This is a genomic window from Ferrimonas lipolytica (assembly GCF_012295575.1).
Classification (GTDB): domain Bacteria; phylum Pseudomonadota; class Gammaproteobacteria; order Enterobacterales; family Shewanellaceae; genus Ferrimonas; species Ferrimonas lipolytica.
This window is the reverse complement of sequence record NZ_CP051180.1, coordinates 1326444-1383438: the sequence shown is the minus strand read 5'-3', so window position 1 is coordinate 1383438 and position 56995 is coordinate 1326444. Positions and strand designations below refer to the sequence as shown.

Sequence of the window (56995 nt, the reverse complement as noted above, 5' to 3'; positions counted from 1 at the left end):
TCAATGGTAAAGCACTTCGGGAACTGCTCTGCCAAATAGGCAATAACTTCTTTCACGTCCTTCAGTTTTTCTGTGCTTTCCGGAGTGGTGTTTTGTTCAGTGGTCATCAAAAGTCTTCCTGGCCCTGTTCTGGGTCAAAATGGGTAAATAATGCTTCGACGAATGCATGAATCATGTCGTCGTCCAACTCAATGAGTTCGGGATTGTGTTGCCAATTTTGCCACACGGAGTCAAGCATCTGCTCTAACCGCGCAACATCAATATCATGGTCCGCAAAATCATAAACTGCATGAAACAGTGTGTTGATATTTTCTGCGGCGAGAGCTTCTTGCCCTTCCCATTCACCTACTTCATTGGCATCCATCAAGTAGGTGTGTATATGAACTAATTCTTTCACTACTGCTGCTCTAATTGTTGTTCAACAACCTGCACTAGTTTCTCTATGCCACGGGCGTCGCGCTCGCTAAAACGAGCTAACTTAGGGCTGTCGATATCTAGAACACCAACTATTTCCCCATGCACTCGGACTGGTACCACCAGTTCTGATTCACTGGCACTATCGCAAGCGATGTGGCCAGCAAAGGCATGAACGTCATCAATAAGCTGAGTCTGACCGGTCGAAACCGCAGTACCACATACCCCTTTACCAACGGGGATACGAACACAAGCCACCTTGCCTTGGAACGGCCCTAGAACCAGTTCCTGTGGGCTGTCCAACAGATAAAAACCGGCCCAATTAAGGTCTGGCATTGAGTGGTAGATCAAAGCGGAAATATTGGCCAAATTGGCTACGCGGTTGGTTTCGCCGGCGATCAAACATTTCGCTTGTTCACTCAGCAATCCATAATCGAGGGTTTCAGCGGACAACATGTATACGACTTAGAGTAATAATCAGCTTGCCATTAACCCAGTTTCGCCGTTCTGAGTCAAGGCAAAACCCCAACGATGGGCGCAACTGCGCAGAATATTGCCGCTATTCCAAATTTAGCGCAGGTGGTAAGCTACTGTATCTAGTGACATGAACTGCCATGGGACAAGTTTTGCAACCGTCCACCCTGCTCTGCCCAACTTGTGATGAACCAATTCGATACCGTGCGTTACCGCATGGCGTTCGTGCGCTTTGCCCCCGCTGTGGCAGCTCGGTTTATCATCAACCTCACTGTGATGCTAATACTCTATTAGCATTAACCATCGCGGCGTTGGTATTGTTTTTTCCTGCTAATTTATTGCCCATTCTTGAGATCGATATCGTCGGTAATGTTCGCTCCACCACGGTCTTTAGTGGTGCCATAGCAGTTATTGAGAAGGGCTTTGCTCTTGTTGGTCTTGCGGTATTGGTTACTGGTGTTATTGCACCACTGCTGCTGCTTGTCTCGGTGATGCTGCAATTGCTATTGGTTAAGTCTCGGTTATACCCCAACGTGCTTAAATGGTTGTTACTGAAGCAATCATTACTTAAAAGTCTATCAATGGTTGAGATTTACCTCATCAGCTACCTTATCGCGGTATTCAAATTAGCTGACTTCGCCACCTTAACCTTTGGTTGGGGTACCGGCTGCTATGTGATGCTATTCGTGATGCTTTTTTACGTTCAATATGAATACAACCCCAACCAGATGTGGCAGTACTATGAAGAGTCACGCTGAGTTACGACTTTGCCAGGGTTGTCGCCTAACAACCGCTGCGCCCGACCGTTGTCCCCGTTGTGACACTCCGTTATCGAAGCGCGTTCGAAACTCTGTGCAAACCAGCGCAGCGTTGTTATTAACGGCTTTTTGTTTTCTGTTTCCGGCAAACTTTTTGCCGATTACCCAGACAATTAACCAAGGCGTAAATACCTACGACACGATATTCTCTGGAATTACCTATCTATTCGACGCTGGTATGGCTGGCATTGCCATCATTGTGTTAGTTGCGTCAATCATAGTACCTATTACCAAAATCTTCGGTTTAGCGGTGATTCTACTGACGATTAAACTCGATCTGCCCCTGTCTCGCCGCCAACTTACAACCGCTTTCCATGTTATTGAATTCATTGGGCGATGGTCGATGTTGGATCTGTTTGTCATCTCCATTATGGTGAGCCTGATCAATATGGGCCAACTGCTCTACGCGATCCCCGCACCGGCGGCAACTTACTTCGCATTAGTCATATTGTTTACTCAGTTCGCAGCACAGCGTTTGGATACACGCTTGTTGTGGGATTTAGAAAAGGAAAACGATGAGCTCTGAAACTCAAGCGCCGTTAATCAAGCGCAAAAAAACGCTGTCTCCAGTATGGATATTGCCACTACTAGCGGCAATCCTTGGCCTGTGGTTGCTGGTTAATTACATTCAAGAGCGTGGCAGCGACATCAATGTCCAATTCGCAAGTGCTACCGGCATTGAGGCCAATAAAACCTTTGTGCGTTACCAAGGGATAGTTGTTGGCAGAGTCATCGATGTGCGATTAGCAAATGATAACAGTTCGGTCGATGTGACCATCCGCATGCAAAACTCGGTTGAGGGGCTATTGAAATCCCAGACAACCTTTTGGTTGGTTCAGCCTAAAGCCTCACTCACTGGTATTGATGGACTAGACGCACTGTTTTCAGGTAACTACATTGCCATGCAGCCCGGTGAAGGACGTCGTACTACTAGTTTTATCGGCTCAGAACAAGCGCCATCTCTGGTCGAATCAGGTGACGGCTTATTGGTTCACTTAAAGGCACCAGATCGTGGCTCGTTAACCGTCGGCAGTGGCGTTTATTTTCAAAAAGTGAAGGTCGGTGAACTGGTCGATTTTACTCTTGCCCAAGATGGCAGTGGCGTCGAGTTTGCGGCATTGATAGAAGCAAAATATCAAACCTTGGTCCGCCAAGGCAGTCGCTTTTGGAACGTTTCTGGGGCGCGTTTAAAGGCAAACCGTAAAGGGCTTGATGTTGACTTTGAAAGCCTTGCCACACTGCTCGCCGGCGGAATCGCGTTCTCGTCACCAAACGACAGCCCAAAAGCGGAAAGCTCACAACGATTCGAACTATACAAAAATGAACAGTCCACCAATCTGCGCAGCCATATCACCCTCACTGCACTCAATGCCAATGGGCTGAATGTTGGTAGCAGTATCCGTTTTCGTGGTATCGACTTAGGCCAGATTGAGTCCATCGAACTTGGCGAAGAGCATGTCGAGCTCCATGGCTGGATTGATAGCCGTCATCAACATCTGTTACGCCAGGGCACTGAGTTCAGTCGGGTGAGTGCCAATATTGGGTTGGATGGAATCAGCCATCTTGAAACCATTGTTTTCGGCGATTTCATACGCCTCTGGCCTGGTGACGGTAGTCCCCAGCAACATTTCACCCTATTAGAAAATCCACCAGAAGATGCGATTCAAGGGCGTCACTTTATCCTTAACCAAACAGCGATGAAGGGCGTCAGTATTGGTGCACCGATTCGCTATCGTGGCGTCGTTGTCGGTGAAGTGCTTGATGCTACCTTAGCGGCTGACAGCGTTGATATAGAAATTCTGATAGAGCCAGATCATCAACAACTGATCCGCAAAAATAGTCGATTTTGGCTCGATGGGGCAATTGATATCAAAGCAGATTTGTCTCGACTTCAGCTCACCGCAGCGCCATTGCAAAGCGCGTTAACCGGTGGTATCTCATTCAGCAGCTCAAGCCAAGCTGAGCAAGCTGAAGCAATGACGGCATTCACGCTGTACGACAATCGCGATGATGCTCTCACACCTGCACCGATGGAGCTGGCATTAACCACAACGACGCTGAACGGGCTGAGCGTTGGTGCACCAATCTATTACCGCAACCTAGAAACCGGTCGCATCGACGCTATCGAACTGAACGATAATAGCCTTGAGGTTAAAGTTGAAATTGATCATCAATACCGCTACCTGATAAATGCCAATACTCGCTTCTGGCACTACTCTGGAGTCGAAATTGAAGGATCGCTCGGCGGCATCAATATTCGTACCAACCCGCTGACTTCAATGATCCGCGGTGGCTTAAGTTTTGGCCATACCGATGAAGAGATAGCTTCGGCACCGTTTAGTAATGACAATATTTACCTAAATGAGCATCAAGCCCTCGCCAGCAAACGGCAGATCTCATTAACCCTGTCAACCGATGGCCGGATCGATAGCAACGCCGCAATTCGTTACCTCGGCCATAAGATTGGTGAGGTTAAACAAGTGACACTAACGGCAGATTTAAGCCAACAAGTTATTGTCGCCGAGCTGGAAGAGCCATGGGCCAACCAGTTTATGCGCAGCGACTCGCAGTATTACTTGGTACAGCCTAAAGTGGCACTCTCGGGGATCCGTAACGTTGATACCATTCTTGCAGGCAACCACATTGCTAGCTTGCCCGGTAAAAATGATGCCAGCCAAACCAACTTTGTTATCGCAATTGAGGAACCACTGCAAACCCCGTACGGCGATGGTTTACGCTTGGTGCTAAACCAACAACGGTTAGGTTCACTGCATATTGGCAGCCCAGTGCTCTATCGGCAAATCCGAGTTGGCGAAGTGATCCATACCCGTCTAACCGGCAGCGGCGACTCAGTTGATATCGAGATCCAGTTTCAACCCCAATTCCAACACCTTGTGAATAGCAGCTCCAAATTTTGGAATGCCTCCGGGGTTGATATCGACTTTGGGGTATTTAGCGGGGCTGATATTAAGACCGAGTCATTAGAGACCATATTGGCGGGCGGCGTAGCCTTCGCCACCGAATCGCCCACCAGCGATAAAAACCGGGTGAGCGATGGTCAACGGATGCGCTTATACGACAAGGTAAAATTAGACTGGTTGGAATGGCAACCTAAGTTCTAACCGAAGAACCAGTAGGAAACGAAAATGGCGGCGGAGATCCCGGCAAAATCCGCTGCCAGCCCACATGGGATAGCATGACGACCATTACGGATCTTTACCGCACCAAAATAGACCGCAAACACGTAGAACGTGGTTTCGGTTGAGCCCTGCATTACCGCCGCCAGTTTAGCCGCAAAGGAATCAACCCCGTGACTATTCATGGTTTCGAGCATCATCGCCCGTGCGCCACTGCCGCTAAAGGGTTTCATCAGTCCAGTTGGTAATGCGTCAACAAAACGCCCATCAAAGCCAAGTACCTCAACTAACATCCTTATTCCGTATATCACCCCGTCGAGGATACCGGATGCTCGTAGGCTGGCGATGGCCAACAGCATCGCAACCAAATAGGGCAATATGGTTACCGTGGTTCGTAGCCCCTCCTTCGCGCCTTCAATAAACAGATCAAATAGCGCCAGCTTTCGATAAGCAGCAACGGTGACGATCAGCATGATCAAGGCAAAAATCGCAAAATTGCCCCACAACGATGAGAACGCTTGTAGCTGTTGATGGCTATAACCGGCAAGCGACACCACCAACGTGGTTAACAACGCCATTGCAGCGCCAAACCATATCAATAGCACCGTGTCCCACAGTTTGATTCGTTGTACTAAACACACGGTGAGCAAGCCGATAATGGTTGATGCGCTGGTAGCGAGCAGAATCGGCACAAACACTTCGCTTGGTGACATCGCCCCTTGTTGTGCGCGATAAAGCAGCACTGCAACCGGAAACAGGGTGACTGAAGAGGTATTAAGAACCAAAAACAGGATCTGCGCGTTACTGGCAATCGTTGGCGTCGGGTTAAGTCGCTGCAGTTGTTCCATTGCTCGGATCCCAATAGGCGTCGCTGCATTGTCCATACCAAGCGCATTTGCTGCCATATTCATGGTTATTGAGCCTAAAGCCGGATCGCCTTTGGGTACCTCTGGCATTAATCGGCTAAATAGCGGCGCTAGCAGCACTGCCAGCTTATCGATCAAGCCGGCGCGTTCGCCTATCTTCATTAGCCCGAGCCACATCGCCATCATGCCAGCTAAACCAATACCGATATCAATAGCCAGTTTGGCCATCTCAAATAGCTGTTCAACCCAGCGGGCAAAAACCAACGGATCGTTACCAACCAACCACTGCCATAAACAGCCAACCGCGGACACTAAAAAGAACATGCCCCATACTCTATTTAACAACCCTGCTCTCCTTGCATTAGCTATGGTATAGTTTGCGCCGTTTTCCCGCAGGAACCACGTTATGGTCGACTTTCCTCAGGCATTTCTAGATCTTATCGAGTCAACTATGCCGGCTCATCTTACCCTTGATGAGTTCGTTCGGTACAGCCAACTCCCTCTTCGCCGTTCGATAAGGGTGAACACCCTCAAAATTAGCGTCGAAGATTTTAACCAGCGTATGACCAAGAAAGGTTGGCGATTAACGCCGGTGCCGTGGTGCCAGCAGGGTTTCTGGCTTGACGGTGAACAGGACGACATTGCGTTGGGTAATATCCCCGAGCATTTAGCAGGCCTGTTTTACATTCAGGAAGCATCATCGATGATGCCACCATTTGCGCTGTTTCACTTCCTCAATCAGCCAGAATACGTATTGGATGTAGCATCGGCACCAGGGTCCAAGACCTCTCAGATCGCTGCATTAATGGATAACAGCGGCTTGCTTATCGCCAACGAATACTCCTCTTCTCGAGTTAAGGTATTGCACTCCAATTTGCAACGATTGGGGGTACGTAACGTTGCCTTAACCCATTTCGATGGTCATGTGTTTGGTCCAACATTACCTGAACAATTTGACGCCATCTTATTGGATGCCCCCTGTGGCGGCGAAGGCACAGTGCGAAAAGATCCGGACGCAATGCGTAATTGGAGTTTGCAATCGATAGACGAAATTACCCAAGTCCAGCGTGGACTGATCGATTCTGCATTCTGTGCACTGAAAAGCGGCGGCGTAATGGTCTATTCAACTTGTACCCTTAACCGCCAAGAAAACCACGACGTCTGCAACTACCTCAAGGCGCAGTATCCAGATCAAGTAGAGTTTCTGTCGCTAGCAGATCTATTCCCTGGTGCGGAACAATCTTGTGGTGCCGAAGGCTTTCTTCATATTTGGCCGCAGATCTATGACTCGGAAGGGTTCTTCGTCGCAGCAATCCGTAAAACTGGTAGCGTTGACAGCACCTACATCAAACCGCGCTTGGGCAACTTCCCGTTCAAACCTGCTGATGCTGAAGTGACCGCACAGATCACCAACTACCTCGAACAACAACTGGGAATAACCGTGCCTGCTGATGGTGTCGTTATGGCTCGTGATGCCGAGCTATGGTGGTTCCCGCAGAACCTAATGCCGTTGCTGGACAAAATCAGGCTACAACGGCTGGGCGTAAAGCTCGCTGATGTGCATAAAAAAGGGTTTAGAACCCACCATCAAGCGGTACTGGCGTTACCCTGCGACCAAACCAGATGTGTTGAGCTCACATTAGAACAGGCGGAACAGTACCTCATGGGCCGCGATATTCCGATGGGCGAAGCTGGCGGAAAAGGTGAAACCATCGTTTGCTTAGATGGCACTGTGTTGGGTCTGGCGAAGTGGATTAATAGCCGCCTTAAAAATGGCTTACCGCGAGATCTGGTAAAAGATAAGATCAGCCACTACGCGTAGGCACAGAGTTAACCTTTGCCAGCAACGATGATCGCTTCGCTACTAAACTGTGCAGCAAACAAAGCGAATCAAACCATACATTAATCATATTTCGGTTAATTATCGGTTCGATTCGCCCCAGTTGTAGAAAAGCAAACTACGCTTAATGACATTGGCACATAACGACACAATGCGTTGTCCCAACACAGTTAAGTTCCCCTAAGCCTGCGACAAATAGGAATAGTTGCGGGCTTTTTTTTGCCTGTGTACCAACGAAGTGTTGTTCTGTCCAATACTGTTAAAGCACCGGCAACGCAGCTTTGCTACAAGGGGAAAGCACTACCGCCGTGACCTTTTGCCGCATTGGAGCAGTCCAGCTAAGCGTTTTTGACTGCGACCTAAGGCAGAGGGGGATTCCAAAGGGGGCGGAGCTCGCCCCTAATGCATACAAGAATGTGCCGTCGCCGCCGCGACATCCTCACCTAAAAGCACCGCAATCGGTGCAGCCGAAGGCTAGATATAAACCTCAACAGCTAACTACGACACAGCCTTTTTTGCCTAACAAATCTACTTCGCTAGTGGAAACAATCGATGATAATTGGCGGCGGTGATCTGGCACAGTTCTTCGTAGCGGATCTGCTTTAAGTCAGCAACATATTGCGCCACTTCACGCACATACGCAGGCTGATTGGATTTACCGCGATATGGCACCGGCGCAAGATACGGCGAGTCGGTTTCCACTAACAATCGATCAAGTGGCATATTACGCACTACATCGCGGATCTGCTCAGCATTTTTAAAAGTAACGATGCCAGAAATTGAGATGTACATACCCAACTCAATTGCTTCTTTGGCCATCGCCCAATCTTCGGTAAAACAGTGCAATACCCCAGTCACGGGGCCATGTTCGCGCAACATTTGCAACGTGTCTTGCTTAGCGTCTCGGGTATGGATAATCACAGGCTTATTGAGTTGCTTAGCTACTTTAATATGGTCAATAAAGGCTTGCTGCTGCTCGGCAACGTTATCTTTATCGTAGTAGTAATCCAAACCGGTTTCGCCAATAGCGACAACTTGCGGGTCATCAGCGTGTTGAGCCAACCATGCTTTATCATAACCGTCTTTGACGTCTAAGGGATGAACGCCACAGGAGATTGCTACTTGGGTATAGGGAGCAACAACCTGTTTCATCCGTTCATACCCCTTTTGACTCACTGAAACGCATAGCATTTTTTCAACACCAGCTTGTTTAGCGGCGTCCAATACCGGCTTTAGTGAAGTAGCATCATCGCCTTCGATAAGGCGATCAAGGTGGCAGTGGGAGTCAATTAACACAGGGGAAATCCAACAAAATTACGTAATGCGCACAGGGTAATGACATTTGCTTGTTGGATCTAGTTTGGCGTGGGATTACATCGTTGAAGTAAGTTGGCCTGAGGTCATTTCGCCCACAAGCGCTTTCTCTATTAGATCTCGATGTTGGTTATTTTCGTGTTGAAACGCGACGCCAACTCCCGGCGGGCGCCCCCCTTGCGAACCCAGCGGATTACACCAAACCACTGGCCCCTCAAAGGCATGCCATTGCAAATCACCGGGGATCTGATACCGAACTGAAAGCAGTTCACCCAATTGAAACTCTTTGCTGGTCACAAAGAACAAGGCGCCAAAGCGAATAAACGGCATATAAGCCCGATACAATTGGGTACTGGTGACAAACTGGGCCTCTAACGCGACCATAAACATCCTTGTAAAACACGCAATTTACTGGGCTTTTTGCCGAATTGCGGTAATTAGCTGTTGAAACACTGCCACTAGATTAATGCCGGACTGCCGTTCTAACCAAGATATTTTTTCGATAACTTGCTGAATCGCTGAATAATGCTCAGCTAACCATTGCGGTCTTGAGCGGCCAATAAACAGCAGTTCGTAATAAAGGACTTTTAACACTAACGCCGCCGACTCACTATCAACAGCAGCAAGTTGGGGTTCGACTAAACCGCTTTTAAGACTGGCTCGCCACCATTTTCGCCATTGGGTAATGGTGGCAATATTATCGCTATCAATAGCCGCTTTCATTGCCAACGGCCCTCCAAGTAACGCTTGCCAATAAGGCCAGTTTCCGAGTTTTAGTGAAGCTTCTCCAATAAATTCATTGGTTTGAGTTAACGTCGGCATCGCAACTACTAACCGCTGACAACGGCTGGTAATGGTAGGCAATAACCGTTCTGGCGCACTGCAAAGCAGCAATAAATAGACACCATCCATGGGTTCTTCTAAGGTCTTTAGCAAAGCGTTAGCAGCTGCCCCGTTGAGCTTTTCAGCTTGGTCAATCACCACCACTCGTGCCCCACCTTGATGGGCTGTCCCTTCCAAACGGCTGATCAATGCACGTATCGCCTCAATCTTAATTTGGTTTCCGTCTGGGCCGATATCGATACGATCCGGATGATGGCCGGCTTTCAATAACTGACAGTGACGACAAAAACCACAGCCATCGCCGCTGTCACACAGAAGTGCGGTCAGGATCTGTTCCGATAGAATCTCTTTGCCGCAGCCGTCTGGTCCTTGTAACAACAGTGCATGGCCAAGTCGACCCAATTGCCGCCGCTGCAGCCATTCGTGCCATGGCGTTGTTAACCAAGGAGCTTGTTCCAGTCGGTGCGGCAGCTTAATCAAAGGGACTGCTCCAAAGCGCTGATGATATCCGCTTGAACCGCTTCAATCGGTTGTGACGCATCGATGGTTACAATAGCACTGTCGTTTTCTGCAGCGACGAGGTAGCACTGTCGTGCCCGCTCGAAAAAGCTTAGCTGTTCCAGCTCAATGCGATCCAAGGCACCACGCTGGCGTGCTCGCTCTAATCCAATTGATGGTTCAATATCGAGATACAGCGTCAGCGTTGGTTTAAACTCACCTAAGGTGATGTTCGATAACGCCTCTACCTGCTCCGACAAGTGACGACCGCCACCTTGGTATGCCACAGAGCTAAGGTTATGGCGGTCGCCAAGAACAACCGCACCGCGTTCAAGGGCCGGTTTAATTACCGTTTCCACCAATTGCGCACGACAGGCGTATACCATCAGCAATTCAGTGATTGGTGCCATCGGTTCTTGCCGTGGTTGTTTCCAGATCTCGCGGATCTCCTCGGCCAATGGCGTGCCACCGGGTTCACGGGTATTAACGATCTCACGCTGGGGAAAGCGTTTCACTAGAAAGTCATTAACCAACGCCACCGCGCTGCTCTTACCGGCTCCTTCGAGCCCTTCAATTACGATAAATGTGCCAGTCATTATTTATTCATTTTTAGGTAACGCTGTACCGCGCGATTGTGATCTTTCAGGTTCAAGCTAAAGGTGTGACCACCCTCACCGTTGGCAACAAAGTACAGGTATTTACTTGCCTGTGGTGCTGCTGCCGCCTGAAGTGAAGCCAACGAGGGGTTGGCAATCGGCGTCGGAGTTAGCCCATCAATACGGTAGGTATTGTATGGAGTGGTTGTTTTCAAGTGCTTGCGGGTAATGTCACCGTGGTAACTGTCCCCCAAGCCATAAATTACGGTGGGATCGGTTTGTAATCGCATCCCTTTGTTAAGGCGATTAATGAATACCGACGAGACCAGCGGGCGCTCAGCGGCAACCGCGGTTTCCTTCTCGATAATCGAGGCGAGAATCAGCAGTTCATAGGCGGACTTTAGCGGCAGATCTTGCTGTCGTTCGGCCCAGGTTGTTGTTACAGCTTGCTGCATTCGCTGATGAGCACGACTAAGCAGGTCGACGTCGCTGCTGCCAACACTGTAGGAGTATGTGTCTGGATAGAACCACCCTTCTGGATTGGCGTCATCAATATCTAACGCCGCCGTAAGTTCTTGAACCGATGATATGGTGTGCACCAAGCGTGGGTGCTGCTGGATCTGGGCTAACCACTCTTTGATGGTACCGCCTTCCACTAAAGTGATACTAAATTGTGCTTCAACACCCTCTTTAAGGTGCTGTAACGCCTGTTCTACGGTCAAATCATCCGCTAAGTGGTAGGTACCAGCCTTAATGCCAGCCAATTGTGGCTTAAGCTTTAACGCCAAGCGCAGCCACAATTCAGAGTCGATCCATCCGCGCTGTTGCCACTGCAGTAATAACTGCCGCACTGATTGCCCTGGTGCAATGGTAACTTCGGTCGTTGCATCAATCCTTAATTCAGCGGTTAACGCCTTTTGGACCTGCTGCGAAACGAACAGCGCTGCAGCAGCGGTTATCGTCAATGCGATACCAAACGCAATGAGTAGGCCTTTAAACCAACGGGTCATAGTGTCCCTGTAACGATGTTGCGAGTGAATGAAGAGTGAGGTGCTGTTGCCCAATGTAATTGACGGGAACAACTCCCATCAAACAGTTACAGATAATGGCCTGCTGACAGTGTTTCAGTTCCGCCAGCTTAAGGGGTCTAACCTGCACTTGATAACCAAGCTCGGCAATGTCCGCTAGCAGCCTTTGGCGCATAACCCCAGCAATACCACTGTGACTTAATTGTGGTGTAACTACGGTGCCATCAATAACCACAAACAGATTACCAGCACTGGCTTCAATAACGTTGTCGAAAGGATCCAGTACGATGAGATCGTCTGCTGGCGACCGAGTTAGTTCATGTTTAATAACAACCTGCTCAGCACGACCAATGGTTTTTACACCAACTAGTGGTCCACCGAAACTCAACCGAGTGGTGGCGATGTCGACCGTAATGCCCTGTCGTTGCCATTGCCCATAGTGACTTGGAAAATCTGAAACAGAATAGATCCGCGTGGCATCCACGCCCCACTTACCTTGATAACCACGGCCAGAACAGCCTCGGGTTAAGGTTATCCGTAAGCAACCGAGCTCGACGTCGGCGATAACTGCCTTCAACTCAGCATCAATGCGCTCCCAGTCGATGGCGGCAAAGCCCAGCAGCGCGTTGGCATTGGCCAGCCGCTGCCGGTGCAGCGGCCATAACTCCATTGCGCCATTCACCACCTTAACGGTAGTGAAGTGGCCGTCCCCAAGCGATAAACCACGGTCAGCGATGGCAATCTCATCCGCCGCTACGCCGTTAAGCCAAAATCGCATAATTAGTCGTCCTGACTGATCCGGCTCGCAACCGCACCACTTTGACCACGATACTTCGCATCGGAACGCGAATTGTACGGTTTAGCGCAATCGCGGCTGAGTTTTTCAAAGTTAAGCGCGCCAATTGCCATTCGCGGGCTTAATGCCAGCGGCAATTTGCCACTATTGAAGAACTCCAGCACGATGTTGCCAGACCAACCTGGATCAATGCGGTGAGCGGTAACGTGTACCATCAAGCCAAGACGCGCTAACGATGAACGACCATCCAGCCAGCCAACAATGTTAGCTGGTAAGGTAACCGCTTCAAGAGTAATACCAAGCGCCAGTTCACCGGGATGCAGGAAAAACTGCTGATCATCAGCGATCACCAGCTCGTCACTCATTACGTTGTTTAGCTGCGCCTGTACCATCTCTCGTGGCCCAGAAAGATCGATGTGTGATGCGGTATGATCCTTAAACACTCGGAATTTATTACCAAGTGACACATCAAGACTAACCCCACTGATTTTGTCGGCGGTTGGTCGTGGTTCTACCACAATCAAACCATCGTCTAAGTGTTGTTCAATCTCTACATCCGTTAAGCGCATCTATCAATCCTTATTGTTATTATTAGGTCTTAGTTTTAACCGTTTACCAGCTGGCGGATCTTAGCCTTCAAAATGTCGATAGCGATCCGGTTCTTACCACCACGAGGAACGATGATGTCCGCGTGTTGTTTGGACGGATCGATAAACTGCAGGAACATCGGTCGCACCGTACTCTGGTACTGACCAATAACCGACTCCATCGAACGGCCTCGCTCTTCCACGTCGCGGGTAAGACGGCGGATAAAGCAGATATCCAGCGGCGTATCCATAAATACCGACGCGTGCATCTGTTGACGCAACGCATGATTGGTTAACAACAAAATCCCTTCCAAAATGATCACCTTTTTCGGCGTAACCGTGTTGGTTTTGCTCATTCTGGTGTGTTCTACATAGCTGTAGGTCGGCACTTCAACCGCCGCGCCAGACTTAAGCAATTGCAGGTGGTGTGCCAGCAAATCATGATCAAGTGCATTGGGGTGGTCATAGTTCGTCTTTACCCGTTCTTCCATGGTCAGGTGAGATTGATCTTTGTAATAGGCGTCTTCATTGATCACTTCAATTTGATCAGTACCTAGATCCCGCGTCAGTTCTTCATAGATGGTACGAGCAATTAAGCTTTTACCAGAAGCCGAAGCTCCGGCGATACCGATGATGACGCATTGCTGTTGGGAGCTCATAAATTCACTTTCTCACACAGAAGTTGGATTGAAGGGGCCACAAGGGCCCCTCCATGGGTTATTCATTGGTGATTTCGATACTCAAGTCGTCTGGCTGTGAGAGCAAAATCAGTGAAGCGGCGACGTTGCGGGCAATGGTTTGGTATTCATTACTAATCGCACTTTCAGGCTCAGCGACAACCGTTGGGGTACCGTTGTCCAGATGCTCTCTAACCGTCACATTTAGAGGCAATTCCCCTAAAAGCGGCACATTGTACCGATTTGCGGTAGCCAGTCCACCGCCTTGCCCAAACGGATGCTCTTTCGAACCACAGTTTTCACAAGTGTGGTAGCTCATGTTTTCAACAATACCTAATACTGGCACATTTACTTTGTTGAACATGGTGATCCCTTTACGGGCATCCAAGGTGGCAATCTCTTGTGGAGTAGTCACAATCACAGCCCCTGAAACCGGGAACTTTTGCGACAGCGTTAGCTGAATATCACCGGTGCCTGGTGGCATATCGATCACCAGATAATCCAGTTCAGGCCAGTTGGTTTCATTCATCAACTGTTCCATCGCCCCAGCCGCCATTGGCCCGCGCCATGCCGAAGCGTTGTCGTCGGTAGCTAGGAAGCCCATCGACATCACTGCCATGTTGTGGACGTAGGCAGGCTCCATGGTTTTACCATCTTGACTGGTTGGCTTGAAATCAATACAACCTAGCATAGTCGGAATTGACGGGCCGTAAATATCGGCGTCCAACATCCCGACACGGGCACCTTCAGCCGCAAGTGCAAGAGCAAAATTTACCGCCGTAGTGGATTTACCAACCCCGCCTTTACCCGAGCCAACCGCAATAACATTACGGATCTTTGGATGTGCCTTGGCGTTACCGGAATTGACCGCTGCTACGTTTAAGCCAATTTCACACTCAACCTCATCAATGCCCTCAATAACCGCCAAGTGATTGGTTAGTGCCATTACGAGGTCGCGATACTGCGATTGCCCTGGGTATGGCATTACTAAACCGACCTGCAGACAACGACCATCAATGGCAAGACCACGAAGGATTTCAGCGTCAATCAGGTTTTTATTCAGTAACGGTTCGTTGAAGGTTTTAAGCTGCTCCAAAACTACTGTAGATAGCGGTTCTGGAAGGGAATTATTGATTACGAAAGCGGTCACAAGCCATGTCCTTTGTTTAGCAATTAGCGAGAGTGTACCAAAAGGCGGCGACAAAGCGCGCATAAGCACGCTCCGCTAATGAAAATTTTGAGTTCATACGTTAGAATTGCGCCTTTATTTCGTATCTACAGAAGAATCGAGAGACGATGGCAGTCGAGAACAGAAAAATTCTGGTGACCAGTGCGTTACCTTACGCCAATGGTTCAATCCACTTAGGCCACATGCTTGAGCACATTCAAACCGACATCTGGGCACGGTTCCAAAAACTACGTGGTAACCAGTGTATTGCGGTATGTGCTGATGACACCCACGGTACGCCAATTATGCTTAAGGCGCAGAAGTTGGGCATGACTCCTGAGGAGATGATCGCCAAGGTTTCTGAAGAACATCAAGCCGACTTTGCCGATTTCTTGGTTAACTACGACAACTACCACTCTACCCACTCGGAAGAGAACCGTAAGTGGTCGTCTGAGATCTACAACCGCTTAAATGACAGCGGCTACATCAAGACCCGCGTCATCGAGCAGCTGTTTGATCCAGAAAAACAGATGTTTTTGCCTGACCGTTTCGTAACTGGTACCTGCCCTAAGTGTAAGGCTGAAGACCAAAACGGCGACAACTGTGAAGTGTGTGGTGCAACCTACAGCCCGGTTGAGTTAATCAATCCGAAGTCTGTAGTGTCCGGCGCAACCCCAGTAATGAAAGACTCTGAGCATTACTTCTTTGACCTGCCCCAGTTCAAACAGGTGCTGCAAGAGTGGACCACCTCTGGTGCATTACAGTCAGAAATGGCCAACAAGCTGAATGAATGGTTTGAGTCTGGCCTGCAGCAATGGGATATCTCCCGTGATGCACCATACTTTGGGTTTGAGATTCCAGGCACCGACGGCAAGAAGTTTTTCTACGTTTGGCTAGACGCGCCAATTGGCTACATGGGTTCATTCGACAACTTATGCCAAAAGCGTGACGACTTGGACTTCAACGAGTATTGGAACAAAGACTCGAAGACTGAGCTTTACCACTTCATCGGTAAAGACATCATCTACTTCCACAGCCTGTTCTGGCCTGCAATGTTGCACGGCGCCAACCTGCGTAAACCAACCAACGTGTTTGCTCACGGCTACGTAACCGTTAACGGCGCTAAGATGTCTAAGTCTCGCGGTACCTTTATTAAGGCACGTACCTACTTAGATCACCTGCACCCTGAATACCTGCGTTACTACTACGCCGCCAAGCTTAACGACCGCATCGATGACATCGATCTTAACCTTGAAGATTTCGCCCAGCGCGTTAACTCTGACATGGTCGGCAAACTGGTAAACATTGCTTCCCGTACTGCCGGTTTCATCGCTAAGCGTTTCGACGGAAAGTTGGCTGACGGTATTGAGAATCCTGAGCTATTGGCGGAGTTCCAAAACGCCCAAACCAGTATTGCAGCCCTGTTTGAAGGTCGCGAGTACGGCAAAGCGATTCGCGAAGTGATGGCGCTGGCTGATAAAGCTAACGCCTACATTGCCGATATGGCACCGTGGTCAATGGCTAAACAAGAAGGCATGGAGCAGAAGACCCACGAAGTCTGCTCGATGGGTATCCACCTGTTCCGTATCTTGATGACTTACCTCAAGCCAGTACTGCCACAGATGGCTGCAAACGTTGAAGCCTTCCTTAATGCTGAACTGCGTTGGGATAACATCAACGACACTTTAACCGGTCATGAAATCAATAAGTTTAAAGCGCTTATTCAACGTATCGAACCGGCTAAGATCGAAGCGATCATCGAAGCGACCAAAGCAGATTTGGCCGCTGAGCAGGCTGCTGAGCCACAGGCTGAAGCCGACGTATCAACTGGTGCCAACGATGAGCTTGCCAAGGATCCAATCGCTGACACCATCGATTTTGACACCTTCGCAAAGACCGATCTACGTATCGCTCGCATCGCTAAAGCAGAGCACGTTGATGGTGCTAAAAAGCTGATTAAGATGACGTTGGATCTGGGCGGCGAAACCCGCCAAGTATTCTCCGGGATTAAATCGGCATACAAGCCTGAAGATCTCGAAGGCCGACTCACCATCATGGTAGCCAACCTTGCCCCTCGTAAGATGAAGTTTGGTATGTCCGAAGGGATGGTACTGGCTGCTGGCCCGGGTGGTGAAGATATCTACCTACTGAGCCCTGACGATGGCGCTATTCCAGGCCAACGCGTGATGTAATCGTAACTGGTGATCATTTGATCAGAACAACGCCGAGCTTAGCTCGGCGTTTTTATTGGCTGTGTCGTAGTTAGCTATTGAAGTTTATCTTAAGCCTTCGGCTTCACCGATTTCGGTGCTTTTAGGGACTATGTCGCGGTGGCGATGGCACATTCTTGTATGCATTAGCGGGGATCTTCGCCCCCTTTGCCTTAGGTCGCACTCCAAAACGCTTCGCTGACCTGCTCCAATGCGGCGCAAGAGCAACGGCGGTAGTGCTTTACCCTTTGCATCAAAACTCGCCTAGCCTTTGCTTTAACAGCATTGAAAAGAGAACCACTTAATTGGTACACAACCTTTTTATTGCTAAGAAACAGCGCTACATAACCGCGCCGCGCCTACAACATCGCCAGTTTTGGAAACAATGTTCCGCCAAAAGCACTAAGTATCTACCTGCTATCACAAACAAATTAGAACAAATCCCCGCAAAGCAAACGATTGACTCAACTCACAGTCAATGGTTTAGACGGTTGGTACTGTTCAAACACAATTCGAACAACCAACTGATCGGTCATGACCGTCGATTCACCACTACAACAGCTTAAAAGCCAGCTTGATCACGCTGTGATTGGACAACAGCATCTGTCCGAAGCACTTCTTATCGCGTTACTTTCCAACGGTAACCTGCTACTCGAAGGGATGCCGGGCACCGCCAAGACCCGCGCCATTAAATCCTTAGCCGATGCGATGAAGGTCGATTTCGGCCGCATTCAGTTTACCCCTGATTTACTCCCTTCCGACGTCACCGGCACCGAGGTGTATTCGCAGCTAGACGGCGTACCTAAACTGCAGTTCCAACCGGGGCCAATATTTAACAATCTTATTCTCGCCGACGAGATCAATCGCGCCCCAGCCAAAGTGCAGGCGGCGTTGCTTGAAGCGATGGAGGAGCGGCAGGTAACCATTGCCGGCCATAGCCACGCCCTACCCGCACTGTTTATGGTACTGGCAACACAAAACCCAATTGAACAGGAAGGAACCTATCCGCTACCCGAAGCGCAGATGGACCGATTCTTAATGAAGGTAATCGTTGATTACCCAAACGATGAAACCGAAGCGCAAATCATCGAACTAGTACGAGCCGAAGAAGCGCAAACAGAACAAGCGCCGCTGCATTTCGATTCAAACTGGCTTAACGTGGCCCGCCAGCAGGTGCAATCGATTCACGTCAGTAAAGCAATTGTCGATTACATCGTTGCTTTAGTCATGCTCACTCGTAAACCTGAACGGGCGGCAGATAGCGAGCTATCCCGTTGGATTGTTGCTGGGGCAAGTCCACGCGCTAGCTTAGCTATTGATAAATCGGCCCGAGCGATGGCCTATCTCCAAGGGCGCAGCTTTGTCGATCCCGATGACGTTAAAGCAGTTGTCCATCGAGTACTGCGCCATCGGCTCATTCTAAGCTACGAAGCACAGGCAAACGGCATCAGCGCCGACGATGTGATTGATGAAATTATCCGCAACACCGCATTGGCATAAGGGCTTGCTATGAGCAGTTCCATTCATGTTGATATGCCGCAACTGCAACAGCTTAAGTTTCAGGCGCAAGGGCTCTCGTTTGTCTCCAAACGAAAAATTAAGCGACAACCACTTGGCCAACATCGCTCCTCTTTGCATGGCCGCGGCTTGAATTTCGAAGAACTGCGGCAGTACCAGCATGGCGATGACATTCGTACCATGGACTGGAAGGCAACTCTACGCACCAGTAAGCCTCATGTGCGCGTTTTCAGTGAAGAGCGCGATCGCGACTTATTGATTGTGCTAGATCAACGCCAAGCGATGTTTTTTGGCAGCACCGGCAAAACCAAGTCGGTGATCGCTGCAGAGCTGGCGGCATTATCGATGTGGATTGCCACCCAGCAAGGGGATCGCACTGGGTTATTGGTATTTTCCGATAGCAGCAGTCGCCAATTGCAACCCAAACGTAACCAACGGCACCAAACGCAACTGCTGCAACAGATAACCGCGTACAACCAATCGTTATCGGTTGCGCCGCTCACGCATCAAGCGGCGCCTACTGCCTCTCATCTGCATCAAGTTCTGGCGCAATGTAACGGAGCTAGCCTAGTGCTGTTGATCTGCGATCCCAATGACTGGGATGACGATACTTTTGCTGCCTTAAAGCTATTGCTGCAGCAGCATCAAGTGGTGCTTTGCCATGTTGCCGATCCACTGGAGCAGCAACTGCCAGCAGACGCAAACCTTATCCTTAGTAACGGGCTGGAGCAGATCCAAGTCGACGGTAACGATAGCGCGCTAACCACCAAGATGGCCCAACATCAGCACCACGCTGAACAACGCTTCGAAGCCCTTGAGCAGCGTTATCCATTTCAACGTTTCATGGTCAGCACCATAAAGCCAATAACGGCGCAGTTACGCACCTGGTTGGAGAGTCGCTGATGTACGACTTCGGGCCCGAATGGGGCAACAGTAAGCTTACTTACTTCATTGAGACCGCAATACCGACAGAGATCAGTTGGTGGCCGCAAGGCGATGGTTGGTTAGTTATCAGTGCTTTTGTGATTGTCTGCCTCTGCAATAGCAGCGTTAACGCCTATCGCCGATATCAACGTAATCGCTATCGACGCGACGCATTAACGTGGCTCCAGCCGCTGTTATCCGTAAATGATAATAGTAACCAGCGTTTGGTTGAAGTGCCGACACTGCTCCGTAAGACCGCCATCGCCGCCAGCTGCCGTAATGAGGTTATTGGCTTGCATGGGCGTGCGTGGGAGCAATGGTTAGATCAGCGTTGCCCCGATTGCACATTTAGCGGTGATATGAGTGGCCTACTTCACCAACTAGCCTATGGCCCCAACCAACTTACATCCTCGCAATTGCAACAACTGTTACTACAGGTGCAGCTGTGGATCCAAAAGCACCGGAATGATCATGATTGAACTTAGCCACCCTTGGGCGCTGTTGTTACTGCCGCTGCCTTACCTTGTTTATCGTTATGCAACGCCTTTTAAGCAACGACGTGACGCGGTGTTTGTGCCGTTTTTCAATCAACTAGCCCAGATCAGCGGGCAACAACCAACAACCGGTGCGGCCATCATCGCCAAATCAGGCTTTGAATGGGTGTGGCTTATCCTTGGCTGGCTAGCGCTGTGCCTAACCTTAGCCAAACCGATGCTGGTGGGCGAGCCTATTGAACAGCGCCAGCCTGCCCGGGAAATTCTGGTGGCGGTAGATCTGTCCCGTTCAATGTATGAAGAGGATTTTGTTGATAGCAATAACGACACCATTAATCGACTCGAAGGTGTTAAGCAGATGATGGCTGAATTTGCAGCCAACCGTCAGCATGACCGCCTCGGCCTGATCTTATTTGCTGACAAACCTTATCTGCAAGCTCCCTTTACCGACAACATCGACACCTGGTTAACCCTATTACAAGACAGCCAATTGGGCATGGCCGGTTCAATGACTGCCATAGGCGACACCATCGGCTTAGCAGTAAAGGTATTCGAACAGGGGGAAACCAAACAACGGGTGCTGATCTTAATCACCGATGGCAAAGACAACGCCTCAACCATGCCGCCGGTAGAAGCTGCCCAAGTCGCAGCAAGCTACGGCATTAAGATCCACACCATCGCTATTGGTAACCCCAAAGGGCCGCGCCACAGCCTGCCCGATTTCGAACAGCTAACCGCAATTGCCACACGAACCGGCGGCGCCGACTTCCGCGCGGCAGATCGTAACCAGTTACTGGCGATCAACAATCAACTTAACCGGCTTGAAAAAACCGCTTATGACACCCAGTCATACCGACCACGGCAAACGCTACATCACTGGCCGCTGTCAATCTGGCTTGGTTGCTGGTTAACGGCTGTATTTATCCGCCATAGTTACGGACGCTTGCTGGGCCAATCACAATGAATCCATTGCTTTCCCTGTCAGAATTTCATTTTCTTCGTCCTTGGTGGTTATTGGCGTTGGTGCCATTGCTGTTGCTACTAACCCGAACCAACGACGCCCCGCAGCAGCTGCAACATTGGCGCAAGTACCTTTCAACCGAGATGCTCGAGGCGCTTACCGTCTCAGAACACAAACCAACACGGTTTCGGCCACAAACGCTGCTGGTGCCGTTGGCGGCCTTAATCGTCATCGCTCTGAGTGGCCCAAGCTGGTATCGCGGTGAATCACCATTGTTTACTGATCAGTCGGCACTGGTGATCGGCTTAAATTTGTCGCAAACAATGGAACAAGCAGACATTAGTCCCAATCGGTTAGTGCGGGCTAAGCAAAAGATCACTGATCTTATTGCTGCCCGTGGTGACGGCAACACCGCCTTGCTGGCCTATGCCGGTAGCGCCCATGTTGCCATGCCGATAACCAATGACCGCAATATGATTCACCATTTTCTCGATTCGTTAAAACCGCAAATGATGCCGCTGGCTGGCAATGCGCCGGAAACCGTGTTGCCTTTGCTAGAGCAACTGCTAACAGCAACCCATACTGGCGGCACAGTGTTGTTGCTTACCGACGACATTCCCGCAGTTTCGATCAAGCCACTGCGGCAACACCTAGCGCAAAGTCAGCAACAATTAATTATTTGGCAGATCGGCTCTACTACTCGGGTTGATGGAATAAACCGTGCGGCGCAACAACGTTTTACTGCGCTTGCTGATGCCGGAGCCATCATCGAGCCAATCGCAATCGACGACCAAGACATCACTAATCTTCTCAGTCGCATCAATAGCCATATGCAAACCATTAATAATAGCAATCAACCCTTTTACGACAGCGGCTACCTGCTGTTCTGGCTCGCAGCCCCACTGGCACTAATATGGTTTCGCCGTGGGTGGAGGTTTGCATGGAACTAGCCCAGTTATTCCGCACACGGATTGCGGCGATTGGTTGGCATAACGGCAAAATGAGCCTAGCGCTAATTGCGCTGCTGGCGGCATTATCGAGCTCGCACCCACAGCCGATGGCAGATGCCTTTTTTAGCCGCGACCAACAAGCGCGAATTTGGTTCGAGCTTGGCCGTTATGACATCGCCGCTCAGTACTTTGATCAGCTCCAATGGCGCGCATACAGCTTCTATGGCGCTGGTCAATTCAAGCAAACCGCTGCAATCCTTGCGGATCAAGCCGACTTTGAGGATCAATTCGCCCGCGCCAATGCTTTAGCTCACAGCAAAGAGTATTACCAAGCACAGGCTCTATACCGGCAGATCCTAACCAACCAGCCCGGTTTTAACCCGGCATTTGTCAACCTCGAAATGGTTAATGTGCTAATCGCCGCAATGGAGAAGCAAAGCTCTGGCAGCAAGTCTGGCAAACGCACTGCGTCAATCAAACCGGAAGCAAGCAAAGAGCAGAAGCGACGCCAAGGGCAAAAGCAGCAACAAGGCAACGGCGACCCTAGCGACAGCAATGAGATGCGCCAAGCTGGTATTCCCAAACAAGCCTGGTTGAAGCAACTTGACCCACAACCGCTCGATTTTTTACAACGCAAGTTCGCTATGGAACTGAAACAAAGACAACAGCAGGAGCACCCAAGTGACGCCAACAACTAAATTGTGCGGCTGGCTACTCTGCTTCTTTGCCAGTCATGCAACAGCATTGAGTAGCAGCAATGAACCGGTAGCTGGAATAACCACCACCGTCAGCGTGAGTGATGAAAGCCCATTACTGCCTAACGTCAGAACCACGGTTCAGTTACGGCTTGAGGTAGTTGGCCATATCTATGGCGACATTGATTTGCAGCAACCCAACATTGACGGCGCAGTGGTGTTGTACGATCCCAAGGTGAAGTTTCTCAAAGAGCTGGAGCGACAAACAGACCAACCCAAGCAGATTATCACTAAAGATTTCGAGCTATTCCCCCGCCGCGCTGGTGATATTGAAATTGCTCCGATCGAGATGGGTATTGTTTATTTTGATCAGCGAGACGATGAGTATAAACAAGCGAACATTCAAACCGCGCCATTAACGCTAACGATATCGCCGCTGCCGGGACTCGCCGCAGACGTGAATGCGCTAGTGAGCTCAGAGGTTCAGTTGGGCAGCTCAAGCATTCCCACACAAGCAACGGCGTTTGAAGTTGGCGACAGCGTAGAGCTTAGCTATTCCATCTACGCAAAGCAGAGCCACTCAATGTTATTGCCACAGTTCGACTTTCCCCACATTGAAGGCACCAGTCGTTACCTCAAACCGGCGGTAACCAAAGACGCCCGCAGTTACCAAGGCGATCCCGTTGCCATTCGCAGCCAAAAGGTAGTTTATATCTTTGAGACCGGTGGCGAGTTTGAATTTCCACAACAACAGATAGAGTGGTGGGACAGCGTCAATAACCAATTGCAACTGAGCAGTGTTGCTGCAATTAGCTGGACCGTCGCCGCAGCACCTGTGCCACTGTGGTCATGGGATAACGGCTTTAAATTGATAGCATTACTCGGTGTGGTTGCCATTACTGCTTACCTATGGCGACAGCGACGCATCGGCATCAAGCTATTCCATCGGCTTAACCGTACTGAGCGCAAAGCACTAGAGCGTCAATTTTGGCTAGCCTACCAACGTTCGGACTGGCAAGCGCTGTGGTATCAACTGGAAAGGCTGTTACAGCAAAGCGATTCATCCAAGCTAAGTTTGAGGCAACAGCTTGGCAAAACCAGCGCCGCAACAACCTTGTTGCAATTGGCCTTTAATAACGGCAACGGCACACTTACTAGCACCGAAGCTCAAGCACTATTAACTCAAGTCAGCTCCAAGCCTCGACAGGCCAAGGCAGAGTTTTCGTTAAACTTGAATCATTAGCCTCAATTGAACTACAGCGCACTATTTTAGGTGGTAGTGCTCCTGTAGGGCGTTGTAGAGCCAACGAATGTCGTTATTATTTAGCCCTTTACCAAGCTCAACCTGGCGTTCATCGGTGCGAATCAATAACCGTTGTGGCACCTCAGACAGATGCAATGTGGCAACCTCTTCGGCACTAAAGTCGATTCGTCGGATCGCATCTTTTCGCTGCCTACGGGAGCGCTTATCGCTGCCCTTGACTGCCCTCATAGCTGTGCGAGCAAACTTGGCACTTTGCACTCCGGGTTTATAGGAAAGTTGTGGCCGATTAAGCAGTAATCGCTCGGGCCGAGGATAGATGACATTCTGATAGAGCTTTCGAGCTAACACCACGCCGCCGCCAAGCCACAGCAGTAACCATATCGCCAAACCAATATTACCTTCGCCAGCCAATAGCGTTGAAGCTGCACTGTATGCGCCCATTCCCCAACCGATAAACCACAAGCTTAAAAAGGCCGCAGTAACATAGCGGCGGTGACCGTTGTTATTTGCTGCAATGGTGATCAATGGAAAGCCATTGAGTTCAGTTAACACGATGCTGCTTAAGGGTGGAGTTGGCTGCATTGCACGGTAAACCTAAGACGGGGTTAGATAAGCTACTATAAAATAAACCAGTTAAGAATGATCGAGTTTGGATCGGTGCCGGCATCGATATTAACGTGATGTGCGGCCTTTAATCCGCACGCATGTTTAGCCCAATGCCGATAATTACAGTGTAGGTGCAGTAACTTGGACTCGGCAACCTCACTGCAACGCCTAGCTGCGTTACTAGCGGTTTCACCACCGGTTAAACGTCACTGTCGCCAATACGTTTGAGATTCAAGGAACCGAATGTCACCACTAATGATGTTATGCCTTATCGGACTGGCCAGTATTTTGTGTCAATGGGGCGCCTTTCGCTTAAAGATCCCTGCAATCTTGCCATTGTTGCTCACCGGGTTACTGCTAGGGCCAGCAACCGGCATACTCAACCCAGATCTGTTGTTAGGGGATATTCTATTCCCGTTAGTCTCCGTCGCTGTGGCGATTATCCTTTTCGAAGGCAGTCTCACCCTAAAGTTCAGTTCGCTGCAAGGGCAAAGCGCGATGGTGCGCAACTTGGTTATACATGGCATGCTAATTACCTTTGCTATCGCCACCTTGAGCGCTCATTGGCTACTGGAACTGACCCTACCGGTTGCCGCCCTGCTCGGGGCTTTGGTGGTGGTAACCGGACCAACAGTAATCGCACCGCTGCTGCGTAGCATACGGGCCACGCCGAAGGTAGCGACCATACTGCACTGGGAAGGGATCCTCATTGATCCTATCGGTGCGCTGCTGGCGGTTTTGGTGTATGAGTTTCTTAATGCCAGCCAGGGAGCGGCGCTATCACACGCTTTAACCACCTTTGGCTTAACGGTAGCATTGGGGCTAGTGGCAGGCATCGTCGCTGGTTACCTATTGGCTCAGGCGTTAAAACACCGTGTATTTCCCCATTACCTACAAACCGTGGCGGTATTAACGTTAATGCTGGCGGCATTTGGCGTCAGCAATGAGCTGATGCATGAATCAGGCTTATTGACGGTAACGGTTATGGGGATCTGGCTAGCCAATGCTAAAGACGTTGAACTCGAGGAGATCTTAGAGTTTAAAGAAACACTAACCATCTTACTTATCTCAGCACTGTTTATCTTACTGGCGGCGCGGCTTGATCAATCAGCCTTTGCGGTTATCGACCTCTCCACCGTGGTGTGGTTGCTGGTGCTCTTGCTGATAGCTCGGCCAATTGCGGTGTTTGTTTGTGGTCTTGGTACCGATCTATCAATTAAAGAACAGCTACTTATTGGTTGGATTGCGCCGCGGGGTATTGTTGCCGCCGCAATCTCTGCGCTGTTTGCACTGAAGCTGGAGTTTCTTGGCATTGCCGGTGCCGATAGATTGGTGGCAGTGGTGTTTATGGTGATCATCAGCACCGTGGTTCTACAAAGTGTTGTTACCCCGCTGCTGGTAAAATGGCTCGGTCTGCAAGCGCCAGATAAAAATGGTTACCTTATCTACGGCAGCAGCTTGCTGGCTCAAGCCATTGCCGACACCCTAACTAAGCGAGATATTCCGGTAGTGCTTACCGATACCAACTGGGACAACATTAGTGCCGCTCGAATGAAAGGCTTGTCGGTATATTGGGGTAATCCGGTTTCCGAGCATGCAGAAGCACAACTAGACTTGTCGCTTATTCGACGCTTACTGGTGCTGTCACCCTATCGGCGTGCCAACACCGAAGTCGCTTTTCATTACCAAGATCTGCTTGGCAATGAAGAGGTCTATCGCTTACCTGAAAGCCAACGCGATGATAGCCCGCGTAAACAGAGCCGAGATAAACATCAGCGCTTATTTGGTGATTACAGCTACGCCAAGCTAGAGCAGCAAATGCGTGAAGGCGCCCAGATCCGTACCACCAAATTGTCTGACAGTTTTACGTGGGAGCATTACCAGCAACAGCACCCAACCGCCCTGCCGCTATTTTTGGTAACCAACAAAGGTAAAGTCACTGTAGTCACCGGTGAACTAGCCAAAGTACCGGAACAAGATTGGGAGGTTATCGCCTTGCACCCTGAGGCGGATGGGGATGCCAATTAGGATTGGTTAGTACAGCAACAAACTCGTGCAATGGCCTTATCGACTGCATGTTATCTGGTTGCGCCATATGAATCGCTAGGTATACAAGGCTTCACTGCGATAACGGTAAACGTAGATGCTATCTATTTGGGAATCTACGCTTCACCTGCCTACAACCCCTATCGTTGGCTTGGTGTTTTGCCTTAAACCCCAGCGCCGACGTGTAGCGTCTAGGCATAATTAGATTGGCTACCTTCGACTTTGATCTAGATTAAAACATGCCGATTTTTTTAACAAAAGCGGCATGAATTACTTCAACCGCTAACAAATATAAAGCATGCTTGCGTACAGAACTAAAGCGTGTAGCGATACGGTATTACTTACCCAACCATATCGGTTGCCAATGCGAGTTGGAGTCACTCAAGGCGCAATTGAAGGTAAATTTAATGTGAGTGATTATTCGATTAATCGCAGAAGTTTGAGCAGAAGACTGCTTGGCATGTTTTCTACAGGCGTAGGCGCTGTATCGCCCACCAAAAACGGTTTTCGATGGCGCGGTTTTAGGTATAAGCCATTTAAAATAAAAGCAAAAATTAACGAAGATGGCTTTAGGTTAAAAGGACATACGATGCCCGAGGCATTGTGTGTTACAAAGCCTCGGGCATCATAATAAGCTGTTAACTCTCTGAGGAAGTCATGGAAGAAGCTGGAAGTTCTATTAGTCCAATTATTAGCGGTTTGATTGGAGGCCTTATTGCCACTTTAATGGTGGTATTCACTAAAAGTAAAAGCGAGCGAGTCGGTGATGTTCGACAACTAACATTTGGAATCTTCTTTAAAGCATTCTCTTTTCTATTGGTTCCTTTTACTTTTTTTATTTTGTACGCAATCTCACAGTCCTATGAAGGACAAGAAATCGCAGCAGGCCTTGTTGGCTTGGGGTTTTTCTTGGGAGCTATCTTTTTTCCATATCAAGCTTTTTTCGTTGAATTTGCCTACGACGATGAAAATGTTTATTTTAAAAGCCCTATAGCTGGAGAAAAAACTGCGAGTTGGAAGAAATTAGACAAAGTTGGTTATTCTTGGTTACTACAAGCTGACTATATTGTGGTTGATGGTATAGGAAAGATTTGGTGTTCTAATATGCTTCAAGGCTTTGAAGAATTGATGGAATTTGTCGCTAAGGTTGAGAAGATAAACGAGAGTTAACAAGCTGTTTAACAAGGACAAAATACAGTTGGCTTTTGCTCCTTCGTCGCTAATTTTAACCAACTATTTTTTGCCTGTTAACAGGGCGTTAGCTTTATCAGGAGTTTGGTGTAAATGGATACATTAGAGGGAATTTGGACTTTATTAAAAATGTTACTTTTTAGTAGTCAAACAGTGATCAACCCAACCCCTATAAATATCAACCAATCTATAACTACCATAAAGTTAGATAACCCTATATCTGCCATTAACTCAGGGGCTAACATTCAAGTAGATGTAACTCATATTGTGGGGGAATATGAAAATGTAGTTGCAGGATTAGATAAAATTTCTGAGGTTTACCCTAAAGGCTGCATAAAGGGACAATAGATTACTGCTGATGGTACAGTTGTGCTTTTAAATGAAGCAGTTGGAACTGTAGGTAAAGATAATAGCTACGTCATATTTCATACATTTCATACATTTAATCCATTACCAACGGATATAGAATTCAGCACAATAAAAGTTTCGTCATGCAACCCTATACCCAAAGCAACTTTAGTTTGGCGAAACAGTGGTAAATAAAGCTAACAAGGCGTTCAAACGGACAAAAACAGTTGGCTGTTTCACTCCGTTCACAATTTTAGCCAACAATTATTTGCCTCTTAGCGAGGCTAAGAGCACGGAAGGTGGATGAATGTATAAAGTGGAAGTAGAAGAAATCGAGAGCAAGCTCAATTCCATTCGAAAACATAAAAAGGATTTTCTCTTTTTATCGTTGTTATTTTGCGGACTCATTGCATTAGGTTTTGCTTGGGCAGGTTCTGCTGACGATATGTTATTAATGTTATTATTTTCGTTCTCCTTTGTTCATGCGTTTGCTTTGTATTACTACATACTTCCACTTTTAGGGAAGATTGATTTGCTAGAGCAAGACATAAAGAATCTCAAAGCTGCAACTAATGTTGAAGATAAGAGGCTGTACTAGCGTGCCGGCAAATAGCTAGGCGCAGAATTTGGCACATTTGTTGGTCATGTTGATTGTGAACAACAATACCAACCTGCACGCGCAGGTTCGCTAAACGTTATGTAATTTGTGGACAATTCGTACCCCTTTTCGCTAAAATGCGGGCTCGCGGCTGCACATGAATTTCAGTCAACTTTAGAGCAAACACAATGATTGTAGAAAATGTGCTTCCAGACAATTATGCAGAAATGCTTAATGTTTGGGAAAATTCAGTCCGAGCAACTCATAATTTCATTACAGAAGAAGATATTGAGTTTTTTAAACCAATTATCATTGAGCAGGCCTTCCCAGCGGTCACATTAAGATGTGTAAAAGATGAAAGTGGTTCAATCCTAGGCTTCGTCGGTACATACGAACTTAAGGTTGAAATGCTGTTCATCTTAAATGAAGCACGAGGGCAAGGTATAGGTAAAGTACTGCTGCAATATGCAATAGAGCAGCTAGGCGCTACTAAAGTCGACGTAAACGAACAGAATCCACAAGCTATAGGTTTCTATCAGCATATGGGATTCAAGGTCATTTCACGTTCTCCGCTGGATGAAATGGGAAACCCTTTTCCGATTCTGCATATGACACTTTAACGCTCGGTTTGTCGTAACCAAGTTTGTTAGAAGAAACGCCCAAAGCTAATAACTTTGGGCGTTTCCGTATCTGGATGCCAAGCAACGGCTGTGTCGTAGTTAGCTGTTGAAGTTTATCTTAAGCCTTCGGTTCACCGACTTCGGTGCTTTTAGGGAACAATGTCGCGGTGGCGACGGCACATTCTTGTATGCATTAGGTCGCAGTCCAAAACGCTTCGCTGGACTCCCCTCCAATGCAGCATAAGATCAGCGGTAGTGCTTCCCTTTTTATCAACACTCGCCTAGCCGGTGCTTTGGTAGTTCCCCTTTTAACAACATTGGAAAGAACAACACTTAATTGGTACACAGCCAACAAAAAGAGCACCTTGCGGTGCTCTCGTATATTTTATACGCCTACAATAAATCCTTTACGGTGCAATAGCGAACAAGCACAGGCGTAAGAACAGCTGTAATGGCAGTTAATGTAACTACTGCCATAAACACACCCGTTATGTATTACAGGTTATCAAGACGAATATGGCTATTCATCAGATCATCACGGCTGATGCCAGTGCCATTATTCATGCCGTTGAAATGACGTAATAGCTCGGTAATAGCTTCAATCGATGCCAATAAATCACTGGTATGAGCCGACTCCGACGAGGTGTGCATGTTGCGGATCGGGTAGCCAATTGTCATCGCGGCGCTGTCTACCGCAGCCAAAGCAGCGGCCATGCCATCGGTGCCCATGTCGCGGCCGGAAAAGTCCAACTGATATGGAATATCGTTAACGCCACACAGTTCGACTAAGGTTTGCACCAAAAACTCAGACGCAACAGAGCCTCGACCAATGGTGAAGCCTTCACCCATTTTTAATGGATTCATGTTACGGCTACCTATGCCCGGCGCGGCTTCGTAATCGTGATTTACGTCGGTTGCGATAAGAATATCTGGCTTAAGCTCGCCAACCACTTGGGTCGAACCAAAACGGCCAATCTCTTCGTGAGTGGCAATGGTATACAGCACCCGAATGTTGTCTAAACCTTCGTTAGCTAGTGTGCGTGCGATCTCTGCAACGGAGAAACAGCCCAAGCCATTATCTAGGTATGCGCCGTAGAAGGTGTCTGCAGCCACACCGCGTTTAATTGGACGGTCCAGCAAGATTGGGTCACCCGGGCGAAGGCCAAGGGCCTCAACCTGAGCTTTGCGATCGTCACCGTGCATGTGCAGTTCTAGGTAGATGGACTCAGGCTTGATTCCCTGTTCGCCGCTGCGTTGGGCTGGGCTAGAAAAATGAATAGCGCCTAAAGACTCAACGGTACAACCCTCAATCACCTTGTATGCACCTGGCTTAGCTGGGTTCTGGCAAAAAACCTTAACCTCATGGCCAATCAAGGTGGTTGGTAGGAACGAATCGGTATTGATCCACACCTTGCCGTCTTTATCTATTTTACGCACCTGCATGCGGATCTTGTCGGCATGACCCACGATCATCACACTAGTGAGATCATCACGGCCCGGATGAGAATCAAACACCAAGCTGGCGTTGCTCTTAAACTGCGTCACGCCCCAAGTTGCTGGCATAAAAGACTCAAACTCAGGCTTAATAACGCCGTAGCTCATTGCCGCTTCAAAACCAATTGGAGATGGTGATGCTAATACTTTAGCCATGAAATCAAACTGCGCTTGCGGCATCGGAGCTGCCCAAGGCTGGGAACGGTTTGTGGTATCGGTCACTGCTTACTTCTCTTTCTATTATTATTGTGGGTGTTGTTTAAACTGGGTTGGGCGTATCAACAAAAGTAACACTAACGTCAAACTGACTTGCAAGATGTTCACCTAACGCCTTAATACCACCGCGCTCGGTCGCATGGTGGCCAGCACTAAAGTAATCAGTACCCTGCTCTACCGCACTGTGATAGGTGCGTTCTGATACCTCTCCGGAGATAAAGGCATCGATCCCCATGGCGGCAACTTGGTCGAGGTAATCTTGCGCGCCACCGGTACACCATGCCACGGTTTTGATTGGCCGTGAATGGGCGGCAATATGCAGTGGGCTGCGTCCTAATTGCTGCTCAAGCAGCTTGGTCAAAGCGTCACCACTTAAGCTTGGCTCGAGTTCACCACGAAGCACCAAACAGGTATCGTTACCCGCTTCAAGTGGGCGAATATTGTTGATGCCCAACATTTGGCCTAACTGGGCATTGTTGCCAAGCTTGGGGTGGATATCCAGCGGCAGGTGGTAGCCAATTAGGTTGATGTCGTTGCTGAGCAACGCCTTTAATCGGCGTTGTTTCATACCAGTAATAACCGCCGGCTCACTCTTCCAGAAATAACCGTGGTGAACTAACAGGCAATCCGCACCCAACTCAACCGCGCGGTCAACCGCATATTGATCGGCAGTTACGGCGGTAACAATGGTGCGAATATCGCTTTTGCCTTCAACCTGCAAACCATTAGGGGCATAGTCTTTCACTAACCACGGTTTTAGCAGTCCATCAAGATAGCTGATCAATTCGTTTGTTTGCATAGGGCTACTTAAGTTCGTTGCCGCTGCTCTTACCTTGGAAGTATGACTCCAAGTTGTGCAGCGTTGTTGATGCAATCTGTTCTAGTGCTTCTTTGGTAAAGTACCCTTGGTGGCCGGTAACCAGTACATTGGGGTAGCTCAACAACAACGCAAACACATCATCATTAGGAACTCGGCCAGACAGATCGCGGAAGAACAGATCGCCTTCCAGCTCATAAACATCAAGGCCGAGGTAACCTACCTTGCCAGACTTCATCCCATCAAGCGCATCTTGGGCATTAACCAAACCACCACGGGAGGTGTTAATAAGCATGACATTGTCTTTCATTTTGCCGATGCTGGTTTTATCAATCAGGTGGTAGGTGTCGTCAGTTAATGGGCAATGCAAACTGATTACATCTGAGCGAGCGTAAATGGTGTCTAAGTCGGTGTATTCTGCCAATTCAGCGGCTTCTTTCGATGGATACGGGTCGTAGCAAAGCAGCTCACAACCAAGGCCTTTAAGCGCCCTTAGGGTGGCAACACCAATCTTACCGGTACCGATAATGCCAATGGTTGCCTTAGCGAAGTTAAAGCCTAACAGCCCCTCTAGGTCAAAGTTATGCTCCTTCACTCGAACGTTAGCGCGGGTAATTTTACGGTTAAGTGCGAACATCATCGCCAAGGCATGTTCTGCCACCGACTCCGGAGAGTAGCTCGGCACATTACATACGCGAATGCCAAACTCATTTGCCGCTTCCATATCGACGTTATTGAAACCAGCACAACGCAGGGCAATCATCTTTACCCCAAACGCTGCTAATTGTTCGATCACTGAGCGGTCAACAATGTCGTTAACGAAACAGGAAACCGCATCGTAACCATCACACAGTTTAACCGTGTGTTGTCGTAGACGAGTCTCGAAGAAGTTCAGTTCCACGCGGCCATCATGGTTGGCAGCTTCCAAAAAGCGTTGATCGTATGGCTTTGTTGAAAAAACAGCCACCTTCTTAATTTGCATACGCTTTTCTCCTTTTTGCGATTGTTACCGTTATAGCTAAATTGGGATTTTTACACCAATAGCTTACGCCTACATCACTAATTTCGCCCTAAAAGCGTATCCGATGTAAAGCCAATTGCTTGATAGTTATGATCAGCTGCACTGATACAACCCCCTTGGTCAGTATTAATACAGCGAAAGTTGAACAGTTAACACTTGGGCTGTATTATTGCGCGCTGAATTTGAAGCTAATATAGACTTATCCCATGTCAAAACTTATTAAGGAAGAGGTGATCGCGCAGTTCACTGCAGCGTACCTTGCCCAACATGGTAAAAAGCCTACCATCGAACAAAAAGGCAGTTGGTTTAAAGTAGACGACGGAAAATCCGTTCGCCTAGGTGATTTGGCCCAGATGGCAACCGAACTTGCTAGCGCACAAGCACCTGAGGTTGTGGTTGCAGCACCTAAACCAAAAGCAACCAAACCAGCTAAAGTAAAGTCCTCTAATAACGGCGGCCTAACCCCTGCCCAACTATGGGCACAAAAAGTCGGTACGGGCGGTAAACTGCCCCGCGGCCTTTAACAGTTACACAAATCGCCGACCTATATGGTCGGCTTTTTTATGGCTGTGTCACAGTGAAGTGTTGAGGTTTATATCAAACCTTCGGCTGTGCCGATTACACTACTCTTAAGGGGTAATGTCGCGGTGGCGACAGCACATTCTTGTATGCAATTCTTGTATGCAATAGGGGGAGGGAGCTTCGCCCCCTTTGACCGCTCCTTGACTTAGGTCGCAGTCCAAAACGCTTCGCGGGACTGCTCCAATGCTGCAGAAGAGCAACGGCGGTAGTGCTTTATCCTTGTATCAAAGTTCGCCTAGTCGGTGCTTTAACAGCATTGGAAAGAACAACACTTAGTTGGTACACAGCCTTTTTATGCCTATCAATTCTATGCAGCTAACCCATCCACTGGCTCGTGACCTCACGTGGGTATTAACGGCCCCTCCGTTATACCAACAAGGCCCGTTCATCGATTCGAATTTTATCGAGCAGTTCGCGGCGCCCCTGTGGCCGCAGCTCAATACCATCGCAGCTAACCCCTGCCCTCAGTTTAAGCTGGGTCATCGTCGTCTCGGCAGTTACTACGAACAACTTTGGTATACCTTGCTTCGCTGGCACCCCGACTATCAATTATTGGCAACCGATAAAGTTATTTGGCAAGGGCAGCGAACCAAGGGCGCATTGGACATCGTCGTTAAGCATCTACCGAGCGCAACCATCGAGCATTGGGAACTAGCGATTAAATTTTACCTTGGGGTAGATGATGGTCTTGACCCATATCAATGGCTAGGACCAGGCAAGCATGACTGCTTAGGGAATAAGCTCGAACATCTACTAACCAAGCAACTGCCCTTAAGTAAAACCACCGAAGCTAAAACGCAGTTGCAGCAATTGGGCTGGCGTGTAGATACGCAGCGAATCGTAATGCAGGGGCGGATCTATCTACCACAACAACAGTTCCCATTACCGCCACGGTTAAACCCGGCAGCGTTGCAGGGACGTTGGTATCGGGTCAACCAGTTGCCACAACGAAATTGGCGAGTATTAACCAAACCAGACTGGTTGGCGGGCAGGCGCTGGCAAGTGCTACCACGATTTGTAGCTGACAGCAGCATGGATTGGCCACGGCACATCTATTGTCCCGATGCTAATCAACATGCGTTCGTGGTGCCAAATAATTGGTAAACAGTAGCGAATAAAAAGGCTGTGTCACAGTTAAGTGTTGAGGTTTATATCAAGCCTTCGGCTCTGCCGATTGTGGCGTTTGAACGGGCTATGTCGCGGTGGTGACGGCACATTTTTGTATGCATTAGGGTTGAGATTCGCCTCTTTGGAATCCCCCTTGCCTTAGGTCGCATTCCAAAACGGTTCACTGGACTACTCCAATGCGGCAGAAGATCAACGGCGGTAGTGCTTTCGCCTTGTATCAACACTCGCCTAGCGGTGCTTTAACAGCATTGGAAAGAACAACACTAATTGGTACACAGCCAATAAAAAAGGGAAGCTCAATGAGCTTCCCTTTTTCACAGGTTAATTAAGTAGACGCCACAAGGGCAATTACTTACTTAGCCAGAGCTTCTTTAGCTTTTTCTACCAAAGCAGTAAATACTACTTTGTCGAATACAGCGATATCAGCCAAGATCTTACGATCGATTTCAACAGACGCCTTTTTCAGACCGTTGATGAAACGGCTGTAAGACATGCCGTTCTGACGAGCAGCAGCGTTGATACGGGCGATCCACAGCTGACGGAACGTGCGCTTTTTAACGCGACGGTCACGGTAAGCGTATTGACCAGCCTTGGTAACGGCTTGGAATGCTACACGATAGATACGGCTACGGGCACCGTAGTAACCTTTAGCCTGCTTTAATACTTTTTTGTGACGAGCGCGAGCGGTCACACCACGTTTTACACGAGCCATTTTTAACTCCTACCAGTCAATTATGCGTACGGCAGCATGCGCTGCACAGAAGCCACGTCGGTTTTAGCAACCATTGCGCCAGCACGCAGATGGCGCTTACGCTTAGTGGATTTCTTGGTAAGGATGTGGCGCAGGTGTGATTGCTTGCGCTTGAAGCCGCCAGAGGCAGTCTTCTTAAAACGCTTTGCAGCGCCTTTATTGGATTTCATCTTCGGCATGAAGAATACTCCGCATTGTTAAGTTAATGAACGTAAGGCGAATAAAAGCAGCCGAGACCTAAGCCTCGGCTGGCTTTATTACTTGTAGGCTCTTACTGTTTCTTTTTAGGTGCGATAACCATAATGGCTTGGCGGCCTTCCATTTTCGGGAAAGCTTCAACTTGGGCAATCTCTGCTACATCGTCTTTAATACGATTTAGCAGGTCAAAACCCAATTGTTGGTGCGCCATTTCGCGACCACGGAAACGAAGTGTACATTTCACTTTGTCACCGTCTTCCAAGAAGCGAGTCAGGTTGCGTAGTTTTACCTGATAGTCGCCTACATCAGTTCCAGGGCGGAATTTAACTTCCTTAACCTGGATCTGTTTGGTCTTTTTACGCTGCTCGTTCGCAGCTTTACTCTTTTCGTACAAGAACTTTCCGTAGTCCATGATGCGGGCTACCGGCGGTTCAGCATTTGGAGAGATCTCTACCAAATCCAGCTCAGCTGCTGCAGCCATACGCATAGCTACATCTAAGCTCTGAATACCAGCTTGTTCACCAGCGGCGTCAATCAAACGTACTTCACGAGCACGGATTTCACCGTTGATAGCATTACGGTCTTTACTTACAGGACCTTGTTTTCTTCCGCCTTTAATCGCTTATTCCTCCAGCATATTAAGACTACGGTTGTTAACCTCTTTGGTAAGCGCATCGGCAAATTGCTCGATTGTCATCTTACCCAGGTCAACACCATTTCTAGTACGAATTGCGATTTCACCGTTTTCCATCTCTTGATCTCCACAGACCAAAAGATACGGTACTCGCTTCAAAGTGTGTTCGCGGATTTTAAAGCCAATCTTCTCATTTCTCAAGTCGGCTTTTGCTCTAATGTCACGATTATTGAGAATTTCTACAACTTCTCGAACATAATCCGCTTGTTTGTCAGTAATGTTCATTACTTGAACCTGTGTTGGACACAGCCAAGTAGGTAACTTACCGGCAAACTCTTCAATCAATACGCCAATAAAGCGTTCAAGAGACCCTAGGATAGCACGGTGAATCATTACAGGCACTTTACGAGTGTTGTCTTCTGCAACGTAGCTCACATCCAAGCGATCTGCTTGCGGCATAGAGAAGTCCAACTGAATGGTACCCATCTGCCATGCACGGTCTAAACAATCGTGCAGTGTAAATTCGATCTTAGGACCGTAGAACGCACCCTCTCCTGGCTGCAGTTCGTAATCCAAACCATTGGCTTCAAGTGCATCAGCCAACGACTTTTCAGACTTGTCCCACAGCTCGTCTGCACCAATACGGTGTTCTGGGCGGGTAGACAGTTTGATATCGATCTGTTCAAAGCCAAAGGTTTTGTACGTATCGAATACCATCTTGATGCACGAAGTCACTTCATCAAGGATCTGCTCTTCTGTACAGAAGATATGGGCATCATCCTGAGTAAACGAACGAACACGCATCAAACCGTGCAGTGAGCCTGAAGGCTCATTACGGTGAACCAGACCAAACTCAGCCATACGGTACGGCAGGTCACGGTAAGATTTTAAGCCTTGCTTAAAGATCTGTAAGTGGCCCGGACAGTTCATCGGCTTAACGGCGTAAGTACGCTTTTCAGATTCAGTGGCGAAGATCATCTCGGAGTACTTGTCCCAGTGACCAGAACGTTCCCACATTACACGATCCATAATTAATGGCGTGCGGATCTCTTCGTAGCTGAACTTGCGTAACTGCTTACGCATGTAGTTCTCAAGTTCTTGGTAGATTGTCCAACCATCTGCATGCCAAAACACCATCCCCGGCGCTTCTTCTTGCCAATGGAACAGGTCTTGAGCCTTACCAATTTTACGGTGGTCGCGTTTAGCTGCTTCCGCCAAACGGTTCAAGTGAGCCTTAAGCTGCTTTTTATCAGCCCAAGCGGTACCGTAGATACGTTGTAACTGCTTGTTGTCAGAGTTGCCACGCCAGTACGCACCAGCAACACTCATCAACTTAAAGTGATGGCAGTGGCGCATGTTTGGTACGTGTGGGCCACGACACATATCGATGTATTCTTCGTGGTGGTACAAACCTGGGCGATCGTCCTTGGAGATGTTCTCATCAAGGATTTCGATTTTGTAGGTTTCGCCGCGAGCTTCGAATGCATCGCGTGCTTCCTGCCAACTTACGGTTTTCTTTACCACATCGTAGTTTTTCTTGGCCAACTCAAGCATACGCTTTTCAAGCGTTACTAAGTCTTCGTCGGTTAGACGGTGCTCAAGATCGATATCGTAGTAGAAACCGTTGTCGATGGTAGGACCAATCGCCATCTTGGCGTCTGGCCATAGCTGTTTAACTGCATGACCAATAAGGTGAGCACAAGAGTGGCGGATGAACTCTAAGCCTTCTTCATCACGACTGGTAATGATGGCAAGTTCAGCATCGTTCTCAATGAGCTCACAAGCATCGACCAGCTCACCGTTAACGCGACCTGCCAAGCATGATTTTGCTAGGCCAGGGCCGATGTCGCGGGCAACATCCATTACAGATACGGCTTGATCGAATTGACGTTGGCTACCGTCAGGAAGGGTAATAATCGGCATGACTTTCTCCATCAGTGGTGACCCACACCAAGGGCCACATGAGTATAATATTTGAATTTGGTTAAATTACTCGAAGCAGCCCTGAACCTTACCAAAGCCAGCTAACCACCTCGAACTCAGAGAGTTTACTTAGATAAACACAGTGGAACAAGGATAACGCTGGCGATTGCAGTAATCGGCGAAGGGTTAACGACTACTATTGAAGTAACTGGTGCAATTATTAAGCAAATATTGTCCTTGTCGACTTTGTTTTTGCAGCGATTATGATACAACCAAGACAGTAGGTTGATGTTCGGAGGTTGCCACTATGTGGAATGCAATAGGCTTGCAGATTTCAGATGCACTTGGTCGAGATTTTGCCATCAATGAGAAACACAGCATTGTTGGTGGAGATATTCATCAAGCCTTTAAAATTAACGACCACCATTGTGCCCTGTTCGTAAAGCTGAGCGACAAGCACAATGTTGAGATGTTTGAGTCTGAAGCCCATGCTCTGCGGCTATTGCGTAAGCAAACCGGGCTAGTAGTGCCAGAAGTTGTAACCACAGGCACAACCTCGCACAACTCATTTATCGCACTAGAACACCTAAACCTTGGTAATGGCAGCAAAGCCGATTGGTACCGTTTTGGCCAAGAGTTAGCCCAGTTGCACCGCACCCAAACTCAGCCGCAATTTGGCTTTGACGAAGACAACTATATTGGCACCACCGTTCAACCCAACCGATGGCAAAACAATTGGGCTGAATTTTTTGCTGAACAACGAATTGGCTGGCAACTAAAATTGGCGCAAGACAAGGGCTACAACTTTGGCGGCTGCGATAGCATTGTCCGTAGATGTGCAGAGAAGTTACGCAAACATAAACCAGTAGCGTCACTGCTTCACGGCGATCTGTGGCGTGGCAACATCGCCTTTGTGGATGGGGTTGGTGCCCTATTCGACCCAGCTAGCTACTATGGCGACCGTGAAACCGATATCGCCATGACCGAGCTGTTCTCGCCATTACCAACTGATTTTTACCACGGCTATAACGCCGAATGGCCGCTACCAGACGATTATCAAGCACGTAAGCCGATCTATCAGCTTTACCACTTGCTCAATCATCTTAATCTTTTTGGCGGCAGCTACCTACAACAGTGCCAATCATTGATTCAGGAACAGCTTTGTGAGCAACACTAAAGTCATTCTGGTTACCGGCAGCGCTAAGCGTGTTGGTGCTGCCATTATCAGGGCCTTCCATAGCGCTGGATACCGTACCATCATCCACTGCCGAGATTCGGTTGACGACGCCAACCAACTTGCAACAGAGCTTAACCACCAGCGGCCAGATAGTGCGGCAGTACTGGTACAAGACTTAACCGCCAGCGGTGGTGCCGTCCTACTTGCCCGTCAAGCGCTTGCCCTTTATGGCCGAATTGATGTGTTGATCAACAACGCCTCCAGTTTTTACCCTACCCCAGTTGGTGAAATAACCGACCAAAGCTGGACCGATTTGGTTGGCAGCAATATGCATGCGCCGCTGTTTTTAAGCCAAGCATTGGCGCCAACACTGACTCAACACCATGGCGCGATAATCAACCTCATTGATGTCCATGCCAACACGCCTTTGCAACAACACACGCTATACTGCATGGCTAAGGCGGCGCTATTGATGATGACCAAATCGTTAGCGCTCGAGCTGGCACCCAACGTCCGCGTAAATGGTGTCGCACCCGGCGCCATTTTGTGGCCTAACCAAACACCAGATCAGAGCGCTCAAGAGGCGCTGCTTAAACAGGTGCCATTGGGTCAATTAGGACGGGTTGAGGACATCGCTGCTACAACCCTGTTTTTAGCTAAGGATGCGCCGTACATTACCGGACAGGTCCTTGCTGTCGATGGTGGCCGTTCGCTTGGGGCATTAACCGGAGCATAAGCATGAAACTTGGTAATCAAATCCACGACATTAACTGCCCGCATTGCGGCGCTACGACACGTGTTGCTTTCGATACCAGTGGTGGTGAGGAGAGTTTTATCGACGATTGTGTGGTTTGTTGTAACGCCATCAATTTGCGCGTTGATATCGACGAACAACATCAGCAGATGAGGTTGTTCGTCGATGCTGGAGATGAGCAGTATTATTAACTTAGGTCTAGCTAAGCTTTTTTGCTGCTAGTACCCGTTCAACGGTATCAACAATGGTCTGGGTTTGGCTGTCGATCTCAATATTGATGGCGTCGCCAACTTGACGCTCGGACAGGTTAGTTAACCGCAGTGTTTCTGGGATCAAATGGATATCAAAGCCGTGTGCATCAACGTTACCAACGGTTAAACTGCACCCGTCTATTCCCACAAAACCTTTGTGCAAAATGTATTTCATCCATTGTGGTTCAACCTGCAAACGCATGCGGCAATTGGTGTCACTTTGTTCAATCTCAGCGAGGGTGGCCATGGTATGCACATGGCCAGAAACCAAATGGCCGCCAATCTCTTTGCCAAAGACTAAAGAGCGCTCAATATTAACCGAATCTCCGACTTGCAACGCCGCCAAATTGGTCTTGCTAAGCGTTTCTTCCATCACATCAAAAAACACCTTATCATGCCGCTGCTCGGTCACCGTCAAACACACTCCGTTGTTGGCGACACTTGCTCCGATCTCTAGGTTATCCCTTAATCCTTCTGGTAACGACACAACCAGGGTACGTAACTGTGGCTTTTCGATGATATCGACCACGGGAGCGCAGGTTTGTACGATGCCTGTAAACATAAAATTATCTCGAACTACTTAATACAAGAATGATGGCAGTACAAAATGCATAACTCTGGCTACCAAGTCAAAAAACTGGTGCAACTAGCAGTTCCAGTGCTCATTGCGCAAATCGCCCAAACGATGATGGGATTCATCGATACAGTAATGGCTGGCCGTGTTAGTGCAGTCGATATGGCAGCCGTAGCGGTTGGTACCAGTCTATGGCTACCGACGGTACTGCTGTTTGGTGGTGTTCTTATGGCTACACCCGCCGTTATAGCCCAATACCACGGGGCGAAACAAGAACACAAATTGCGGCCGCTTATCCACCAGATGCTCTATCTCACCGCGATTAGCTCCGTTGTGGCGATGCTGCTACTGAAAAACGCTGCTTTGATTTTAGCTCAGATGGATCTCGAGCCACGGCTATACGATCTGTCCGTCGGTTACATTGATGCGGTGTTATGGGGCGTGCCTGGTTTCTTGTTGTTTATCGTTATCCGAAGCTTTACTGAAGGACTATCGACCACCAAACCTTCAATGGTGATCGGCTTCGCCGGTTTGCTTATCAACATTCCAGCCAACTATATCTTCATCAATGGGCATCTAGGCATGCCAGCGATGGGTGGAGCTGGCTGTGGTGTCGCTACCGCCATCGTGTTTTGGGTCATGGCGCTAGCAATGGCAGGTTACGTCAGTTGGGGCAAGCGCTTTGGCCACTACCAGTTATTCCATGAGTTTTCTCGTTTTGATGGCGCGGCTCAAAAAATGCTGTGGAAACTCGGCCTGCCGGTGGCACTGGCGATATTTTTCGAAGTGACACTGTTTGCGTTTGTGGCGGTGATGATCGCCCCACTTGGCGCCATTGAGGTCGCGGGCCATCAGGTGGCAGCGAACTTCTCGACCCTTATTTTCATCATTCCATTGTCCGTTGGCATCGCAGTAACCATTCGGATCGGCTATTACTTAGGACAGGGTAAGCCTGAAATTGCCGCCATGGTTGCGAAGATCGGCATCATTCTTGGAGTCATCCTCGCTGCAATTACTGCCGCCATTACGCTAATAGGTGCTCAGTTTATCGCTGAGTTGTATACCGGCGATGTATTGGTAATCACCTTAGCGGTCGAGCTAATGTTGCTATGTGCGATCTATCAGATCTCCGACGCAATACAGGTAGTTTCGAGTGCTTGTCTACGTGGCTATAAAGACACATTACCGTTGTTGTGGATCTCCTTTATCGCCTACTGGCTGATCGGCATGTCCGTTGGCTACGTATTGGGTCTTACCGACTGGATCGTACCGGCAATGGGCGCCCATGGTTTTTGGATTGGCTTTATTGCCGGACTAAGCAGCGCAGCAATAATGCTGATCGTCCGACTAAAGGTGGTGCAGAAACGACATGCGGTGGCTAACGCGAACTAGTTTCCTTGCTGTGTTGATTATTACGCTGACAGCGTGTCAGCGTAATAATGTCGACTACGACGATTACCTCGAGCGGCTCGAACGGGTACTGCAATCCGAACGAAATGACGTACAGTTGCAATTGCCCAGCAAACCGCAGCGCCACCAATTTGAATTACCCACACCAACGCACTACGGCTTGTACGAGAGCTTTGCTTTAAAACCTTGCGGAGTCATGACCCTGATTGGCGAACATAACGCCCAGCTTGGTAAAACCGCTCCCCCCTCACAGCAGCTTATCTATCACCATCAACTAGGCCACTTACTGCAGTTGTGCGACCTAAAACAATTGGACGATGCCGGCATTAAACTACGGCAACAAGTGTTATCCGATAAGCGTCGGTCACTCCCAACCTACAGCGCTAGATTAATGCTCCTAAGTGATGAGATATGGCATAACCTCGACGCCAGCAGTTACCCAGCTCACTCCATCAGTAGTGAGTTTATCCAAACCCTGTATGGGCTGGTTGAACTGAAAGCGATATTTTCCGATCCGGAACGGTCGATGTCGGTACCCAGTCGTCACCTTGAACAAGCGCTAGCAACCTTGCATCACCAACGCCAACCAAGAAAACTACACCGAGCAATGGTTAACGCTATCGACGGCTTAAACCAAGCAACTCAGATGCTCGCAGCGGCAAAACCGACGCTGTGCGGCAAACCAGAGTTCACCATTCTCAATAACGTGTTGCACCAAATCTACGCCAAACGGATACAACCGAAACTGGTTGAGATCCAACGTGCTGATCGTCAAGTGAATGAAGCATTGCAACGATTGCTGTCACCGTGGCCAGATCTGCCCTACTTTCACTTTTACCTCAGCAACGAGCCAACCAGTTTGCGTGGCCAGTTCCAGCTTGCTATCGACCGCCACAGCCAATCATGGCAGCAGCTATTGGGTCAATGCGGCGCCCTACCAAACGGACAAAACTACGCAATGTCATCAAGTTGGTGAAACTAACAGCAATCGATCACGCTAACCGTAAGAAAGCCTTGCAGCCTAGCTGCAAGGCGTTTTAGTATAGCTCCGCTGTTAAGCAATCGCGTCCTTAGCTCAGTTGGTAGAGCGCCGTCATGACATGGCGGATGTCACTGGTTCAAGCCCAGTAGGACGCACCAAATTATCAATCGATGTGCTTTCGCTTGTCGATGCAAGAACAAAGCGTCCTTAGCTCAGTTGGTAGAGCGCCGTCATGACATGGCGGATGTCACTGGTTCAAGCCCAGTAGGACGCACCATCCACAAAAAGCCCGCTCAACTGAGCGGGCTTTTTGCATCTACAATACAGTAGCTCTGCCCAGCAATATTTGAGGCAGTTGGTAACATTTTGCCGCTAGCATCAGCGCTAAATGCCGTTACTATGACATCTCATTTGTTTTAGGTACTTAGGTACCTTTTTGGCATAGATAGAGTAGTGATGACCGCATTCAAACAATTACAACAACACGCGAAACAAATCTCCCACTTTAACCACTTGGCTGCCATTTGTGGCTGGGACCAAGCCGCTATGATGCCAGCTGGCGGTAACCAAGCTCGATCCGAAGCAATGGCGGCATTATCGGTTCATATTCATCAACTGCAGACTCAGCCACAGTTAACCGAGTGGTACGCCCAAGCAGAAACCGAAACCTTAACCGATACCGACAGTGCAGCACTGCGGGAGATGAAACGCCAATGGCAACAGGCAACAATTCTGCCTGAGGCTCTAGTGCAGGCGAAGTCCTTAGCTGGTTCAAAGTGTGAGCACGCTTGGCGGACTCAACGTGGCAGCAATGATTGGCACGGCTATGAAAAGAATTGGGCTGAAGTGGTAAAGCTATCCCGCGAGGAAGCGCAGATCCGCGCCGAAGCAACCGGCTTGTCTTGTTACGATGCGATGCTAGATATCTATGAACCAGGGGTCACCAGTACAAGCTTAGATACCCTGTTTGGTGACGTAAAACAGTGGTTACCACAGATGATCAACAGCGCCTTGGAAAAACAGCAACAGCAGCGCTGTATTGAACCAAGTGGTGTGTTCCCTGCGGCGCAACAAAAAGCCTTAGGGCAATCAATAATGCAGCTACTGCAATTTGATTTTAACCACGGTCGCCTTGATGAAAGTGTCCACCCTTTTTGCGGCGGCGTGCCGCAAGATGTTCGCATCACCACCAGATATTCTGAGTCTGAATTTGTGCAATCGCTGATGGGCATTGTTCATGAGACTGGCCATGCTCGCTATGAACAAGGGTTACCGAAATTACTCGCAGGCCAACCTGCCGGCGAAGCCCGTTCTATGGGGATCCACGAGTCGCAATCACTATTCTTTGAGATGCAGTTAGGTCGCAGCGCCCCCTTTATCGAACATCTAGCTAACAATGCGCATCAGCATTTCAGCGGGCAAGACAGCAAGCTGCTCAGTGCCGACAATTTCCAAGCACTTTATACCAAGGTTGAGCGTGGTTTTATTCGTGTTGATGCCGATGAACTAACCTACCCTGCCCACGTGATCCTCCGTTACGAGATTGAACGAGATCTTATCAATGGCGCAGTGGATCACAAAGATATCCCAGAGCTATGGGATAGTAAGATGCAGCAATACCTTGGGCTATCAACCGCAGGCAACTTTAAAGACGGCTGTATGCAAGATATCCACTGGACTGACGGGGCCTTTGGCTACTTCCCAAGCTACACACTTGGCGCCATGTACGCGGCACAATTTATGGCAGCAATGCAACAAACAATCGACGTTGACGCGGCAGTACGCAGTGGTGATTTGACGCCAATCTTTGTCTGGTTAGAGCAACATATTTGGAGTAAAGGCAGTCTATTAACCACCGACCAACTGGTTAAACAAGCCACTGGCGAAACACTCAACGCCAACCACTTTAAGGCTCACCTAGCGGCGCGTTATTTATAAATAGCGCTAAATAGAGATTCAAATAAGCATGTGCACTTCTAGTTATAATCGCTCGATTAACTGGAAGTGCACATCATTTAACTATTACGGCCTAAATGGGCGATTGGGCGCCACTAGCAGTTACTGTTGCTCGACAATCAAGCGCTGTTGTGCGCCTTTCTTAAGCTGGTGCAGCTGTTCGATTAAGCCTTGTTTGTCATCAAGGGGGTGCTTTTGGCTAGCCTTTCCTAATTCAATCAGTTTGCTGGCTTCGGTCATACCGTTGCTAAAAGGGTGTGCCGTTAGGTGAACCGAAATTGGCTGTTGATTATCTTCAACCAAACCTTCAATTCGCTCGATACTTTCAATATAGGCTTCAACCTGCTCTGGCCCACCTATCGCATTAAGCCCTAAACCACCAATCGAGATGGCTCGATAACTATTGGCACCGTCTGCAACATCAAACACATAAGATGCTGTGCCCCACGTATGGCCAGGAGTACTTAGCAAGGTAAACTCTCTGCCGCCAACAGTGAACGAGTCGCCGTCTTTAGCGACGATATCCGCTTCAGCTAAAAAGCGATTGTCCCAATATGCCTTTGGTCTTTTGTTTGCGTCTTCAAACGCTTCATTCCATCCCTCTTCGGTCATAACAAATTGAGCGTTCGATAACGCCTTTAACTTGCTGGCACCACCAGTGTGATCAAAGTGCCCGTGGGTCATCAACACCAATTTAATGTCCTCTGGTTGTACCCCGACGCTCTCAATATTGCGGATAAGCTGATCGGAAAACGGCCCGGTAAGCGTATCAATCAAGACTGCACCTTCATCGGTTTTTATTAGCCAAGATGACACCCAACAAACACCGACATAGTAGACATTATCGAACGCTTCATAAGGCTCGATATGTTGTGCTTGTGCATCATTGAGCCAACGGTGAAGCTCTCGATCCATCTTACCGGTGCGGCCAAATTCGGAGAATGCAGCATTGATAGTTGCCGATGGGCAGCCCTCAAGATCCGCAGGTGTTAAAGGTTGGGCGAATACACTTGAACTCAAAATGCAGCAAGTGGCGGCTAAATTTGTTAAAAGCTTAAACATTAGTCAATACCTATCATCGTCAATGAAAACGATGATAGTTGCTTTATATGCACGGATAAACCGCATTATGTGGCACAATCGGTTGCATAAATCGAACGCTAATGAGGTAACCATGGATAAACTAACCGGTATGCGGGTGTTTGTCGCAGTCGTAAATTTAGGAAGTTTAACCGCAGCCGCCGGTAAACTTGAGATGTCTAGATCCATGGCGACAAGACACCTTGCCTCACTTGAAAAGTCATTAGGAGTGAAGCTGCTTAGTCGCAATGCTCGCAAGTTACAGATAACCAGTGCGGGCGAAGACGTATTGCCATACTACCAGCAAATCTTATCGTTAAATGATGATGTAACCCATATTACCAATAGCGACGATTCTGAGCCGCAAGGCTTAATTAGAGTGGCTTGCAGTGTCTCTTTGGGGCAATCGCATATTGCAAAACTAGTACGCCAATTTGTTACTCTTTACCCTAAGATCCAAGTAGAACTGACACTTACTGAGCGCAACATTGACTTAGCAAAAGAGCCTTTTGATATGGTTATCCAAGTTGGTCGAGAGCTCGATCCGCGCATGGTCTGTCGCCAGTTAACCACTTGTGACTCTACAATCTGTGCGGCGCCGAGTTATTTGGAGCAACACAACACACCAACCAACCCGAGCCACTTAGTCAGCCATAACTGCCTGTTGCACACCAATCTAGGCGGTAGTTTATATCTACACAATAAATCCACAGCAGCGGATCAGTCCATCCAGGTTTCAGTGTCGGGTCAATTCAAATCCAATGACGTAATGGTGCTTTTAGAAGCCGCAATCGCTGGAGAGGGAATCACTTGCTTACCCTCCATAATTGTCCAGCCTTATATCGATAACCATCAACTGACTCCCCTACTGGAAGAATATGTAATAGGTGATATCGCCATAAATATTGTCTATCAGTCACGCCAGCATCTTGCCAAGCGAGCCCACAAACTGCTCGATTTTCTGGTAGCAGAGTTTGCCGCAACTTGACTCTGTAATAACTAACAGCAGTAAAACCGTTAAGGTTGTTGGTATGCTATCAATTTGCCCTTTACGCCAAGGTGCTGGCTATCCATTACCAGTCGCCTTTGAGAAGTAACTTAAGTTTGTCAAAGCTCGCATCGCCCAAGCTGTCCTTCAGTTCAGCATCGAGCTCACTTTTTATCTGATTGATTTGCTGGCTCAGTTCTTTACCCGATGAGGTGAGGCTAACGATTTTTTCACGCCGATTGGATTCAGAAATGGTTAGATCTACAAAGTTAAGACTGACCAGATGTTTAACGTGTTTGTGTGCCGCCTGTCGGCTGATATTCATGTATCGCGCCGATTCACTGACACTCATGGCTTCATACTCAACAAGACTGATTAGATAAATATCCATTTGCGAAAAAACGTTGCCAAACTGCAGCTCTACCCGTTTCATCATTCTAGCTCTTAGCTGTTTGTGTTTTTCACTAATGAGATCAACCAGCCCCAAGGAATTCAAAAAACCTTCATTATCCATATCTTACTCTTTGTTGTGGTAACCCGGAGTCGATGCCTCCATCGAAGCTCGATCAATACCGTCAACCAAGTTGACATTAATCGTGGCGCCTCTATTATTGTCAACTTAATTGACACTAAAGTTTAGAGGGCTTATGGGCAAAAATATATATGAAAACTTGGTTTTCTCAGTCATGGTTTGTTTCCTTATGGTTGTAGGAATGACGATATATAATTCGTGGTTACTTTCGCCGGGGATTGCAGGGGTAATGAACGCGCTATCATCGAACCAATTCATCATGATATTGCTTACAGCGCTTGTTATTGAATGTGTATTGGTTGCGCCGGTAGTAAAAAAGATCGTCAGTAGATTAACCAATGAACACACACCCTTTATCAAACGCGTCATGCTTATCTCTGCTCTAATGGTGCTATTCATGTGTGCTTCAATGTCACTGGTCGCGACACTTATTCAAGGTTATCAAGACCCATTGCTATTGGCGTATGGTAAAACGTTTTTACTCAACCTTGTTATGGCGTTTCCATTACAGTTCCTTATCGTCGGCCCTATCGCCCGGGCGATATTCTTCAAGCTATTCCCACCAGCCGTAGCCGTAGCAATAACTTAATTAGCCTCAATTTTTGGCTGTGTTCCAACTAAGTGTTGTACCAACCAATAGTGTTGAAGCACTGGCTAGGTGCGTCCCAATACCAGCGATAAAGCATAATCGCCATTAATCTTCTGCCGCATTGGAGCAGTCCATTAAAGCCTTTTGGACTGCGACCTAAGGTAAGGGGAATTCCAAAGGGGAGCGAACCTCACCCCTAATGCATACAACCATGTGCCGTCGCCACCCCGACATAGTCTCTCGCAAACACCACAATCGGTCGGCCGAAGGTTTGATATAAACTTCAGCAACTAACTACAACACAGCCAACTTTTTTAAGTTACTGCCCCCCAAAAAAACCATAAAGCCCGCACATGTCATCGCAGCAATGAAACAAACGACGTAAACACTGTAGTTTGGTGCGTGCATTGGGTAGCCCGCTGCTTTGGAACTGTTTTCTAGATAGGTAGATTTGCAGGTTTGGCTAACAGCTAATAGTTCGCTTGTGGCTAATAAACTGCTTCAGCCAACCCAACAACAACTTAACTCTTTGAAAAGTAGCGAATTAACTCAAGTTAACAAACGCAGCAACCATTACAACATCAAAGATGTGATCAATAAGTTGGTCGTATCCAATTGAATCGACCAATATTTAGGTCATTGTAGAGGTTACTGAGCACCCAAATTATGGCAACGCACTGCTGCGTTTATGGTCGCGATCCGGTACACATCGTCACACCGTTATTAGATGATTCAATCGATGTCGACCAGTTGGTACTGTTCTGTGCCAACGCACAACAGCAATCGGCGCTATTGGTAAAGCAAGTGCTTGAACAGCGCGGTATCAACGTAAAAGTTAAGCCCTACGGCCAGTTTGAAAATATAGATACCATCCAACGCTATTTTTCCGACGAACTAACCGCTCTGATTAGCCAGACAACGGAAATCTATTTTAACACCACTACCGGCGATCGTCTCATCACCCTCTGCGCTTATCAGGTCGCGCAATCGCTCAAGATCCAAAGCTACGTAATTGATAATCAACGCGACCAGCTACACTGGCTTGCTCCTACGACGAGAAGCAGCCACCCAATAGCAGACAAAATGACGATCCCAGAATTCTTATTGCTGCATGGCTCTACTCTTATTGGGCGCCATCAGCAGCTCCGTGCTGAAAAAAAGATCCAACAATTGGGTAATGACTGGGCTGCCCACGCGAAAGAGTTGGCTACTGGGCTGGGAAAACTAAACAGCATTGCTACTTATGCTAATAAAAGCCACGCCAATGACATCAACAAAAACTTTAACGATCCGAACCTGTTTCGCTTACTTAAGGATATGAAAGAGCTTGGATTAATATCGACGCTCACCTCCTCATCAGTACAATTTACCAATTTAAAAGCTCGCCAATTTGCGATGGGGGTTTGGCTCGAACAATGGGTTTACGCTGAAGTGAAGGCACTAACGGCTTCCTATTCGACCATTCAGGACCACGGCCAAAGTGTCGAAGTCGAGCGTCAGTACAAGCAACAAGCTATTCGTAATGAGATCGACGTAATGTTGCTCGCCAACAACCGGCTACACCTAATTGAGTGCAAAACTAAACGTATGGGCAGCGAGTCGTCTCAAGAGGCCATTTACAAACTCGATACCCTAGTAAAAAGCCTTGGTGGAAGGCGGGCTAAAGGCATGTTGATTAGCTACCAACCCCTCTCCGCAAGCAGTATTGACCGCGCCAAAGACTTAGGCATTAGTGTTATATCGCTTAATCAAATTCACAGCTTAAAGGGCATTCTAATGCGCTGGTTGGATGATGCTTAAGCCACTAATGACCACCAATGTATGTAGGCAACAGTGATATTACCAAACGATTTGTCCCCTTAGCCTGCTTCTACTCTGACTTTTAGCTGAAATCGGCTATCATACGCGCTTTCAAATTTGACAGAGTTTTACCATGACAGACGCCATTAAAATCCCAGCAGAACTCAAACAAGTTCTAGAGTTCATGCAAGCCGTACCTGAGCAGTATGAAGGTGTAGCAACCATCTACAATGCAGTTGAAGCACCACTTCGTGCCGAATGGGACAAACTGCCAGGCAGCGCGCAAAAGGTTGTAGAGTCGTTCGAACAGTTTCAAGCGGTTGTGTCGTACACCTTAGTTGGCCCGTGTGCAGAGTTGCTGCAGATGATTGAGAAAACCAACGAAGGCGATGCAGAAGCCGATGAGCAACAAGCTGACGCAATGATGCAACAGCTGTTTTCTCAAGGCATCAAAATGATGATTAAAGATCTAAAGGCCGCTCGTCGTGACATCCCACTTCGCAACGAACTGATTGCCCCTTTCAAAGCGTAATCTGATCCAGCGCCTACGAATAAAATGACCAAGCACCAGCTTGGTCATTTGGTCTTACCCAGTAAAGCACACTGAGTAAATTAGATAGCCACCTTACTAACCCCTCAACAGACGCCGCCAACCCCATCCTAAGGTCAATAAGCCGCCGGGGTAATTTGCTATTCCATATCACGCCAAACGTTGTCACAGGCATTTTAAATGCCATTACCCCAACTCGAATGCTTTCGCCCTAACCGGCACTTAACGCGATCGACTGTCGGATTACTTTTGCTTAACGCCTATAAAAACTACATTAGTTACAACAATGGTTACATTGTGTAACTTAGCTGGATTGACGTAAATTAGTGAGATACTGATGCCATTGCTCCGCCGCTGCGACCAACTGTCGTTGATCAAGCAACTGAAAGTGCGCATCCGAGATGGGCAAGCCAGTTTTGGCCAATACACTACCCTGCTGCTCGAGCCAAGAGTGACCGAACTGACAAATTTGGGTTGCGGTAAATTGGTCAGGCAACTGAAGATGTTGTTTAAGAGAAGCAAGTAGTTCGCTTGGGTAACGTGCTGGCATCGGTTTATGGTGATGCTTAAGGGCACTAAATACCCACGGTTGAGTTCCCCGCTGCTGTCGCTTTCTATTCTCTAAAAACTGCAGCGCACTGCTCGATAGTGGCAACCAGTTCAGACGGCCTTGTTCGTTAGGTAAGGCGATACACTGGCGGCGCCAATCAATATGTTGCCACTCAAGTTTGCATAGCCACGAAAATGGACACAGTAAATTTAGTTGGAGCATCAATAGACCCTTCACGTCTTCATTGATCGGCAGGCCAACTAACGCCTTTAGGTAGCGTCCAACATCACCGGCAAATAATGGCGCCGCTGATTGGCTTTGTCGTTCTACACTGAGCCCTTCACAGGGGTTAGCCAGATCAGCATCGATCCACGGCGCTCCCTGCGCCAAATATTCGCTTTTACCACGAGCAACATCGAATAAATGCCGTAACAGCGTTAGCGCACTCTCCTTCGCTCGTTGACCTTGATGCCCAGCATCAAGCGCGCGTTGCTCTACCGCTGCTAAAATCCTACCTATAACCTTGGTGTCAACCTCACTGACGTCATGATGGCCATAACGATCACCCAGAAAACGTTCCAGCAAACGTCGCTCCGCCCGCCACTCTTTTCGGTATTGTTGGGCATATATCAGGTAATGCTCAATCAGTTGGTTAACCGAAAAAGTTGTAATAGGCTCTTGCAGCACGTCGCTGTGTGGGTATTTGACTTCGTGCCACGCCGCCCTAGCTTGTGCTACCGACATCTCGGGGAAATAGCCTAGTGTCTGTTGTTTGGTCGATTTAGCCCCGACTGGGGTATAGCGAAAGACCCACCGCCGTTTGTGCTTTGCCACCTTAAAAACTAAGCCCGGGTAGGCCGGATCAGACACGTCTATGCTCGCCTGGCGATAAAAGGCGTCAGTAAACTCGTCTTTGCGTTCAATTTCATTGCGCGCGTGCTTAACAACTTCCGCTAAACGGCCGCGGATCCCAGTTTGTAAGCATTGCTCCAACAACAGGAGAACTTGTTGTTTTGGGGGAAGTTTATCCATAGAAACGCCCTATTCAATCCTTGAAGGTTGATCCTTTCAGATCCCAGCGCTAATGCAAAGCACTAACTCACACATAATCAGCGGGTTTAGCTTGCGCCAAGGGCAAACATGGGGGAGGATCCGCTCACACAAACATAGGAGCCAAACATGTCCGCATCAGAAACCAATTTAGCCAACTTTACCGCCGCCGTAATTGAAGCGCGCCAGCTATGGGTGTTAAGTGCTGGTGACGAGTACGTTGTCGTGGATTCCATCGAATTTGAAAACACCGACGTAATGCCATTATTCTCCGCACAAGCTAATGCACAGGCACTGTGTGTTGAAGATTGGTCTGAGTACAAGGCTGTCGCGGTTGCAATCGACGACTTCTTTGACGAATGGCTGCCAAGCTTAGACGAAGATGGTGTGTTGGTAGGTATTGATTGGAATGCCGACCTAACCGGTGAGGAAACCGACCCATTCACCTTAGCTAAGCTACTGGCTGACAAAGAAGCCTAATCTGAGCCTTATTAGCTCCCCAAACACAACAAACCCGCTTAAATGCGGGTTTTTTGTGTTTGGGGCGAAATGTTGTTGCCGCAGTATTGCGATCCTAATAGTCGATTCAACTTATATTTGACACTGATTGGTGTGATTTAACTCACAATAATCCACAGGCTACATGATTAATTATTCTCGACCTATGCAATAATGCGTTTACGCAACTGTGGACGTTACAAACATTATGGAAATCAAAGGCTCAAGTATCGAGAAGTACGAAGAATATGCTGCCATTATATCAGCTTTGCCCGATCTATTATTCGTATTAACCATGTCTGGACGGTATGTCGAAGTACTGGGGCAACCGGATTCCAGCATCTATCTTGAGGCTAAATCTTTGAAGGGTAAGACTCTGGCTAGCGTCTTACCTGCACAAATCTGCCAGCACTTCCTCGAGATCATTCAACAGACCTTGGAAAATGATAAACTGACGGTCTTCGAATACTCGCTTGGGGATGACGACCTCAATTATGATCGACTAACCTCATCCCAACCTTCAGCACGGCAACGTTTTGAAGGTCGCATCGCGCCAATCCATTCAGCTCGCTATGGCGAACCTGCGGTTGTATGGGTCGCTCGCAACATTACAGAGCGCTACGAACTTGAGCAGAAACTCAAGTACCAATCGGAAATTGATCACCTCTCTGGCTCGTTGAATCGGCGCAAGCTTTTCAGTCATCTTAAGGACGCTTTCTACACCTTTGGGCGTTATGAGCAAAACTCCAGCTTTTTGCTGTTAGATATTGATAACTTCAAGCGAGTAAACGATACCTTTGGCCACCAATGTGGTGATAACTCTATCCGTAAAGTGGCTGAGTTGTGTCAGTCCGAGCTACGTCAAACCGACATCCTGGGCCGCTTCGGAGGTGATGAGTTTGGTATTATCCATAAAAGTGATGACACCCAGTCTGCAATCGCCCTAGCAAGGCGTTTAAATCGGATTGTCTGTGCTGCTACTAACGAGACCTACCCCGAACTGTCGTTGTCGATCAGCATTGGTATCAGTCATTTCAAAGCTGACGACCGTAACATCGATGACATCTATAAACGTGCTGATGAAGCGTTGTACCGTTCGAAACGCAACGGTCGAAATACCTACTCGAGCGCTTAACTACCGCCGCCGTTGCAACCTATATTCGCCCCAGCAATAACCCAAGAGACAACCGCTATCTAATTAAGGTCACATCCACACTGTTGTTGCGCAATCAGCCTGGCCCCATAACGACAAAACCCGCTAGCTCATTTCTGAGTTAGCGGGTTTTGTTTATATATGGCGGTGAGCCAGGGATTCGAACCCTGGATACCTTACGATATACGCCCTTAGCAGGGGCGCGCCTTCAGCCACTCGGCCAGCTCACCTAAATTGGCGGAGGGATAGGGATTTGAACCCTAGAGGAGCTATTAACCCCTGCCGGTTTTCAAGACCGGTGCATTCGACCACTCTGCCATCCCTCCGACGAAATGCATAGTAGTCTAGCGCTGCGGGGAAATAAAGGCTTTATGATTCAATTGGCTAAAGGACAAACTAAGTTGGGTTCAACTGATTTATCTTTAGCCATTATTGCCTGCCAACTTAAATTAACCGGTTAAAAAGCCAGCTAAGTTATCTCGCCAATTTTATAGGCGCGGTCGCGACGGCACATTCTTATATGCATTAAGGGGGGAGCTTCGCCCCCCTTTGCCTTAGGTCGCAGAAGATCAATAGCAGTAGTGCTTTGCCCTTGGTATCGCGACTCGCCTAGCCAGTGCTTTAACTGTATTAGGAAGAAGAAGAACACTTAGTTGCTACACAGCCAATTAAAACCAAGCTTCGCTCGCCAGTCCTTCACGCCGAAAATCATCAATAATGTAAAACAAGCGGTAACTGCAACCATTAGCTAGTTGGTCATGTATGCAGCCCACAGACCATAATTGGTTAGCGCGTACTGGCTCTTTTAGTGGCTCTGGAACATTACGTTTCAGTTTGGCCTTAGGGTAAATGCCTAGGTTCAGTGCCAGTTCACAGTAGATGGGGTAAACATGTTTGTGGTTCCATTGATTTACCTTCACATTGCGTAAGTAATCACAGCAGAGGCCAAAGCCCAAATCGTTCTCGGCTTCGGTTAGCATGATAAGCCAAGATTCAATTTCAGTGTTTTCATTGGTTAACTTGGGCTGATATCGATAGAAGATTTCACTTAGCGAAAACACTCGGCAAGCAAAGCAAATAATGATGTCATGGCCATGATATAGCTGTCTGTGTATCGCGATTTTTTCATTTTCGAATCTCCTGTGTTTAACCTACGAGAAAATTCTACTTTGACATCAGTTAGTTAATCGGGGACTACCGACCCTGCTTTATCGTTCTCAGCTAGGCGGTCTTGCGGGTCACAAGGGAGAATTTGATTTAGGGTAGCCGCTTTCACGTAGTTGAAGCGGGGTTGCGATACGCGTGTAATAAACCCTATTTGGCAGTCTCAATACAAACACCTGTGCCACCTATTATGTGCAAGATGATTTTCGAAACTCTAGATACGAAAAAGCCGCTGTAAAAACAGCGGCTTAATCTTTTGATATGGCGGAGGGATAGGGATTTGAACCCTAGAGGAGCTATAAACCCCTGCCGGTTTTCAAGACCGGTGCATTCGACCACTCTGCCATCCCTCCGACGCCGCGAATATTAGTGGCCTCAGCCGCTACTGTAAAGCCTTTTTCTTAATAAATTCTATGATTTAAAACCTCAGTCTAACAATCCGCCAGTTTGCGGTTAACTATTAATCCGAAGTTCATAGCCAGCACCGTAATGAGTAAGAATAACCGCGGAATCGATCTCTATCGAACGTAGCTTTGTCCGAATCCTCGCAACCAGCACATCGAGAGTGCGGTCGCTGTATTGCCAGTCGGACCTATCAAGCAGTCGCCATAAGGTTTCACGACGAACTAACTGATTAGTAGCGCCATTCAGTGCAACCATAACCTTCCCTTCATTCCTCGACAATCGTACCGATGCACCATCGGCACGGACAATGCGTAAGGTCTGCCGTTCAAACTTCCACTTTGGAACTGATTTATAACCAACAGCTGAATGAGCAGGGTTAAGCCGTTTATAGAGGTTACGACACGCCCACAGGATCTCTTCGCTTTGGCAATTGCCGGCTAAAACCAAATCAGCCCCCGCTTGCCAACAACTAACCCTATTGGCGCTAAGCTCTATCGAGCTAATAATGGTAATAACTACACAATTGGTTTTAGTAATAAGCTTACACTGGCTTGCCGTCGACGGTGTGTCTTCACCGGCTTCAATAAGATAGATGCAAGGAGATTCGGTTGATAACGTTTGCAATAAAGCCAGATTTGATTTCAAGAAGCGAACCCTAAGCTCCGAATCCTCACCAATATGTTGTAACGAATGGCGCCGAAGTTCAGGAACCAATGCAAACACAGGGATCAACCCCAGTGCCGCCGAAGAACATACTCGTGCCCGCGCCATAATCATCTCCACTTGATACGCAAAATCAGTCGGTATGTAGATAACAACGACAGCCGCAAGCTAACCAGCTCAGAGATTATGTGGTTATTTGCCAAATATTACCGATAACAAAAACGACAACGATAAATCAGCGCAGTAACAAGCCGAGTCGTTGACCGATCTATACCGATGGAATTTGCGCTATTTGATTGCGAATAAATGGTTGATTGGGACGGATCTCAAGCGCGTGCTTAAATTGCTTTAACGCTTCATTATGATCATCACGCGCAATTGCAGCCTTGCCTAACAGGTTGTACACCCGCCAATCAAAGGGGGCAACCTTCTGGTAAACCTGCAATGCCTTATCTAGCGCTGTTATATCCTCAATGGCTAAATAGGTTTCTGCTAAAGCAAAATGAAGATCGCAATGATTTGGATACAGATCGAGCGCCAACGATAATGTCGTGATGGCGGTGGCCACCTCCCCTTTTAACAATAAAATCCGCGTCATCTCAATGTATGCTGGCAGTAATTTTC

58 protein-coding genes, 5 tRNA genes and 1 pseudogene (2 of these 64 only partly in view) are annotated in these 56995 nt (G+C 48.3%); 33 read left to right on the top strand and 31 right to left on the bottom strand.

Annotated elements, in window-relative coordinates; translation table 11 throughout:
* The 3 genes in view from proQ to HER31_RS06560 are tightly spaced (each overlapping or abutting the next) and all read right to left on the bottom strand, a layout consistent with a single transcriptional unit that may run on beyond the window.
* Window positions 1-107: the 5' portion of an RNA chaperone ProQ gene (proQ, locus tag HER31_RS06570; RefSeq protein ID WP_168659818.1), read on the bottom strand. The gene continues 559 nt to the left of window position 1, outside the view; the window shows 107 of its 666 coding nt (coding positions 1-107); it begins with the start codon at window positions 105-107; its stop codon lies beyond the left edge, outside the window.
* On the bottom strand, window positions 107-397 hold the full coding sequence (locus HER31_RS06565; RefSeq protein WP_168659817.1) for a hypothetical protein: 291 nt from the start codon (window positions 395-397) through the stop codon (window positions 107-109). Before HER31_RS06565 ends, proQ begins: the two co-directional genes overlap by 1 nt.
* A complete protein-coding gene (locus HER31_RS06560) occupies window positions 397-870 on the bottom strand; it encodes a GAF domain-containing protein (RefSeq protein WP_168659816.1) in 474 nt (157 codons plus the stop codon). The genes HER31_RS06565 and HER31_RS06560 overlap by 1 nt, the downstream gene beginning before the upstream one ends.
* Window positions 871-1028: 158 nt before the next feature.
* Between HER31_RS06560 and HER31_RS06555 the strand changes: the two genes are divergently transcribed.
* The 3 genes from HER31_RS06555 to HER31_RS06545 are packed head-to-tail and all read left to right on the top strand — an operon-like array spanning window position 1029 to window position 4828.
* Window positions 1029-1646 (top strand): paraquat-inducible protein A, encoded by a 618-nt coding sequence (locus HER31_RS06555; protein WP_168659815.1) that lies wholly within the window; start codon window positions 1029-1031, stop codon window positions 1644-1646.
* A complete protein-coding gene (locus HER31_RS06550; RefSeq protein ID WP_168659814.1) occupies window positions 1630-2232 on the top strand; it encodes a paraquat-inducible protein A in 603 nt (200 codons plus the stop codon). Before HER31_RS06555 ends, HER31_RS06550 begins: the two co-directional genes overlap by 17 nt.
* Window positions 2222-4828, top strand: a complete 2607-nt coding sequence (locus HER31_RS06545; protein ID WP_168659813.1) for an MlaD family protein — start codon at window positions 2222-2224, stop codon at window positions 4826-4828. Before HER31_RS06550 ends, HER31_RS06545 begins: the two co-directional genes overlap by 11 nt.
* Here HER31_RS06545 and HER31_RS06540 read toward each other — a convergent pair.
* Entirely contained in the window at window positions 4825-6054 is a 1230-nt protein-coding gene (locus tag HER31_RS06540) for a nucleoside recognition domain-containing protein (RefSeq protein WP_168659812.1), read from the bottom strand. The genes HER31_RS06545 and HER31_RS06540 overlap by 4 nt on opposite strands.
* A 61-nt stretch (window positions 6055-6115) precedes the next feature.
* Between HER31_RS06540 and rsmF the strand changes: the two genes are divergently transcribed.
* A complete protein-coding gene (rsmF, locus tag HER31_RS06535) occupies window positions 6116-7531 on the top strand; it encodes a 16S rRNA (cytosine(1407)-C(5))-methyltransferase RsmF (RefSeq protein ID WP_168659811.1) in 1416 nt (471 codons plus the stop codon).
* A gap of 546 nt (window positions 7532-8077) precedes the next feature.
* Here rsmF and HER31_RS06530 read toward each other — a convergent pair.
* The 9 genes from HER31_RS06530 to apbC form a co-directional block, all read right to left on the bottom strand.
* A complete protein-coding gene (locus HER31_RS06530) occupies window positions 8078-8845 on the bottom strand; it encodes a TatD family hydrolase (RefSeq protein ID WP_168659810.1) in 768 nt (255 codons plus the stop codon).
* Window positions 8846-8920: 75 nt separating this feature from the next.
* A complete protein-coding gene (locus HER31_RS06525; protein WP_168659809.1) occupies window positions 8921-9247 on the bottom strand; it encodes a PilZ domain-containing protein in 327 nt (108 codons plus the stop codon).
* Between the two features lie 24 nt (window positions 9248-9271).
* Window positions 9272-10186, bottom strand: a complete 915-nt coding sequence (holB, locus tag HER31_RS06520; protein ID WP_168659808.1) for a DNA polymerase III subunit delta' — start codon at window positions 10184-10186, stop codon at window positions 9272-9274.
* Window positions 10183-10800 carry a dTMP kinase gene (gene tmk, locus HER31_RS06515; RefSeq protein ID WP_168659807.1) on the bottom strand — a complete coding sequence of 206 codons (618 nt, stop codon included), beginning with the start codon at window positions 10798-10800 and terminating at the stop codon, window positions 10183-10185. The genes holB and tmk overlap by 4 nt, the downstream gene beginning before the upstream one ends.
* Window positions 10800-11810, bottom strand: coding sequence for an endolytic transglycosylase MltG (mltG, locus tag HER31_RS06510; protein ID WP_168659806.1), 1011 nt, complete (start codon window positions 11808-11810; stop codon window positions 10800-10802). The genes tmk and mltG overlap by 1 nt, the downstream gene beginning before the upstream one ends.
* Window positions 11794-12606 carry an aminodeoxychorismate lyase gene (pabC, locus tag HER31_RS06505; protein ID WP_168659805.1) on the bottom strand — a complete coding sequence of 271 codons (813 nt, stop codon included), beginning with the start codon at window positions 12604-12606 and terminating at the stop codon, window positions 11794-11796. The genes mltG and pabC overlap by 17 nt, the downstream gene beginning before the upstream one ends.
* A gap of 2 nt (window positions 12607-12608) precedes the next feature.
* A complete protein-coding gene (dcd, locus tag HER31_RS06500) occupies window positions 12609-13193 on the bottom strand; it encodes a dCTP deaminase (protein WP_168659804.1) in 585 nt (194 codons plus the stop codon).
* A gap of 35 nt (window positions 13194-13228) precedes the next feature.
* Window positions 13229-13870: a uridine kinase gene (gene udk, locus HER31_RS06495; protein ID WP_168659803.1), complete on the bottom strand. Its 642-nt coding sequence runs from the start codon at window positions 13868-13870 to the stop codon at window positions 13229-13231.
* Window positions 13871-13928: 58 nt separating this feature from the next.
* The gene (apbC, locus tag HER31_RS06490) at window positions 13929-15038 is read right to left on the bottom strand and encodes an iron-sulfur cluster carrier protein ApbC (protein WP_420811008.1); all 1110 of its coding nucleotides are present in this window, start codon (window positions 15036-15038) and stop codon (window positions 13929-13931) included.
* 146 nt (window positions 15039-15184) lie between these two features.
* On the opposite strand from apbC, the gene metG reads away from it, so the two are divergent.
* The 8 genes from metG (at window position 15185) to HER31_RS06450 (ending at window position 24051) form a co-directional block, all read left to right on the top strand.
* Window positions 15185-17248 (top strand): methionine--tRNA ligase, encoded by a 2064-nt coding sequence (gene metG / locus HER31_RS06485; protein WP_168659801.1) that lies wholly within the window; start codon window positions 15185-15187, stop codon window positions 17246-17248.
* Window positions 17249-17800: 552 nt separating this feature from the next.
* The gene (locus tag HER31_RS06480; RefSeq protein WP_168659800.1) at window positions 17801-18766 is read left to right on the top strand and encodes an AAA family ATPase; all 966 of its coding nucleotides are present in this window, start codon (window positions 17801-17803) and stop codon (window positions 18764-18766) included.
* Window positions 18767-18775: 9 nt separating this feature from the next.
* Window positions 18776-19687: a DUF58 domain-containing protein gene (locus tag HER31_RS06475; RefSeq protein WP_168659799.1), complete on the top strand. Its 912-nt coding sequence runs from the start codon at window positions 18776-18778 to the stop codon at window positions 19685-19687.
* The gene (locus HER31_RS06470) at window positions 19687-20187 is read left to right on the top strand and encodes a DUF4381 domain-containing protein (protein WP_168659798.1); all 501 of its coding nucleotides are present in this window, start codon (window positions 19687-19689) and stop codon (window positions 20185-20187) included. Before HER31_RS06475 ends, HER31_RS06470 begins: the two co-directional genes overlap by 1 nt.
* The gene (locus HER31_RS06465; RefSeq protein WP_168659797.1) at window positions 20180-21166 is read left to right on the top strand and encodes a VWA domain-containing protein; all 987 of its coding nucleotides are present in this window, start codon (window positions 20180-20182) and stop codon (window positions 21164-21166) included. Before HER31_RS06470 ends, HER31_RS06465 begins: the two co-directional genes overlap by 8 nt.
* The gene (locus HER31_RS06460; protein ID WP_168659796.1) at window positions 21163-22113 is read left to right on the top strand and encodes a VWA domain-containing protein; all 951 of its coding nucleotides are present in this window, start codon (window positions 21163-21165) and stop codon (window positions 22111-22113) included. The genes HER31_RS06465 and HER31_RS06460 overlap by 4 nt, the downstream gene beginning before the upstream one ends.
* Window positions 22104-22811, top strand: a complete 708-nt coding sequence (locus tag HER31_RS06455; protein WP_168659795.1) for a hypothetical protein — start codon at window positions 22104-22106, stop codon at window positions 22809-22811. The genes HER31_RS06460 and HER31_RS06455 overlap by 10 nt, the downstream gene beginning before the upstream one ends.
* Window positions 22795-24051, top strand: coding sequence for a BatD family protein (locus HER31_RS06450; RefSeq protein ID WP_168659794.1), 1257 nt, complete (start codon window positions 22795-22797; stop codon window positions 24049-24051). Before HER31_RS06455 ends, HER31_RS06450 begins: the two co-directional genes overlap by 17 nt.
* Window positions 24052-24072: 21 nt before the next feature.
* Here the strand turns inward: HER31_RS06450 and HER31_RS06445 are convergent, their stop codons facing one another.
* Window positions 24073-24654, bottom strand: coding sequence for a hypothetical protein (locus tag HER31_RS06445; protein ID WP_168659793.1), 582 nt, complete (start codon window positions 24652-24654; stop codon window positions 24073-24075).
* Between the two features lie 267 nt (window positions 24655-24921).
* On the opposite strand from HER31_RS06445, the gene HER31_RS06440 reads away from it, so the two are divergent.
* From HER31_RS06440 to HER31_RS06420, 5 genes are all read left to right on the top strand, one after another.
* On the top strand, window positions 24922-26706 hold the full coding sequence (locus HER31_RS06440; protein ID WP_168659792.1) for a cation:proton antiporter: 1785 nt from the start codon (window positions 24922-24924) through the stop codon (window positions 26704-26706).
* Window positions 26707-27381: 675 nt separating this feature from the next.
* Complete coding sequence (locus HER31_RS06435; protein WP_168659791.1) at window positions 27382-27894, top strand: hypothetical protein; 513 nt, start codon at window positions 27382-27384, stop codon at window positions 27892-27894.
* 114 nt (window positions 27895-28008) lie between these two features.
* The gene (locus HER31_RS06430; RefSeq protein WP_168659790.1) at window positions 28009-28263 is read left to right on the top strand and encodes a hypothetical protein; all 255 of its coding nucleotides are present in this window, start codon (window positions 28009-28011) and stop codon (window positions 28261-28263) included.
* A gap of 307 nt (window positions 28264-28570) precedes the next feature.
* The gene (locus HER31_RS06425; RefSeq protein WP_168659789.1) at window positions 28571-28861 is read left to right on the top strand and encodes a hypothetical protein; all 291 of its coding nucleotides are present in this window, start codon (window positions 28571-28573) and stop codon (window positions 28859-28861) included.
* A 188-nt stretch (window positions 28862-29049) separates the two neighbouring features.
* On the top strand, window positions 29050-29481 hold the full coding sequence (locus tag HER31_RS06420) for a GNAT family N-acetyltransferase (protein ID WP_168659788.1): 432 nt from the start codon (window positions 29050-29052) through the stop codon (window positions 29479-29481).
* Between the two features lie 495 nt (window positions 29482-29976).
* Here HER31_RS06420 and HER31_RS06415 read toward each other — a convergent pair whose 3' ends face one another.
* The 3 genes from HER31_RS06415 to HER31_RS06405 are packed head-to-tail and all read right to left on the bottom strand — an operon-like array spanning window position 29977 to window position 32990.
* The gene (locus tag HER31_RS06415; protein ID WP_168659787.1) at window positions 29977-31197 is read right to left on the bottom strand and encodes a M20/M25/M40 family metallo-hydrolase; all 1221 of its coding nucleotides are present in this window, start codon (window positions 31195-31197) and stop codon (window positions 29977-29979) included.
* Window positions 31198-31234: 37 nt separating this feature from the next.
* Complete coding sequence (locus HER31_RS06410; RefSeq protein WP_168659786.1) at window positions 31235-31990, bottom strand: Nif3-like dinuclear metal center hexameric protein; 756 nt, start codon at window positions 31988-31990, stop codon at window positions 31235-31237.
* A gap of 4 nt (window positions 31991-31994) precedes the next feature.
* On the bottom strand, window positions 31995-32990 hold the full coding sequence (locus HER31_RS06405) for a 2-hydroxyacid dehydrogenase (RefSeq protein ID WP_168659785.1): 996 nt from the start codon (window positions 32988-32990) through the stop codon (window positions 31995-31997).
* A 245-nt stretch (window positions 32991-33235) separates the two neighbouring features.
* Here HER31_RS06405 and HER31_RS06400 point away from each other — a divergent pair, with 245 nt between their 5' ends.
* Both HER31_RS06400 and HER31_RS06395 read left to right on the top strand, forming a co-directional pair.
* A complete protein-coding gene (locus tag HER31_RS06400; protein ID WP_168659784.1) occupies window positions 33236-33553 on the top strand; it encodes a hypothetical protein in 318 nt (105 codons plus the stop codon).
* A gap of 352 nt (window positions 33554-33905) precedes the next feature.
* Window positions 33906-34715: a DUF1853 family protein gene (locus HER31_RS06395; RefSeq protein WP_168659783.1), complete on the top strand. Its 810-nt coding sequence runs from the start codon at window positions 33906-33908 to the stop codon at window positions 34713-34715.
* A 376-nt stretch (window positions 34716-35091) separates the two neighbouring features.
* Here HER31_RS06395 and rplT read toward each other — a convergent pair whose 3' ends face one another.
* The 4 genes from rplT to thrS form a co-directional block, all read right to left on the bottom strand.
* Entirely contained in the window at window positions 35092-35451 is a 360-nt protein-coding gene (gene rplT, locus HER31_RS06390) for a 50S ribosomal protein L20 (protein ID WP_168659782.1), read from the bottom strand.
* 20 nt (window positions 35452-35471) lie between these two features.
* A complete protein-coding gene (gene rpmI / locus HER31_RS06385; RefSeq protein WP_168659781.1) occupies window positions 35472-35669 on the bottom strand; it encodes a 50S ribosomal protein L35 in 198 nt (65 codons plus the stop codon).
* 92 nt (window positions 35670-35761) lie between these two features.
* The gene (infC, locus tag HER31_RS06380) at window positions 35762-36307 is read right to left on the bottom strand and encodes a translation initiation factor IF-3 (protein ID WP_168663194.1); all 546 of its coding nucleotides are present in this window, start codon (window positions 36305-36307) and stop codon (window positions 35762-35764) included.
* A 3-nt stretch (window positions 36308-36310) separates the two neighbouring features.
* A complete protein-coding gene (gene thrS, locus HER31_RS06375; RefSeq protein WP_168659780.1) occupies window positions 36311-38245 on the bottom strand; it encodes a threonine--tRNA ligase in 1935 nt (644 codons plus the stop codon).
* Window positions 38246-38552: 307 nt separating this feature from the next.
* Here thrS and HER31_RS06370 point away from each other — a divergent pair, with 307 nt between their 5' ends.
* The 3 genes from HER31_RS06370 to HER31_RS06360 are packed head-to-tail and all read left to right on the top strand — an operon-like array spanning window position 38553 to window position 40367.
* On the top strand, window positions 38553-39422 hold the full coding sequence (locus HER31_RS06370; protein ID WP_168659779.1) for a fructosamine kinase family protein: 870 nt from the start codon (window positions 38553-38555) through the stop codon (window positions 39420-39422).
* Window positions 39409-40158 carry a pteridine reductase gene (locus HER31_RS06365; protein WP_168659778.1) on the top strand — a complete coding sequence of 250 codons (750 nt, stop codon included), beginning with the start codon at window positions 39409-39411 and terminating at the stop codon, window positions 40156-40158. Before HER31_RS06370 ends, HER31_RS06365 begins: the two co-directional genes overlap by 14 nt.
* A gap of 2 nt (window positions 40159-40160) precedes the next feature.
* Window positions 40161-40367: a CPXCG motif-containing cysteine-rich protein gene (locus HER31_RS06360; protein ID WP_168659777.1), complete on the top strand. Its 207-nt coding sequence runs from the start codon at window positions 40161-40163 to the stop codon at window positions 40365-40367.
* Window positions 40368-40374: 7 nt separating this feature from the next.
* Here HER31_RS06360 and HER31_RS06355 read toward each other — a convergent pair whose 3' ends face one another.
* Window positions 40375-40989: a riboflavin synthase subunit alpha gene (locus HER31_RS06355; RefSeq protein ID WP_168659776.1), complete on the bottom strand. Its 615-nt coding sequence runs from the start codon at window positions 40987-40989 to the stop codon at window positions 40375-40377.
* 45 nt (window positions 40990-41034) lie between these two features.
* Here HER31_RS06355 and HER31_RS06350 point away from each other — a divergent pair, with 45 nt between their 5' ends.
* From HER31_RS06350 to HER31_RS06330, 5 genes are all read left to right on the top strand, one after another.
* Window positions 41035-42393: an MATE family efflux transporter gene (locus HER31_RS06350; RefSeq protein WP_168659775.1), complete on the top strand. Its 1359-nt coding sequence runs from the start codon at window positions 41035-41037 to the stop codon at window positions 42391-42393.
* Window positions 42394-42403: 10 nt separating this feature from the next.
* Window positions 42404-43387, top strand: a complete 984-nt coding sequence (locus HER31_RS06345) for a DUF3080 family protein (RefSeq protein WP_168659774.1) — start codon at window positions 42404-42406, stop codon at window positions 43385-43387.
* Between the two features lie 88 nt (window positions 43388-43475).
* Window positions 43476-43551: transfer RNA gene (locus HER31_RS06340), tRNA-Val, on the top strand.
* Window positions 43552-43594: 43 nt separating this feature from the next.
* A tRNA-Val gene (locus HER31_RS06335) sits at window positions 43595-43670 on the top strand.
* Between the two features lie 179 nt (window positions 43671-43849).
* A complete protein-coding gene (locus HER31_RS06330) occupies window positions 43850-45331 on the top strand; it encodes a carboxypeptidase M32 (RefSeq protein WP_168659773.1) in 1482 nt (493 codons plus the stop codon).
* 120 nt (window positions 45332-45451) lie between these two features.
* Here the strand turns inward: HER31_RS06330 and HER31_RS06325 are convergent, their stop codons facing one another.
* Window positions 45452-46411 (bottom strand): MBL fold metallo-hydrolase, encoded by a 960-nt coding sequence (locus HER31_RS06325; protein WP_168659772.1) that lies wholly within the window; start codon window positions 46409-46411, stop codon window positions 45452-45454.
* A gap of 112 nt (window positions 46412-46523) precedes the next feature.
* On the opposite strand from HER31_RS06325, the gene HER31_RS06320 reads away from it, so the two are divergent.
* Window positions 46524-47417, top strand: coding sequence for a LysR family transcriptional regulator (locus tag HER31_RS06320; RefSeq protein ID WP_168659771.1), 894 nt, complete (start codon window positions 46524-46526; stop codon window positions 47415-47417).
* A gap of 85 nt (window positions 47418-47502) precedes the next feature.
* Here HER31_RS06320 and HER31_RS06315 read toward each other — a convergent pair whose 3' ends face one another.
* Window positions 47503-47931, bottom strand: coding sequence for a helix-turn-helix domain-containing protein (locus HER31_RS06315; RefSeq protein WP_168659770.1), 429 nt, complete (start codon window positions 47929-47931; stop codon window positions 47503-47505).
* 133 nt (window positions 47932-48064) lie between these two features.
* On the opposite strand from HER31_RS06315, the gene HER31_RS06310 reads away from it, so the two are divergent.
* The 3 genes from HER31_RS06310 to HER31_RS06300 all read left to right on the top strand — a co-directional run bounded on the left by HER31_RS06310 (window position 48065) and on the right by HER31_RS06300 (window position 50870).
* The gene (locus HER31_RS06310; protein WP_476702613.1) at window positions 48065-48538 is read left to right on the top strand and encodes a DUF2798 domain-containing protein; all 474 of its coding nucleotides are present in this window, start codon (window positions 48065-48067) and stop codon (window positions 48536-48538) included.
* 666 nt (window positions 48539-49204) lie between these two features.
* A complete protein-coding gene (locus tag HER31_RS06305; RefSeq protein ID WP_168659768.1) occupies window positions 49205-50338 on the top strand; it encodes a Card1-like endonuclease domain-containing protein in 1134 nt (377 codons plus the stop codon).
* 133 nt (window positions 50339-50471) lie between these two features.
* Window positions 50472-50870 (top strand): DUF3069 domain-containing protein, encoded by a 399-nt coding sequence (locus tag HER31_RS06300; protein ID WP_168659767.1) that lies wholly within the window; start codon window positions 50472-50474, stop codon window positions 50868-50870.
* Window positions 50871-51192: 322 nt separating this feature from the next.
* Here HER31_RS06300 and HER31_RS06295 read toward each other — a convergent pair whose 3' ends face one another.
* A complete protein-coding gene (locus tag HER31_RS06295) occupies window positions 51193-52470 on the bottom strand; it encodes an integrase family protein (protein ID WP_168659766.1) in 1278 nt (425 codons plus the stop codon).
* A 147-nt stretch (window positions 52471-52617) separates the two neighbouring features.
* Here HER31_RS06295 and HER31_RS06290 point away from each other — a divergent pair, with 147 nt between their 5' ends.
* Window positions 52618-52968, top strand: a complete 351-nt coding sequence (locus HER31_RS06290; protein ID WP_168659765.1) for a DUF2750 domain-containing protein — start codon at window positions 52618-52620, stop codon at window positions 52966-52968.
* A 226-nt stretch (window positions 52969-53194) separates the two neighbouring features.
* A complete protein-coding gene (locus tag HER31_RS06285) occupies window positions 53195-54121 on the top strand; it encodes a sensor domain-containing diguanylate cyclase (RefSeq protein ID WP_168659764.1) in 927 nt (308 codons plus the stop codon).
* Window positions 54122-54281: 160 nt separating this feature from the next.
* On the opposite strand, the gene HER31_RS06280 is transcribed toward HER31_RS06285, so the two are convergent.
* The 6 genes and pseudogenes from HER31_RS06280 to HER31_RS06255 all read right to left on the bottom strand — a co-directional run.
* Window positions 54282-54369: transfer RNA gene (locus HER31_RS06280), tRNA-Ser, on the bottom strand.
* 5 nt (window positions 54370-54374) lie between these two features.
* Window positions 54375-54465, bottom strand: a tRNA-Ser gene (locus tag HER31_RS06275).
* Between the two features lie 345 nt (window positions 54466-54810).
* Window positions 54811-55218 (bottom strand): annotated as a pseudogene (locus HER31_RS06270) (IS3 family transposase); the annotation flags it as partial.
* A gap of 347 nt (window positions 55219-55565) precedes the next feature.
* Window positions 55566-55656, bottom strand: a tRNA-Ser gene (locus tag HER31_RS06265).
* Between the two features lie 100 nt (window positions 55657-55756).
* Window positions 55757-56479 (bottom strand): winged helix-turn-helix domain-containing protein, encoded by a 723-nt coding sequence (locus tag HER31_RS06260; protein ID WP_168659762.1) that lies wholly within the window; start codon window positions 56477-56479, stop codon window positions 55757-55759.
* Window positions 56480-56639: 160 nt separating this feature from the next.
* Window positions 56640-56995, bottom strand: partial view of a serine/threonine-protein kinase gene (locus HER31_RS06255; RefSeq protein ID WP_168659761.1) — the 3' end only. Its footprint extends 1729 nt past the window's final position; only the last 356 of its 2085 coding nucleotides appear in the window; the start codon falls outside the window, past its right edge; it ends in the stop codon at window positions 56640-56642.

What these genes read in the sequence shown, in the direction of transcription:
- HER31_RS06560 (WP_168659816.1), bottom strand. Translation starts at nt 870, where the DNA reads ATGTTGTCCGCTGAAACCCTCGATTATGGATTGCTGAGTGAACAAGCG.
- HER31_RS06555 (WP_168659815.1), top strand. Translation starts at nt 1,029, where the DNA reads ATGGGACAAGTTTTGCAACCGTCCACCCTGCTCTGCCCAACTTGTGAT.
- HER31_RS06550 (WP_168659814.1), top strand. Translation starts at nt 1,630, where the DNA reads ATGAAGAGTCACGCTGAGTTACGACTTTGCCAGGGTTGTCGCCTAACA.
- HER31_RS06545 (WP_168659813.1), top strand. Translation starts at nt 2,222, where the DNA reads ATGAGCTCTGAAACTCAAGCGCCGTTAATCAAGCGCAAAAAAACGCTG.
- rsmF (WP_168659811.1), top strand. Translation starts at nt 6,116, where the DNA reads ATGGTCGACTTTCCTCAGGCATTTCTAGATCTTATCGAGTCAACTATG.
- HER31_RS06525 (WP_168659809.1), bottom strand. Translation starts at nt 9,247, where the DNA reads ATGGTCGCGTTAGAGGCCCAGTTTGTCACCAGTACCCAATTGTATCGG.
- tmk (WP_168659807.1), bottom strand. Translation starts at nt 10,800, where the DNA reads ATGACTGGCACATTTATCGTAATTGAAGGGCTCGAAGGAGCCGGTAAG.
- mltG (WP_168659806.1), bottom strand. Translation starts at nt 11,810, where the DNA reads ATGACCCGTTGGTTTAAAGGCCTACTCATTGCGTTTGGTATCGCATTG.
- pabC (WP_168659805.1), bottom strand. Translation starts at nt 12,606, where the DNA reads ATGCGATTTTGGCTTAACGGCGTAGCGGCGGATGAGATTGCCATCGCT.
- dcd (WP_168659804.1), bottom strand. Translation starts at nt 13,193, where the DNA reads ATGCGCTTAACGGATGTAGAGATTGAACAACACTTAGACGATGGTTTG.
- udk (WP_168659803.1), bottom strand. Translation starts at nt 13,870, where the DNA reads ATGAGCTCCCAACAGCAATGCGTCATCATCGGTATCGCCGGAGCTTCG.
- metG (WP_168659801.1), top strand. Translation starts at nt 15,185, where the DNA reads ATGGCAGTCGAGAACAGAAAAATTCTGGTGACCAGTGCGTTACCTTAC.
- HER31_RS06480 (WP_168659800.1), top strand. Translation starts at nt 17,801, where the DNA reads ATGACCGTCGATTCACCACTACAACAGCTTAAAAGCCAGCTTGATCAC.
- HER31_RS06475 (WP_168659799.1), top strand. Translation starts at nt 18,776, where the DNA reads ATGAGCAGTTCCATTCATGTTGATATGCCGCAACTGCAACAGCTTAAG.
- HER31_RS06470 (WP_168659798.1), top strand. Translation starts at nt 19,687, where the DNA reads ATGTACGACTTCGGGCCCGAATGGGGCAACAGTAAGCTTACTTACTTC.
- HER31_RS06465 (WP_168659797.1), top strand. Translation starts at nt 20,180, where the DNA reads ATGATTGAACTTAGCCACCCTTGGGCGCTGTTGTTACTGCCGCTGCCT.
- HER31_RS06460 (WP_168659796.1), top strand. Translation starts at nt 21,163, where the DNA reads ATGAATCCATTGCTTTCCCTGTCAGAATTTCATTTTCTTCGTCCTTGG.
- HER31_RS06455 (WP_168659795.1), top strand. Translation starts at nt 22,104, where the DNA reads ATGGAACTAGCCCAGTTATTCCGCACACGGATTGCGGCGATTGGTTGG.
- HER31_RS06445 (WP_168659793.1), bottom strand. Translation starts at nt 24,654, where the DNA reads ATGCAGCCAACTCCACCCTTAAGCAGCATCGTGTTAACTGAACTCAAT.
- HER31_RS06440 (WP_168659792.1), top strand. Translation starts at nt 24,922, where the DNA reads ATGTCACCACTAATGATGTTATGCCTTATCGGACTGGCCAGTATTTTG.
- HER31_RS06435 (WP_168659791.1), top strand. Translation starts at nt 27,382, where the DNA reads ATGGAAGAAGCTGGAAGTTCTATTAGTCCAATTATTAGCGGTTTGATT.
- HER31_RS06430 (WP_168659790.1), top strand. Translation starts at nt 28,009, where the DNA reads ATGGATACATTAGAGGGAATTTGGACTTTATTAAAAATGTTACTTTTT.
- HER31_RS06425 (WP_168659789.1), top strand. Translation starts at nt 28,571, where the DNA reads ATGTATAAAGTGGAAGTAGAAGAAATCGAGAGCAAGCTCAATTCCATT.
- HER31_RS06420 (WP_168659788.1), top strand. Translation starts at nt 29,050, where the DNA reads ATGATTGTAGAAAATGTGCTTCCAGACAATTATGCAGAAATGCTTAAT.
- HER31_RS06410 (WP_168659786.1), bottom strand. Translation starts at nt 31,990, where the DNA reads ATGCAAACAAACGAATTGATCAGCTATCTTGATGGACTGCTAAAACCG.
- HER31_RS06405 (WP_168659785.1), bottom strand. Translation starts at nt 32,990, where the DNA reads ATGCAAATTAAGAAGGTGGCTGTTTTTTCAACAAAGCCATACGATCAA.
- HER31_RS06400 (WP_168659784.1), top strand. Translation starts at nt 33,236, where the DNA reads ATGTCAAAACTTATTAAGGAAGAGGTGATCGCGCAGTTCACTGCAGCG.
- HER31_RS06395 (WP_168659783.1), top strand. Translation starts at nt 33,906, where the DNA reads ATGCCTATCAATTCTATGCAGCTAACCCATCCACTGGCTCGTGACCTC.
- rplT (WP_168659782.1), bottom strand. Translation starts at nt 35,451, where the DNA reads ATGGCTCGTGTAAAACGTGGTGTGACCGCTCGCGCTCGTCACAAAAAA.
- rpmI (WP_168659781.1), bottom strand. Translation starts at nt 35,669, where the DNA reads ATGCCGAAGATGAAATCCAATAAAGGCGCTGCAAAGCGTTTTAAGAAG.
- thrS (WP_168659780.1), bottom strand. Translation starts at nt 38,245, where the DNA reads ATGCCGATTATTACCCTTCCTGACGGTAGCCAACGTCAATTCGATCAA.
- HER31_RS06370 (WP_168659779.1), top strand. Translation starts at nt 38,553, where the DNA reads ATGTGGAATGCAATAGGCTTGCAGATTTCAGATGCACTTGGTCGAGAT.
- HER31_RS06360 (WP_168659777.1), top strand. Translation starts at nt 40,161, where the DNA reads ATGAAACTTGGTAATCAAATCCACGACATTAACTGCCCGCATTGCGGC.
- HER31_RS06355 (WP_168659776.1), bottom strand. Translation starts at nt 40,989, where the DNA reads ATGTTTACAGGCATCGTACAAACCTGCGCTCCCGTGGTCGATATCATC.
- HER31_RS06350 (WP_168659775.1), top strand. Translation starts at nt 41,035, where the DNA reads ATGCATAACTCTGGCTACCAAGTCAAAAAACTGGTGCAACTAGCAGTT.
- HER31_RS06330 (WP_168659773.1), top strand. Translation starts at nt 43,850, where the DNA reads ATGACCGCATTCAAACAATTACAACAACACGCGAAACAAATCTCCCAC.
- HER31_RS06325 (WP_168659772.1), bottom strand. Translation starts at nt 46,411, where the DNA reads ATGTTTAAGCTTTTAACAAATTTAGCCGCCACTTGCTGCATTTTGAGT.
- HER31_RS06320 (WP_168659771.1), top strand. Translation starts at nt 46,524, where the DNA reads ATGGATAAACTAACCGGTATGCGGGTGTTTGTCGCAGTCGTAAATTTA.
- HER31_RS06315 (WP_168659770.1), bottom strand. Translation starts at nt 47,931, where the DNA reads ATGGATAATGAAGGTTTTTTGAATTCCTTGGGGCTGGTTGATCTCATT.
- HER31_RS06310 (WP_476702613.1), top strand. Translation starts at nt 48,065, where the DNA reads ATGGGCAAAAATATATATGAAAACTTGGTTTTCTCAGTCATGGTTTGT.
- HER31_RS06305 (WP_168659768.1), top strand. Translation starts at nt 49,205, where the DNA reads ATGGCAACGCACTGCTGCGTTTATGGTCGCGATCCGGTACACATCGTC.
- HER31_RS06300 (WP_168659767.1), top strand. Translation starts at nt 50,472, where the DNA reads ATGACAGACGCCATTAAAATCCCAGCAGAACTCAAACAAGTTCTAGAG.
- HER31_RS06295 (WP_168659766.1), bottom strand. Translation starts at nt 52,470, where the DNA reads ATGGATAAACTTCCCCCAAAACAACAAGTTCTCCTGTTGTTGGAGCAA.
- HER31_RS06290 (WP_168659765.1), top strand. Translation starts at nt 52,618, where the DNA reads ATGTCCGCATCAGAAACCAATTTAGCCAACTTTACCGCCGCCGTAATT.
- HER31_RS06285 (WP_168659764.1), top strand. Translation starts at nt 53,195, where the DNA reads ATGGAAATCAAAGGCTCAAGTATCGAGAAGTACGAAGAATATGCTGCC.
- HER31_RS06260 (WP_168659762.1), bottom strand. Translation starts at nt 56,479, where the DNA reads ATGGCGCGGGCACGAGTATGTTCTTCGGCGGCACTGGGGTTGATCCCT.